Source organism: Actinoplanes ianthinogenes (assembly GCF_018324205.1).
GTDB classification, from domain to species: Bacteria; Actinomycetota; Actinomycetes; order Mycobacteriales; family Micromonosporaceae; genus Actinoplanes; species Actinoplanes ianthinogenes.
This window is the reverse complement of record NZ_AP023356.1, coordinates 563,093-618,367: the sequence shown is the minus strand read 5'-3', so window position 1 is coordinate 618,367 and position 55,275 is coordinate 563,093. Positions and strand designations below refer to the sequence as shown.

Genomic DNA, 55,275 nt, shown 5'->3' with positions numbered 1-55,275 from the left:
CCGGGGTGTCTTTCGTCGTGGTCGGCGCCGGTTTCGTCGGCGTCTGCGTCGCCTACGAGCTGGCCCGGGCCGGCCTGCCGGTGGAGATCCTGGACAGCTCGGCCGGGGTTCCGCCGGCCACCGCGCGCTCGCTCGCCTGGTTCGGCGCGGTCTCCGGCGGGACCTGGCCGCGCGGCTCGGAGGACCTGCTGCACCTGGTCCTGGACGATCACCGCCGGCTCGCCGCCGAGGTGCCGGGCGCGGCGTACCGGTGGACCGGCTCCCTGGACTGGCCGCCACCGGCGGTGATCGCACCGGGCATGCGCCTGGTGGACCGGGACACGGTCGCGGCGATGGAGCCGCACCTGCGCGAGGTGCCCGAGGCGGCGCTGCACATCCCCACCGACGCGGGCCTGGACCCGCTCACCGCCGTTCCGGCGATTCTCCGGGCGGCGCAGCGGCTCGGCGCGCGGTACCGGCCGCACACCCCGTACCGGGAGCAGGATGTCCCGGCGGGCGCCACGGTGATCTTCGCAGCCGGCGTGTCCACTCCGGAGGTGGCCGGAGTGGACCTTCCGATCGGGACCTCGGCGGCCTTCGGGATGCGGTTCGCCGGTCCGCCCGGGCTGGTCCGGCACATCGTCGCGGCGCCCGGCCTGGTGGTGCGGGAGGCGCGTCCCGGGCGCTATCTGCTGATCACCCGCGGCGATCCGGCCGCCTGCCTGGACCGGTTCCGGGAGATCTTCCGGGTGGACGGCACCCTGCGGCCGCTCTCCTGCGGGACGGTGCTGCGGGCCGCGCCCGCCAGCGGACCGCTGGTCGGCGCGGTCGGGCCCGGCCGGTACGTCGCGGTCCTGCACGCCGGGATCACCTTCGCCCCGACCGTGGGCCGGCTGCTGGCGACCGAGCTCAGGACCGGCGAGCCCGCCCCCGAGCTGCACCGCTGCCGGCCCGCGCGGTCCGCTCCGTGACGCCGGCCGCCAGCCGCGCCGCGACCGCGTCCAGCAGCAGGTCGAGCGCGGCCGGGTAGGCACTCTCGACCATCTCGGCGGCGAGCAGCGGAGCGGCCTCGGCGACGTGCGGGTGGGTGGTGGCCGGCAGCCGCCCGTACGTCGAGCGCCACACCTCGTCCTCGGCCCGCAGCGCGGCCCGCGGCAGCGCCAGCGAGGCGGCGTCGAGCGCCGCGAACGCCAGGGTCTGGTCGATGAACGCGTGGTAGATCCGGACCGCCTCGGGCACCGGCAGCCCGGCCGTCCGCAGCACGCCGAGCACCGCCTCGTCGGCGGCCAGCTCGTTGGCCCGGCCGGTGACCCGGCTCGTGGTCAGCACCGCCGCCTGCGGGTGGGCCACGTAGGCGCTGTGGAACCGCAACCCGAGCGTGCGCAGGTCGTCCCGCCACACCCCGGTGGGTGACCAGCCGTGCAGCGCCTGCCCGATCAGGGTGTCGCCGATCGCCAGGGTGAGGTCGTCCATGCCCCGGAAGTACCGGTACAGCGCGCTCGGGTCGCAGTCCAGCGCCAGGCCCAGCCGGCGAGCACTCAGACCGGCGCTGCCGTGCTCCCTGAGCAGGCGCAACGCCGTGTCGACGATGAGCCGCTCGGACAGCACGGTGCCGGAGCGGGTGGGCCGGCGGCGTCGCCGGTCGCCCTCGCTGACCACGGCCTTCGGCATCGCGGATCCCTGCCTTTCTTATGCCAACACAGTTGACCTTACGTCACCGCGGACAGTTTGATCTGTGGCGGGGCCCCACTCCATGACGGGAAAGGCAAGGAAAGGAGCAGGTCATGCGTGTCCTGCTGGTAGGAGCGGGCGGCGTCGGCACGGCGATCACCCGGATCGCGGCGCGGCGGCCGTTCTTCGACGAGATGGTGGTCGCCGATTACGACCTGGACCGGGCGCGGGCCGCGGTGACCTCGGTCGGCGACCCCCGGTTCCGGGCCGCGCGGGTGGACGCCTCGGACCCGGCCGCCGTGGTCGCGCTGCTCCGCCGGACCGGCTGTGACGTGCTGCTCAACGCCACCGACCCGCGCTTCGTGGTGTCGCTGTTCGAGGCGGCCGGCGAGGCCGGCGCGACCTATCTGGACATGGCGATGTCGCTGTCCCAGCCGCACCCCGAGGCGCCGTACGAACGGACCGGTGTCAAGCTCGGCGACGCCCAGTTCGCCCAGCACGACGCGTGGGCGGCCCGGGGCGCGCTGGCGCTGGTCGGGATGGGCGTCGAGCCGGGGCTCTCGGACGTGTTCGCCCGGTACGCCGCCGACGAGCTGTTCGACGAGATCGACGAGATCGGCGTCCGCGACGGCGCCAACCTGACCGTCGACGGTTACGAGTTCGCTCCCAGCTTCAACATCTGGACGACCATCGAGGAGTGCCTGAACCCGCCGGTGGTGTGGGAGAAGGACCGCGGCTGGTTCACCACGCCGCCGTTCAGCGAGCCCGAGGTGTTCGACTTCCCGGCCGGGATCGGGCCGGTGCAGTGCGTCAACGTGGAGCACGAGGAGGTGCTGCTCATTCCGCGCTGGGTCGGCGCGAGGCGGGTCACCTTCAAGTACGGGCTGGGCGAGGACTTCATCCGTACCCTGCGCACCCTGCACCAGATCGGCCTGGACAGAACCGACGGGGTGATCGTTCCCGGACCGCACGGCCCGGTCACCGTGTCACCGCGCGACGTGGTGGCGGCCAGCCTGCCCGACCCGGCCACGCTGGGCGAGCGGATGCGCGGCAAGACCTGCGCCGGCACCTGGGTCCGGGGCACCAGGGACGGCGCGCCCCGCGAGGTGTACCTGTACCACGTGGTCGACAACGAGTGGTCGATGGCCGAGTACGGCTCGCAGGCCGTCGTCTGGCAGACCGCGATCAACCCGGTGGTCGCGCTGGAGCTGGTCGCCACCGGCGTCTGGACGGGCGCCGGCGTGCTCGGGCCGGAGGCGTTCCCGCCGCGGCCGTTCCTGGACCTGCTCACCGCGTACGGATCGCCGTGGGCCATCCGCGAGCAGACCGCCCCGGCCGCCGCCGTCCGCTGAGGATCGCCAGACCTGGATAGACGTGGATATCGGTGAGAGGATCACGGCATGAGGCGGCGAAATCTGGCCGACGTCTTCAGCCGGCGTTACGACGAATTCTTCCGTGACCGCTCACCGATTCCCTTCGAGATCCAGACCCGGGACGGCGCCATCCTCCCCTTCGGCGTCACCGGCTCCACACCCGCCCGGTTCCGCATCGTGGTCTGCGACGACGCGGGACACGACGCCCTCGCGTCACTCGACCAGTTGCGGGTCGCGGTGGGATACCTGCGGGGGCACCTCGACTGCGAGGGCGACCTCGGCGCGCTGCTGAACATGCGCAGGTTCTTCTCCGACATCCATCCGGTCGCGTTCCTGGGCCGCTGGGCGCCGTCGCTGTGGCACGGCCGCACCGACCACGACCGGCGCACCATCTCGCACCACTACGACGAGGACTCGGACTTCTTCCTGACCTTCCTCGACACCCGGCACCGCTGTTACACCCAGGGCGTCTTCGCGGGCGACGACGACGTCCTGGAGGACGCGATCACCCGCAAGCTCGACATCGCCCTGGGCGACATCGGGGTGAAACCGGGTGACCGGGTCCTCGAGGTCGGCGGCGGCTGGGGAGCGTTCTCCGAGCACGCCGCCCGGCGCGGCATCGACGTCACCACGGTCACCCTGGCGGTGGAATCGGAGAAGTTCCTCAACGACCTGTTCACGCGGGAGCGGCTGCCGGTCACCGTGGTCCGGCAGCACATCCTGAAGTACGAGTCGCCGGAGCCGTTCGACGCGATCGTCAACATGGGCGTCACCGAGCACCTGCCCGATTACCGGGCGACGCTGCAAACCTATGCCCGGCTGCTCAAGCCCGGTGGCCGGGTCTATCTGGACGCGCTCGCCATGCGGCGCAAGCACACCGCGTCGACGTTCTTCAAGCAATACGTCTACCCGGGCCGCTCCGCCCCGCTGCTGCTGCACCAGTACCTGCGGCAGGTCGCGCGCTCCCCGTTCGACCTGCTCAACGTCGAGGACGACCGGCACAACTACTACCTCACCTGCCGGGCCTGGGCGCAGCGCCTGGACGCCCGGCGGGAGGAGATCGTGGCGCGCTGGGGCGAGGAGCTCTACCGCCGGTTCCGGATCTTCCTGTGGGGGTCGGCGTCCGGGTTCGACACCCGCCTGGTCCAGGCGTATCGCTGGACCCTGCAATACAACCCGTCCGTGGCCGCCTGAGTTGTGGATCCGGCCGCCGGCCGGATCCACGGGAGTGTTCGCCGGTTTCGAGTATTTTATCCGTGTAGGGTGGTGCGCATCTGCCGTGCTCGGACGGCGGCCCTGCCGATCGGAGCCTGCCGTGCCGACCCTGCACGAAAGCGTGCTGACACCATTCGTCGCCTCACACCCCGAGGGCTACGACGGGCTGCGGCTGGTGCGACCACCGTTCCTGCCCGAGCTGCGCCTGCACCTGGCCGACGACGCCATCGTCCTGCAAGCCCGGCTGGAGTCGCAGGTCGGGCCGGGCCACACCCCGTTCTGGACCAACGCCTGGGCCGGCGGCCAGGCCCTCGCACGGTACGTGCTGGACCACCCCGGCCTGGTGGCCGGCCGTCGCGTGCTCGACGTGGCCTGCGGCGGCGGGGTGGCAGCGATCGCCGCGGCGAGATCCGGCGCCGCCGAGGTGACCGCGAACGACATCGACCCGTACGCACTGGCGGCCGCCGCCATGAACGCGGACGCCAACACCGTGACCCTGCGCCTGGTCGAGGGCGACCTGCTCGACGGCGACGGCGGTGACGCCGAGGTGGTGCTGGTCGGCGACGGGCTCTACGACCGTGACCTGGCCGCCCGGATGCTGGCCTTCCTGCTGCGGGTGACCGCCCGCGGCGCGCGGGTCCTGGTCGGCGACCCGGGCCGCGGCCATCTCCCGGACTGGTGGCTGCCGGTACTGGCCAGCTATCGGATCGCCGGGCTCGGCGCCGCCCAGGACGCCGGGATCACCGAGGTCGCGGTGCTGGGCGTCACCCGCTGACGGGGGCATCGCCCGGTGGTGGCGGGACCGGATCCGACGGATCCGGGCGATGGAAATTCCACGGCATGCGGTCCGGATCGTCCCACAGCAGCACCAGCCCGTCGTCGAGCCGGTCCGGCTCCGACAGGGCGGCACTCAGCTGCAGGTCGCAGACGAGCGCGGGCAGGCGGTTCACGCTGCCGGGCGCCAGCAGGCGGGCCACGGCGGCGCGGGTGTCCGCGCTCATCCCGCGGCGGTGCCAGAGGATCGCGGGGATGCCGGACCGCAGCCCGGCCACGATCCGGTCGGCGTTGTCGGTGCCCTCGAGCACCAGGACGCCGATCGCGGAGTCCAGCTTCAGGGTCAGCTCGAGGTGCTGGAGCGACTCGTCCCGGCCGGCGAAATGGGTCAGCACCCGGTCCGGTGTCTCGGACAGCACCCGCCAGCGGCTGCGCCACACCCGGTGCCAGTGGACACTCCGCATCCGTTCGAGGCTGCGCACCACGACCGGATAGTCCCCGCCCGCCTGGCGGGCCCACCGTTCGACCGGCGCGTCGAGCAGGTCGGACGGCAGGACGAACTCGACGGTGATCGGACCGCTGAGATGGGCCCAGCGCCGTTCCGTCTCGGTGACGACGCTCTCCACGACCCGTTCCAGGTCATCGCGTTCCACCTGGCGGTCCTCGCCGCGGACCGGTTGCCAGGTGGGGCCGTCCCAGGCGTGCCACTGGCTGACGATGTAGCTGTCGTCGCCGCCGAAGTAGTGCTCGAACTGGATGATCAGGTGGCCGCCGCCCGGCGAGGTGGCGCTGCGCCGCAGCGACTCCTCGACGGCCCGGCGGGTCACGCCGGAGAGCTGCCGCAGCAGCAGACTCCGGGAATCCTGTGCCAGCTCCCGGACCAGCCGCGCGCTGTCGGCGGGGTCCATCCGCTCCAGCACGGCCGTGGCCTTGGCCTGCCGCATCGCGGCGACGATCTGGACCGCCCGCTCCGGGGGCATCGGGAGAAGCCGTTCGACGGCCTCTTCGGCGTCCATCCGGTCGAGGACGACCGCCGCCTCGGCAACGCTCATCGCGGCGAGGGCCACCGGATCGGGTGTCTCGTTGCGCGGGTAGATGGTCACCGTGACGATGCCGTCGCGCTGGCTGACGGTCGGAGCGGGCGCCTCCACCGAGCGGCATTCGCCGACCGCCCGGGGAATCCCGGAACCCTCACCCTCGACGAGCCGCATCCAGGTCAGGGTCCGGGCGAGCCGGAAGTTGCGGCGGTGCGAGTCGCCGGCGAGGCCCTCGAGCGGGTGGCTCTCGCCCTCCGGGATCGCGCCGGTGGTCCAGCCGCCCGGGTTGCTGACCTCGACCCGGTCGTCGAAGACCCGTACGTGCACGCACGCCACCTCGTTCGCGTAGTCGCGGTGCACCACGGCGTTGGCGACGATCTCGCGGACCGCGACCATCGGGTAGCGGAAGACCGGGCGGGCGATCGGCGAGTCGCCGGTCGGCGTCTCGCCGCGCTGCGACTGCGCTGCCACGAACTCGATGGCCTGGACGATCTGCTCGGCCACCGAGCCGTCCAGATCCGTCTTGTCGAACGGCACTCCCTTGGAGGTGCCGTGAAAGCGGGCGCACTGCACGACGGCGGTGGGCAGCACCGCCGTCGGGTTCTCACCGAACAGCAGCGCGCCGGCCCGGGTCAGCCGCCCGGCCGCGAGCAGATGGGCGCGCTGGAGGAACTCGGTCGCGGTGAGCTCCGGGGGCATCCGGGCGGCGATGTCGGATCGCAGGTTCGCCCGGAACCGGCTGATCCGCTCCGGGCTGATCGTGGTCGCCGCCGTCGGCGTGTCCAGGAACGGCAGGGCGGCGGCCGGCTCCGGATCCGGCGCCGGGGCGGGCGCGGGCCAGCCCCGGCGGGCGATCCGTACCTGCCCGGAGCCGTCGAAGTTCTGCTGGGGCAGCTCGCCGCCGGGCCGCACGGCGCGCAGGTGCGCGTAGAGATCGTCCAGGTCGACGAAGCCGTCCTGATCGGCGTCGACCGCGCCGTCCCGCAGCCCGTGCACCAGCGCCCGGGTGAACGGGCTGGTCAGGCTCGGGTGGGCGCCGTCGCGGGCGAGTCCGCTCGCGGTGGTCGCCGTGATGACGAACCGGCCCGCGCCGCTGAACTGCTCGGCGATCGCGCCCGCGACCGGACTCTTGAACGCCCCGCTGTGGCAGCAGTCCAGGATCAGGATCTTGTAGCGGGCCACCGACTCCTCGACGTAGTACGCGAGGTCGTGCCCGGACAGGGCGGTCGCGACGAACTGCGGGTCGGTGTCCCGGGTGCACAGGTAGAAGTGCTGGTTGCGGGAGAGGCCGTGCCCGCTGAAGTAGAACAGCAGCACGTCGTCGGCGTCGGCCCCGGCGAAGAACCGGTTCGCGGTCTCGGCCAGGTCCTGCCGTTTGCGGTCGAGCAACAGCTCGACGCTCTCGAACAGCCCGGCGGCCGGATCGCGCAGCGCGTCCCGCAGCGACGCGCCGTCGGTGGCGGGACTGTTCAGCGGCGGGAACGTCGTGGTGTCGGCTTCGTAGAGTGAGTTGCACACGAGCAGCGCCCGGTACACCCCGAACACCTCCCCGGTCCGCCCTGGCCCAATGTACTGCAGGTCCGCCGAAGGAGTCCGATGTCACCAGTCGAACTGCGATGCGTCCCGGGCCTGGCGGCCCTTCCCCGAGACCACTCCGCTCTGCTCCTGGCCGAGGGCGAGTTGCGGGCCGACCTTCGCGCCGCGCGGATTTCGGTACGCGACAAGCGCGTCCCGGCACCGGACACCAAGGGCTGGCAGACCGACCTGGCGCTGTCGCTCAGTGGCCCGGCGGGGATCGCCGGAGTGACCGCCGTCTTCAAAGCCTGGCTGGCCCGTGACCGTCGCCGATCGATAACGGTCACGCGCGCCGAGCAGCCGGACGGCTCGACCGCGGTGACCATCACCGGTGACGCGGTCAGCGACGAGACGGTGCGGCTGGCGCTGGAGCGACTCCTGGGACCGGCGGACGAGCCGGGCCACGAGGAAGCGGACTGACGCCGGGAGCGGTCCAGGTTGTACGGTGAGGCGGTACCGCTCGGTAGCGGGTCGTCCAGTGGCAAGCGCGTTCAGCGCCCGCGTGGAAGGTCCGCCCATGCCCGAGATCGTCATCCGCCCGTTCACCCGCGCCGACCGGGAGCAGGTCACCGGCCTGGTCAACGCGCACATCGCCGCCGTCGTGCCCGGCGTCTCCGTCTCCGTGCAGGCCCTGCTCAGCCAGTTGGAGGGCGAGCCGGGTGACTACCTCGTCGACCGCTGGGTGCGAGACCGGATCACCCTGGTCGCCGAGCAGCGCGGCCGGGTGGTGGCCGCCGCCCACCTGCTGCGCTACGCGGACGGCGACGACATCGACGAGTACCTGCGGGACGCCGGGGAGATCCGCTGGCTGGTGTGCTCGCTGGACGAGCCGATCTGGCCGGACGCGACCGTGGCCGGTGACGCGCTCGCGGTGGCCTGCCACGCACGGTTCCAGCGGTGGGGCGTCACCCGCAGGCTGGCCGACGGCGCGCTGCCGGCTCCGGGGGTCTACGGCGTGCCGGAGCAGTGGCCGCACATCGAGGCGCTCTACCGGCGGATCGGGTTCCGGCACTCCGGGCGTACCGAAATCGTGTTTGTCATCCGGGTCGGCGACCTGGCCCGGCCGGCGGATCCGGTGGGGGGACTGACCGCTCGCCGGACGATGGGCATCAACGGCACCCGGTTCACCGCGGTCCTGGACGGCGCCGAGGTGGGATATGTCGAAGTGGACACCAACCTCGACAACGGGCCCCGGGTGTCCCGGGTGGGCAGCTGGGCGGACGTCGGCAACCTGTGGGTCGAGCCGGAGCACCGCCGCCGCGGTGTGGGCCGGTGGCTGCTCGGTCAGGCGGCCGGCTGGCTGGAGCTCGGGGGAGTGACCCGGCTGCTGGACTATGCCGACGAGAAGGAGGTCGACTACGCCGGTTTCCTCACCGCGTGCGGCTTCACCCTTCTGACCCGCACCGCCCGCGGGTTCGAGGCCTAGCCTGACGGGCATGTCGGAACGCAATCTGCTCGTCGACGTCTACTCCGGTGACCTCGGCGGCAAACCCAACTGGGAAGCGCTGGTCGACGCGCCGAACGTGGTGGGCGCGATCCTGAAGGCGACCGAGGGCACCACGTTCAGCACGTCCTGGTTCGACGAGAACTGGCGGGCGGTGCACGACCTGGTCCCGGACCGCTACGGCGACACCTGGCTGCGCGGCGCCTACCACTTCTTGAAGTTCAACCAGGACGGGGCGGCGCAGGCGGACTTCTATCTCCGGACCATCGAGAAGGCCGGCGGGTTCGACGTCGGCGACATCATTCCGATCGTCGACGTCGAGCTCGGCGGCGAGAGCAACAGCAACCAGACCGCGACCGCCGAGCAGATCGTCGAGTGCACCACCGCGTTCGCCGAGCGGATCCGGTCGCAGGCGAACCAGCAGACCATGCTGTACGGCAACGGGGCGATGCGCGACAAGGGCATCACCGACCGGATGGGCTGCGACTGGCTCTGGGTGCCGCGGTACACCGCGCTGCTGCCGAAGAACATCTACGAGCGGGCCGGGTGGGACCTCGACTCGGTGGCGATGTGGCAGTACTGCGGCGACGGCACCGGGTTCCTCGCGGGCTATCCGACGCGGTTCGACGGGTTCGGCGCGGTCGACATCAGCGTGGTGCTCTTCGAAACTCTGGCCGACTTCCGCGCCAAGGTCTGCGGCCAGATCATCGAGATCGAGTAGGAAAAAGGGGGGCCTCCGGTGAGAGGCCCCCATCAGATCAGCCGTTGGCGATCTCGGTCATCTCGTCGCGGGGGACGACCTTGACCCGCTTGCGGCCCTGCTGCTCGCCGAGCGCGATCTCGTGCGCGTCCAGCTTCTGCCAGCCGGTCCAGGTCGTGTAGGGCAGACCCCGCTGCTCCAGGTAGGTGATCACCTCGGCCGGGTCGTGCCGCGGCGCCTGGTCCAGCTTGTCCAGGTCCTCCAGCAGGCTGGTGACGGTCTCGCCGGAGCAGCCCTTGGTGTGGCCGATCAGGCCGACCGGGCCGCGCTTGATCCAGCCGGCCACGTACATCCCGGGGATGTGCTCGCCGTCCAGGTCGAGGACCCGGCCGGCGGCGTGCGGGATGGTGCCGGTCTTGGTGTCGAACGGCAGGTCCGGCAGCGCGCTGCTCAGGTAGCCGACGGCCCGGTAGACCGCCTGGACCGGCCAGTCGGTGAACTCGCCGGTGCCGCGGACCCAGCCGTCCCCGGTCAGCTCCTGGGTCTCGGTGCGCAGGCCGACGACCTTGCCGTCCTCGCCGAGCACCTCGACCGGCGCCTGCAGGAAGTACAGGTGCAGGCGGCGCGGCCGGTCCCGCGGGTCGCGCACGGCCCAGTTCTGCAGGATGTCCACGCACATCTTGACGTGCCGGGTCTGGCGCATCGCCTCGAGGCTGCCCTCGTCGAACTCGATGCCCTCCGGGTGGATGATCACCTCGACGTTCGGCGAGTGGTCGAGCTCGCGCAGCTCCTGCGGGGTGAACTTGACCTGCGCCGGGCCGCGCCGGGAGAACAGGTGCACGTCGGTGACCGGGCTCTGCTTCAGCGCCTGGTACACGTTGTCCGGGATCTCGGTGACCAGCAGCTCGTCGGCGGTCTTGGCGAGGATCCGGGCCACGTCGATGGCGACGTTGCCGGCGCCGATGACCGCGACCTCCTTGGCCTCCAGCGGCCAGTCGCGCGGGACGTCCGGGTGCCCGTTGTACCAGGAGGCGAAGTCGGCGGCGCCGAAGCTGCCCTGCAGCTCGATGCCCGGGATGTCGAGCGCGCGGTCCTTCTCGGCGCCGGTCGCGATGATCGTCGCGTCGTAGAAGCGGCTGAGCTCCTCCGGCTTGACGTCGACGCCGTACGCCACGTTGCCGATGAACCGGATCCGCGGGTTGTCCAGCACCCGGAACAGCGCGGTGATGATCTCCTTGATCCGCGGGTGGTCCGGGGCCACGCCGTAGCGGATCAGGCCGTACGGCGTGGGCAGCTTGTCGAGGATGTCGACGGTGACGTCCGGGTTGGCTTTGATGAGGTGGTCGGCGGCGTAGATGCCGGCCGGGCCGGCTCCGATGACGGCAACCCTCAGGGGGCGGTCCATGGTCGCGTTCCCTCACTCACTCGTCGCGTGCAACAGCCGCCCAACCAAGATCGGCCAGCGGGTGAAGGGGAACTGTAAAACTTCAACCTAGGTTCAGATCAAGTTTCGTCTCACGGCCCGTTTCGCGCAGGGTCGGTGCGCGGCAGATGTTTCCGCAGGTGGTGGGCTTGTAAGGCTCGCCTTACCTTTACGGTGAGTGACCTGTTTCACGCCCTACGGCAGGATGGCGACCTCGCTGTAGAACCGTTTGATCTTCTGGACGGCCTCCTCGAAGCCCTCCAGATCCATCGGTTTCGTCACGAAGGCGTTGGCGTGCCGGGTGTAGCTCGCGGTGATGTCGGGCAGCGCGGTCGAGGTGGTCAGCACCACGATCGGGATGCTCTTCAGCGCGTCGTCGCTCTTCACCTGGGCCAGCACCTCGTGCCCGTTCATCCGGGGCATGTTCAGGTCCAGCAGGATCAGATCGGGCCGGGCGGCGTCCTCGTACTGCCCCTGGCGGCGCAGGTAGTCCATCGCCTCGCTGCCGTCGGCCACCCGGTGAACGGCCGGCTGCGGCTCGGCGGTGAGCAGCGCCTCCTCGATCATCAGGGTGTCGGCGTCATCGTCGTCGACGATCAAGACATCCAGCGCTTTGTTTGCCATGCGGCAAATACTAGGGGATCAACTTCTCGTTATGCTCACGCTGGTCGGGGCCGGAGAGGTGATCACGTGGGGCGGACCACGGTACAGGACGTCGCGCGCGAGGCCGGCGTGTCGGTGGCGACGGTGTCCCGGGCGCTGACCGGCGGCACGGTCAGTCCGAGCACCCGGGAGGCGGTGCGCGCGATCGCCGCGCGGCTCGGGTACCAGCCCAACCGTGCTGCCCGGGGACTGATCACCGGGCGTACCGGAAACCTGGGGTTGATCGTTCCTGACCTGCGCAACCCGTTCTTCGCGGACGTGGCGAAAGGGGTGACGGCCCGGGCCCGCGCGGTCGACCACGGGGTGTTCATCACGGACACCGACGAGGATCCGGTCGCCGAGCTGGAGGCGCTCGCCACGCTCGGGCGCAACACCGACGGGGTGCTGCTCTGCTCGCCCCGATCGGCCGACGCCGATCTGCTGACCGCGGCCGATCCGGAGCGGACGGTGCTGCTGCACCGGCGGGTGCCCGGACTGCCGTCGGTGGTCGCGGACATCGCCGGCGGGATCAGGCAGGCGGTCCGGCATCTGATCGCTCTGGGACACACCCGGATCGCGTACGTCGGGGGGCCGGAGGATTCGTGGGCCGCGCGGCAGCGGCTCACCGTGCTGACCGAGGTCCCGGAGGTGCTGATCCTCGACGCGGTCGCGCCGACCTTCGAGGGCGGTCTGGTCGCCGGGGACCTGGTGCTGGCCGGCCCGGCCACCGCGGTCCTGGCCTACAACGACCTCGTCGCGCTCGGGCTGCTGCACCGGCTCGCGGCCCGCGGCGTGGCGGTGCCGGACCGGGTCAGCGTGGTCGGTTTCGACGACGTGAGCCTGGCAGTGATGAGCCATCCGCCGCTGACCAGCGTCGCCGTTCCGAAGGACCGATCAGGATCGGTCGCGCTCGACCTGTTACTCGGCCGCACCGGTGCGCCCGTCGTGCTGCCGGCCAGCCTGGTGGTGCGCGCCTCGTCGGGCGTGGTGCGCCCTTGATCAGCAAGAACGGCTAGCATCGCGCCGTGCGAATGCGACGTGGATTGATTGCCGGGGCGCTGAGCCTGCTCACCGTGACGGCCCTGGGCGCCTGTGGAAAGGACGACCCACCCGCCGATCTCGCGGCCGCCACCCAGGCCCCGGGGATCGCCGACCCCTCCACCGGCGTGCCGGTGTCGGTCGCCCCCAGCACACCGGTCTCCCCGTCAGCCTCCCCGCCGCCCTCCGCGTCGCCGAAGCCGGTCAAGGAGACCACCCTGCCCCAACCCGGCAATCCGGCGGGGAAGGCGAGCATTCCGTCCGCCGCGAAACCCGTCGACACCAGCAAGCCGGACCGCACGGTCGGCAAGGGCACCCCGGCGAGCTGCACCTCGGCCGCCGTGGTCAAGGCGGTCGCGGCCGGCGGCATCATCACGTTCGACTGCGGGCCGGCCCCGGTCACCATCACGATGACCGCCACCGCGAAGGTCTTCAACGCGAAGACGAAGATCGTCCTTGACGGCGGCAACAAGGTCACCCTCAGCGGCGACGGCAAGCGCCGCATCCTCTACATGAACGCGTGCGACGAGAAGCAGGGCTGGACCACCTCGCACTGCTACGACCAGGAGACGCCCCGCCTCACCGTGCAGAACATGGCCTTCACGCGCGGCAACAGCACCGGCGACACGAGCGACGGCACCCAGGGCGGCGGCGGCGCCATCTTCGTCCGCGGTGGCCACCTCAAGGTGATCAACTCGCGGTTCACCGGCAACCGCTGCGACCGGACCGGCCCGGACCTGGGCGGCGCGGCGATCCGGGTGCTCGAACAGGGCAGTGACTCCCCGGTCTACGTCGTCGGCAGCACGTTCACCGGCGGGAGCTGTTCCAACGGGTCGGCGCTGTCCAGCATCGGGGTCTCCTGGACCGTGCTGAACAGCTACTTCTCCGGCAACAACGCGGTCGGCAAGGGGGCGAACCCGGCCCGCTCCGGCACCCCGGGCGGCGGCAGCGGCGGCGCGATCTACCTCGACGGCGACAGGTTCACCCTGACCCTCGACGGCACCGTGATCGAGAACAACAAGGCGGTCGAGGGCGGCGGCGCGATCTTTTTCGTCAGCAACGACCGCACCGGCACCCTGATCATCCGCAACTCCCGGCTGCGCCGGAACCCGAGCGCCGGCTTCGAGACCGACGGCCTCCCGGGCATCTTCTACCTCGGCTCCGGCAACCCGCGGATCACCAACTCAAAACTCTCTTGACCCCATTTTTCGTACGCCTCCGTCCCGCCGAGCCCCGCCCGCGCGCGGCAGTCCCGGCCCGGGGCCGCCGAGCGGCTCCCGGCCGGAGGCCGGTCCGGGTAGCGGCCGGCCGCACCTCGGACTCACCGCCCCCGCGGCCGGGTGCTCGGCGGGGCCGCGCGGGCGTCCTCGGCTGACGCGGCCGGCTGCTGAGGGGTGTCGGCGGGCAGCAGCGCGGCCAGCACCACCATCAGCGCTGCCACGACGACCACACCGATGAAGATCCGGTGGACGGCCGTGGTGAGGCCCGCCGCGGTGACCGCCCCGGAACCCAGCACCGCGTTGGCGACCGCGCCGAACACGGCCACGCCCAGGGCGCTGCCCACCGACCGCAGGAAGATGTTGTTCGCGGTGACCACGCCCCGCTCCGCCCAGCCGACGCTGGACTGCGCGGCGATCAGCGTCGGCGACGCGGTGAGACCCATGCCCAACCCGATGATCATGCAGATGCCGGCCACCTCGACCAGGCTGGAGTGCCGGCCGAGCAGGAGCAGCAGAGCCGACCCGGCGAGCACCAGCGTGGCGCCGGTCAGCGCGCACACCCGGAAGCCGAACCGCAGGTAAACCCGGCCGGACTGGCTCGCCGCGACCGGCCAGCCCAGGGTGAACGCGGCCAGCGCCAGACCGGCCACCAGCGGCCCGGCGCCGAGCACCTCCTGCGCGTAGGTCGGCACGTAGGAGCTGAGCGCCATCAGGACGGCGCCGATACCGAGGGACAGCTGCCCGCTGATCACCAGGAGGCGGCGGCGGAAGATCCAGAGGGGGAGAACCGGCTCGGCCGCGGTGCGCTCCACGAACCCGAATGCGATCAGCAGCAGCGCGCCGAGCCCGAGGATCGCGACGCCGGCCGGCGAGGTCCAGCCCCAGGCCTGGCCGCCCTCGAGGACACCGAGGATGAGCAGCGTCAGCCCGACGGTCAGCAGCGCCGCGCCCCGGTAGTCGACGACCGGCCGGGCACGGTCCCGATCCTCGTGGAACTTGCGCAGGATCATCCAGGCCGCCAGCAGGCAGAGCGGGACGTTGACGAAGAAGATCCAGCGCCAGCTGACGTACTCGCTGAACACGCCGCCCAGGGTGGGTCCGACGACCGACGAGACGCCCCAGACGCTGGCGACGTAGCCCTGCACCTTGGCGCGTTCGGCCACCGAGTACAGGTCACCGATGATCGTGATGGTGGTCGGCTGGATCGCCCCGGCGCCCAGGCCCTGCACCGCGCGGAAGGCGATGAGCAGCCAGATGTTCGCCGCGGCGCCGCAGAAGATCGAGCCGAGCAGGAACAGCGCGATGCCGGACAGGATGATCGGCTTGCGCCCGAACATGTCGTTGAGCTTGCCGTAGACCGGCACCGACACCGCCTGGGCGAGCAGGTAGATCGAGAAGAGCCAGGGGAACTGGTGGAAGCCGCCGATGTCGCGCACCACCGACGGCACAGCGGTCGCGATGATCGTCGCATCGATCGCGATCAGCCCGGTGGCGAGCATCATCGCGCCCAGGACCGCGCCCCGGTCGCCGCGCAGGCCGATTCTGTCGTCGCCCATCGTCGTCACCCTAATCCCGCATCGGTACCACCACACCTCTTCAGGGATTCCATCGACAGCGGTGATTTCGCCGATGCGGCGCGGGAGGGGCGTGGCGAGACTGGCGGAATCCGCCACCCGGCTGTCCTCGCGGACGGTCGACCCGGCCCGGGCCCGGCGGACGTCCCCGACCGAGGAGGTAGCGATGACCACCCCGTCGTCCGTCCCGCACCGGCCCCGCCGCCGGCTTCAGCTGATCGCCGCGATGGCCGTCGCGGCCGTCGCGCTGAGCACCGGCCCGGTGCCCGGCGCCGCCGTAGCGGCGGCCGCGCCCGCCCTGGTCCCCAGCCCGGCGATCACCGTCCCGCCGGCCGGCACGCACGGCTTCCCGTTCCTGGCCGAAGCGGAGAACCTGGCCGCGGCCGGGTACACCGAGTCCGAGTACTTCCTCTCCGGCGTCGCGTCCTCGTACGTCGGGCTCGGTGTCCTCGGCCCGAGCGGGCGCTGGCCGGTCGCGGTGGCCGGGCGGGCCGCGTACAGGACCAGGATGCTGGTGCGCCGACCCGCCGATCCGGCCCGGTTCAACGGCACCGTGGTGGTGGAGTGGCTCAACGTCAGCGGCCAGGTGGACCTCTCGCCGGACTACTGGTTCGCCCACGACGAGCTGCTGCGCGCCGGGTACGCCTGGGTCGGCGTGTCCGCGCAGAAGGTCGGCGTGGACGGCGGGATCGGCGACCTGCCCGGGCTGCGTCAGTGGGACCCGGCTCGGTACGCGACACTGAGCCACCCCGGCGACCAGTTCTCGTACGACATCTTCTCCCAGGCGGGGCAGGCCCTTCGTACGCCCGACGGGCCGAACCCACTGGCCGGCCTCGACATACGCACGGTCCTTGCCGACGGGGAGTCGCAGTCGGCGCTGCGCATGACGACGTACGTCAACGCGGTGCACCCGGTCGCCCAGGTGTACGACGGTTTCCTCATCCACAGCAACAGCGCCCTGGCCGCCCCGATCGACGCGCGGGGGCTGGGCATGCCGCCGGCCGTCCGGATCCGTACCGACCTCCAGCAGCCCACGTTCGTCGTGCTCACCGAAACCGACGTGGTCGGCCACGCGCCGGCCCGCCAGCCGGACACCGCGACCGTGCACACCTGGGAACTGGCCGGCACCGCCCACGGCGACCAGTGGGCGCTCGACCTGGGCGATCCGACGCTGCGCCGGTCGCTGGGCAGCCAGACGCCGGCGCCCGACTGCCCGGCCGGCTCGGCCCCGCCCAACGACGGGCCGGGGCACTACGGCGTCGCCGCCGCGCTGGCGCACCTGACCACCTGGGCGCAGGGTGGCCAGGCGCCCCCGGCGGCCTCGCCGGTCACCGTCCTCGGCGGCGTGGTGATCCGGGACGCGACGACCGGGCTGGCCCGTGGTGGCCTGCGGCTGCCCGACGTGACAGTGCCGACCCGGACGCTGAGCGGCCTGCGGGCGATCGGCGGCGGACCGTTCTGCGGACTGTACGGAGCGCACGACCCGTGGAACGCCGACGCTGACGGGTGGGACCGCCATGACGCCGGCGACCCGTCCGACCCGGTCGCGCCGGTCAGCCCCGAGCCGGACCTGACCGCGCTGTATCCCACGCACGCGCGCTATGTCGCGGCAGTGCGAGCGGCGGCCGACGCCGCGGTGGCCGCCGGCTACCTGCTGCCGCCGGACGCGGCGCAGATCGTCGCCACCGCGCAGGCGTCCCCGATCGGCGGCTGACTGCCGCCCGGCTCCCGTGCCGCGAGCGCGGGAGGGCCCCGGCGCGCACGGGAACGCGCGTGCCGGGGTCGTACCGAAAACCGGTCTTGATCGCCGGATCAGACCCAGCGGGTGCCCAGCCACATGCGGGCCCACCAGCTGTCGTAGGGGATCACGGCGTCGACGAAGATCGGGTAGAAGTAGGCGAAACAGAGCGCCACCGCGACGACGTAGACCGCGGCGACGGCGATGCCGGTGGACCGGAAGCGGGCGATCACGGCGCCGAGGACGTAGACGACGGCGAGGATCAGGAACGGCAGCGCCGGCAGGACGTAGAACGAGAACATCGTCCGGCCGTCGCGAACCGCGTAGTAGAACCACGGGAGCAGGCCGGCCATCGCACTCGCGAAGATCGCGTAGGCGCGCCAGTCGCGGTGCGCGATGCCGAGCCAGACCAGGGCGCCCAGGGCCGGCAGGAACGACCACCAGAGGATCGGGGTGCCGAGCAGCAGGATCTCCTGGGCGCACTTCGGGGCGCCGCAGCCGCCCGGGGTGGCGAAGTCGAACGGGACCGGCCGGCCCAGCAGCAGCCACTGCCACGGCCAGGACTGGTAGCGGTGCGGCTTGGTCAGTCCGCTGTGGAAGCGGTACGCCTCGGAGTGGTAGTGCCAGAGGTTGAGCAGCGCGCCCAGGACCGGCGGTTCGCTCATCCCGTTGTCGGCCCGCCAATGGCGGTAGAAGCCGGTGCCGGTGACCAACCAGCCGGTCCAGGTGGCCAGGTAGAAGACGGCGGCCAGGGCGAAACTGGTCAGGCCCCAGCCGAGGTCGCCGAGGATCGTGACGCGGACCCCGGCGGAGCGGCGAGCCTTCACCCGCCAGACGATGATCAGCACGGCGAACACCGGCAGGAAGAACAGGGCGCTCCACTTGACCGCACAGGCCAGGCCGAAGAGGACGCCCGCGACGAACAGCCACCACGGCACGATCACCCGGTTGGTCCCGGTCTCCAGCGCGCGCAGCAGGCCCCGCCGGTAGTGATCGCGGTCGAGGACCATCGCCGCGAACGTGGCCAGCACGAACAGCCCGAGGAAGATGTCCAGCAGCGACGTCCGGGACAGCACCAGCTGGAACCCGTCGAGGGTCATCAGCAGCCCGGCCAGGCCGGCCAGCACGATCGAGTGGAACAGGCGGTAGGCGACCCGGATCAGGATGAGGATCATCAGGGTGCCGGCGATCGCGGCCGGCAGGCGCCAGCCCAGCGAGGAGTTGCCGACCGCCTTCTCGCCCAGCGCGATCAGCCATTTGCCCAGCGGCGGATGCACGACGTACCCCGGGCCGTTGGTCTTCTCGTCCCACTCGACGCCGTGCTGGAGCATGTCCCACGCGTCGGTCGGGTAGTAGATCTCGTCAAAGATCAACTTCTGGGGGTACGTGATGCCGCTCAGTCGCAGGATCGCGGCGATCGTCACGATCACCCCGGTGACCAGCCACGAATACGGGTCGAGCCGGGTGTCCAGGCTCGTCAACCGCCGCCGCACGATATCGGGAACCGCCGTGATCATCCGGCGATCCTAGGCGGTCAGAGCCCGTCGAACATCTCGCGCCGGCGGCCCTCCCGGCGTCGCGGGCCGCGGGGCCGCGGTCCGTTCGCCGAGACCAGCGTCTGCCGGCCCAGCCGCTCGTCAAGAAACAGCAGCGCGGCGGCGGCCTCGACGCGGACCTCGTCGCCGAGGTAATCGGCCAGGACGAGCTCGCGGAGCGTCGGACCAGCCGAGGTGTCGCCGAGGCGGACCAGCATGTCGGCCGCGGCCGTCCGGCAGGTGGTCGGCTGCTCCCGGTCGGCGGCGATGGTCCGGATCGTCTCGACGGCCTCGGCCGGATTGACCTTCGCCAACTGCCACGCCTTGTCGAGCTGCTGCGAGACGGTCTCCGCCGGGTTGCCGCCGGGCTCGCGGGCCACCGCCCGGACCGAGGGGGGCCGCGCCCGGGCGCGGTGCTCGTCGAGGCGGCGTTGCGCCTGCTTCCGGTCGGCCTGCCCGAGTCCCCGGTCGGTGGACATCTGTTCCAGCGCCAGGAACGCGAGGGAATCCTGCAACCGTTCGAGCGCCTCGATCGCGTCGAACCGGTCGATCGGCCGGGCGGTCCGGTCCAGGGCGATCCGGTGCAGCACCTGGATGGCGTCCTCGTCGCCGTAAACGGACAGCGCCTGGGCGGCGATGCGCCGCTCGCTCGTCGAGGCCCGTTCGTCGTGCAGGTTCTGCCGGTGCACCGCCATCGTCAGCTGGGCGTCGCCGGTGTCCAGCGCGGCGGCGGCCTGCGCGCGCTCCGTCGGGGTCAGCGCGCTGGTGTGCAGCATCTCTTCGAGGGCTTCGCGGACGCCAGGCTCGCCGAGCGAGACCAGGGCGGCCTCGAAACGGGCGTGCAGGGTGGTCCCGTGCAGGGCGCAGGCCGCCATCACCTCGCGGACGTTGGCCGGCGCCGGGGCGCTGACCGGCAGCGCCCGCGGGCGGGGAAGCCTGCGCAGCAGGAAGGCGGCGAACTCCGGGTCGAGCTTCTCCACCCGGCCGATCAGGTAGGCGCGGGCGTCCATCGAATGCAGCGCCTCGACGCTGAGCTCCCGGATCACCCGGCGATGCAGCAGCGGCTCCCGGTCGAAGAGCGCGGCGGCCAGCTTGCAGCGCAGCGCGAGCGGCTCCGCCCGGTCGTCGAGCAACTCCTCCAGGCGGCGGCGCAGCCAGGGCCGCGCCGTCGCGATGCCCAGCAGGACGGTCAGGCAGTCGGCGCTGGTCTCGTGGTCGTCCCTGGTCCGGGCGATCAAGGCCGTGGCGACCGCCTTCTCCACCTCGGGGCGTACGGCCATGCCGTCGGCGAGGATGCGTCCCGCCCCGACCGGGTCGGCGGCGACCCCGGTCAGCAGCCGGGTCACCACCCCGGAGACGTCGGGGGCCCGGCGTGCCAGGCAGAACAGCGCGAAGCTGCGGCGGGTCGGGTCGGCGAAGTCGAGCCGCCACCGGGCCTCGTCGAAGGCCCCGACGGCCGGGTCGGCGGCCAGGTACTCCGCGACGCTGCGGTGGATGAAGGCGATCTCCTGCCCCTGCGGGACGATCAGCGAGGTGGCGATCAGCCGCTGGCGCAGCGTGGTCAGCCGGTCGAGCCGCGTCGTGCCGGACACCAGGGCGCGGGGGCAGAACGCCTCCGTCCGCGCGGCGGCTCGCGCGAGCGGGTTGAGGTTCTCGGCGGAGAGCGTGGCGGTGGCGCACTCGACCAGCAACTCGTCGATGTGCCCCTCGACCCGGGTGGCGAACGCGGTCAGCTCCGGTGTGGCCGTGACCGGCGGGACACCGGACGAGACCCGGTCGAGCGGGGTGGCCCGGGCCCGGCGCAGCACCCGGACGAAACCGCGGTACAGGTCGGTCCGGTCGGTGGGCAGGTCCGCCCCGCGATCGTTCTGATAGATCGTCGCGGCCATGGTGGCCATCAACGGGTTCCGCGCCAGCCCGCCGATCCCGGCCGCCTCGATCCGGCCCAGGAACCGGGACGCCTCCGCCGCGATCTCGGCGGGCGACGCCCCGGCCGGCGCCTGGTGGGTGAACCAGGCCGTGGCGAACAGGGCCAGCCCCTCGGTGTCGAACTCCTCCAGCTGGAAGTGCCGGGCGCCCGCGTCGAACAGGAGCGGCAGCTCGCCCGGTGGCAACGAGCGTGAGGTGATGAGGAAGCGCACCCAGCGCGGGCGGGACGTCACCTCGTGGGTCAGCCGCCGCAGCACCCGGGCCCGGTCGGACGAGTCGACGATCTCGTCGACGCCGTCGACGCAGAGCAGCCAGGCGGATCCGGGGAAGGGCGCCCGGCTGAGCAGCCCGGTCACGCCCAGCGCCTCCTCCAGCGTGGCGGTGACCAGCGCGGTCGCCGGGATCCGCAGGGCCACCACACCGTCGAACGGCGGCCGGACCCGGATCCGCCAGCGTGGCGCGGTGAGCCACCAGGCCGTCGTGGCCGCGACCAGCCGTGCGGCCAGGGTGGACTTGCCGCCGCCCGGGCCGGCGGTCAGGACGACGTGCCGATGCCGGTCGATCATGGCTTCGGCGCGGATCGGCGGCTCACCCGCCTCCAGGGCACCGCGGACCAGTTGGCGCACGTAGGCGTGGAGCGGGTCGGCCGCGGTGCCGATCAGGTCGTACATCTGGTCACGCGCGGCGGCCAACTGCGCGGTGAGCAGCGTGCGCAGCTCGTCCGAGGCGGCCGGCGCGCGGAACCAGCGGACCAGCCCGGTGAGCAGCAGGAGCAGCGCGATCAGGCCGAGCGCGGCGCCGAGAACCGGCGGGTAGAACGAAGGCACCTCGAGGCGCCGGGCCACGGCCGGACCCGCCCAGGACACGGCAACCGCCAGCGACGCGGGGAGCAGCACCGCCGCCGGCAGTGACCGGAATCGGGCACGCCGCGGCGCGGTCGCGGGCGACTCCCGGTGCTGCCGCGCCGCCAGAAGGGTGATCACCAGCGAGGTGACGCCGGTCAGGGCGCCGACGATCGAGCCGAACTTGTCGGCGACATTCAGCCATTCGGCGTCCGCAAGCGACACGCCGAAATTCTACGGTTCACGCCGCGCCCGCGGCCGCTCCCGATCGAGCGATCAGGTCACCGCGCCCAGTTGCCAGGGGACGAACTCGTCGCGGCCCAGGTCCAGGTCCTCGCTGGCGGTGACTGTGCCGGAGGCGACCGCCAGGATGGTCTCGAAGATGGCCGCGCCGGCCGCCTCGATCGTGGTGGCGCCGGTGACGATGCCGCCGGTGTCCAGGTCCATGTCGTCGCGCATCCGCTCGAAGATCTCCGAGTTCGTGGCGATCTTGATGACCGGGGCGGGCTTGCCGCCGAGGACCGAGCCGCGGCCGGTGGTGAAGCAGACGACGGTGGCGCCGCCGGCGACCAGCCCGGTGACCGAGACCGGGTCGTAGCCGGGAGTGTCCATGAAGGTGAAGCCGGGCTCGGTGACCTGCTCGGCGTACTCGTAAACCGCCGTCAGCGGCGCGGAACCGCCCTTGGCGACCGCGCCCAGGGATTTCTCCAGGATCGTGGTGAGGCCGCCGGCCTTGTTACCGGGCGACGGGTTGTTGTCCAGCGTGCCGCCGCCGGCCTCCACGTACTTGTGCCACCAGGCGATCCGGTCGAGCAGCCGCTGCCCGACCTCGCGGCTGACCGCGCGCCGGGTGAGCAGGTGCTCCGCGCCGAACACCTCGGGCGTCTCGGCCAGCACGGTCGTCGCGCCCTGGGCGACGAGCAGGTCGGAGGCGTGGCCGAGGGCCGGGTTGGCGGTGATCCCGGAGTATCCGTCGGAGCCGCCGCAGTTGAGCCCGAGCACCAGTTTCGCGGCGGGAACGGTCTGGCGGCGGCGCTCGTCGAGCCGGTCCAGCATGGCGCGGACCACGTCGGACCCGGCTCGGACGGTGGCCCGGATGCCGCCGGTCTCCTGGATGGTCATCCGCTCGATCAGCGTGTCGGCCGGCGCGTTCAGGTCGTCGAGCAGCGTCTGCACGCCGAGCATCTCGCAGCCCAGTCCGAGAACGATCAGTCCGCCGATGTTCGGGTGGCCGGCGTAGCCACGCAGCGTCCGGCGCAGGATCTGCCCGCCCTCGCTGGCCGGGACCATGCCGCAGCCGGAGTCGTGGGCGAGCGCGACGACACCGTCCACGTTCGGCCAGGCGTCCATGATCGGGCCGCGGAACTGGTCGGCGATCATCCGGGCGGTTGAGGCGGAGCAGTTCACCGAGGTCACGATGCCGACGTAGTTGCGGGTGCCGACCGTGCCGTTCGCTCGCGGGAAGCCCTCGAAGGTCCGCGTCTCGGCGGCCGGCGCGATGCCGGCCGCGGCGGTCCCGAACTCGTAGTCGTGCTCGACGGCATCCATCCCGAGGTTGTGCGCGTGCACCTGCTCGCCGGCCCGGACCGCTGTCGTCGCCCGCCCGATGACCTGCCCGTACTTGTGGATCTGCGCCCCCTCGGCCAGATCCCGCAGGGCGATCTTGTGCCCGCGCGGCACCGCGGTCCGGACCGTCAGGTCGCCGCCGTCGTGCCGCAGCACGAGTCCCTCGGTCAGATCGCGGGTGGCAACGGCGACGTCGTCTCCCCGGCGCAGCAGCAGGGCGACTTCGGCAAGGTCGGGCATGGGCGCCTTCCCGCTCTCGGTGAAAATTTGTGGAAACGTTTGCATCGACATCCTGACATGCCTGCCGCGCCGCGTCGAGATGCCCGACCGGCCGGAGAGGTACGTCGCCGGCGCCGCCGGCGATCAGGCCCGGCCGCGGCTCAAGCTCGCCGGTAATCGGCAAGCGTCTTCCCGGCTCACCTGCTCGACCCGGTCAGCCGGTACTCCTGAGTGGAATCGACGCCTATCATCTCGGCTGTCGATGATCGCCGTCGCCGGGGGAAACAGCCGAGTGAGCGCTCCGAAGTGGATCCGGGTCTATGCCGGTCCGGTCCTGGTCAGCCTCGTGCTGGTCGGGGCCGTCGCCGGCGCGGTCTACCTGCCGTCGGACAAGGACGCGGCGAAAGCGGACGGCTGCCGTGCCGACCCCGCCGCGATCCGGGCCATCCGCGCCGAGCAGATCCTCACCCAGAACCCACGGCTGACCCGGATGGACGAGGCGGTCGAGGGGCTCACCTGCGGGTCGCCGAGCTCCTTCGGGTCGGTCAGCCGGCGGCTCACCAAGCCGCCGACCGACACCGGCTCCGGTGCCGAGGTCGCGCGGTATTACGCCCAGCTCGCCCAGCGGTCCGGGTGGAAGCCGTTCGAGTACAGCAACTATCTGTACTCGGCCACCAAGGAGACCGGCGGCTGCCCCTGGTGGTTCCTGCTGCGCGCCGAGGGGGACGCCTACCAGCTGCGGGTCATGTACCAGCCGGCCGGTGTCCCGGCAAGCGACTGCGCGTGGGCGGTGGACGAGCCGATCTTCCTCCAGGCCACGATCCCGATCGGCAAGTGAGGCCCGATCGGCAGGTGAGTGCGAGTCAGGTGAGGTCGGCGCGGTGGTCGCGGGCCCAGTCGGTCAGCGTGCGGGCCGCGTGCCCGGTGAGGTCGGCGACGCCGGGGCGGACCCGGTCCGGCTCGGCGACCGTGTCCGACCAGTAGTCCAGCAGCATGTCGACGATGTCGTCGGGCACGTGGAGCTGCCGCATGTCGGAGCGGAACTCGTCCGGGGTGATCTCGATCAGCCTGATCTCGCGGCCGATCCCGGCGGCGATCGCGGCCACCTGCTCGGCCCGGGTCAGCGACTGCGGGCCGGTCAGCGGGTAGGTCGCGCCGCGGTGACCGTCCGAGGTCAGGATCGCGGCCGCGACCTCGCCGACGTCGGCCTCGTGGATCGGCGCCTGCGCGGAGTTGACGTAGGGCGCCCGGATCGGCGCGCCGGACCGGATCGGCCAGGCCCAGGACAGCAGAATGTTCGCGAACGTGCCGGGCCGCACGATGGTCCACTCGCCGGTGCGCGTGGTCACCGACTCCTCGATCGCGCGGTGGTGGGTGTAACTCGCCGACCCGAGGTCGCGGGCGAACTCGCCGGCCGCGGCCAGCGACGAGAGCACGACGAATTTCTGTACGCCCGCGGCGACGGCCGCCGTGACCAGGTCGTCGACCCCGTGCGGCAGCGGGAAGACGAACATCCGGTCCACGTCGTCGAACAGGTCACCGTCCGGGCCGACCACCTCGACCCCCATGGGAAGGCCGGTGTCCTGCGGTTTGCGGCTGGTCGCCCGCACCCGCTCGCCGGCCGCCACGAGCGCGGTGACCACGTGCCGCCCGACTGCCCCGGTTGCACCGGTTACCAGAATCGTCATGGCTCGACGGTAACGGCCGTCGCGGCCGGCTTCTGTCCGCAAATCGGCACCTGACATGACGAAACGGCCGCCGGCTGACGCCGGCGGCCGTTCGCTTCACGTCGGGCGGAGCCCGCGCCCTAGGACTGACCGATCCCGGTCAGGACTGCTCGACCAGCATCGGCGCCGGGGCGACCCGGGCCCACTCCGTGGTGGCGCGGTGCGCGACCCGGAAGATGTCCGACTCGGTCACCCCGTGCCCGAACGAGTGCTCGTGCGCGTGCGCCTCGGCGGTCATCACCAGCCGGATCAGGTCGGCCACCGAGCCGGGGTGCTCCCGGCACAGCCGGGCCGCGATCGCCAGCTGCCGGTCACTGACCTTGGCCAGGTACTCCGGCATGCCGGCCCGCCACGCCGGCGGGTGCACCAGGTAGCCGGCCGGCAGGTTGCCCGGCCCGCCCAGCACGTCGAGAACGCGGATCGGGTCCACCTTGGGCTCCGGAGCGTTCATCCCGGTGTAGAACAGCCCGGCGACGGCCAGCGCCACCACCACGATGACGGCCATGCCGGGATTGCCGCTGCCCACCCCGATGATCACTCCGAGGATCAGCAGCACCAGCCCGCCCCCGAAGAACGCGGTCATGCTGCCGCTCTCCGAGTTCCGCCGGTACGCCTGCTCGATGCACTTGTGGATCAGGCCGTTGAGCACCGCGTCCTGGGGTCGCCAGCCGTCGGCGCGCGCCGGCACGCCCCGTGGTGCGTCCTGCGCCATGTCGTCTCCTTCCGTGGACTGCCGCGAAGATCGGCACCCGGCGGTCCCGGTTGAGGTTTCCGGCCTGCCCGGGTCGCCTCAATCGATGCTGGGTGCCACGAGCGACAGGTCCGGCGCACCGGGGCGCGGGGTTAGGTTGCGGTAATGAGGCGTGTCGATGTGTTGCTCGGTGGGATCCTGCTGGTTCTGGCGACGGCGGTCGCGCCGGCGCAGGCTCATCCCCGGCATCCCGGTCCGCTCGGGCCGTTCACCCAGTTCGTGGTGATCTACCAGGAGAATCACAGCTTCGACAACCTGTACGCCGGGTGGGGACGGGTCGGCCGGCAGTGGGTCGACGGGCGCGGCGGGCCCGGGTACGCCGGCCGCAGCGCGCAGGTGCGGCAGGACCACACCCGGTATCGCTGCCTCGACCAGAACGATCCCAGCCTGACCACGCCGCCGCTCGACGCGGCCTGCGGCGCCGACACCGCGAGCAACGGCTTCAGTTACACCAGCCACTTCCCGAACCGGCCGTTCGCGATCAACGACTACATCACCCCGGAGAGCCTCACCTGCCCGGGTGGCACGCCCGGCGGCTGCACCCGGGACCTGGTGCACCGGTTCTACCAGGAGCAGTACCAGCTGGACGGCGGCCGGATGGACCGGTACAGCACGGGGAGCGACGCGGCGGGCCTGACCCAGGGCTACTACGACACCCGCCAGCTGCCGATCTACGAGTACCTGCACGCCGCCGGCGCGCCGCACTACGTGATCGCGGACCGGTTCTTCCAGGCGGCGTTCGGTGGCTCGTTCCTCAACCATCAGTACCTGGTGGCCGCGCAGGCGCCGCCGTGGCCGGGCGCGCCGGCGAGCGCGCACTCGGTGCTCGACGCGGAGGGCTTCCCGAACCCCAATCTCACCGGGGCGTACCCGCTGCACGGCAGTGACCCGGCGCTCAACGACGGGCCGGTCACCCAGGCATGCCCGGGACGGCCCGGCTTCGCCTGCGGCGACTACGCGGTCAACACCGTGCAGCCGGCGAACCCGCCGAGCGCCGGCGGGGCGAACACGCTGCCGTTGATCAACAACGTCGACCCGGCCGCGCCGGACTACCGGCGGACGATCGGCGACGAGCTGTCCGCCAGGAACGTGCCGTGGGCGTGGTACGCCGGTGGCTGGGACGACGCGGCGGCCGGGCATCCCGGGCCGCTGTTCCAGTACCACCACCAGCCGCTGAACTACTTCGCCCGGTACGCGCCCGGTTACGTCGACCCGCGCACCGGCGAGCACCCCCGCGACCACCTGCGCGACGAGACCGCGTTCTTCGCCGCGGCCCGGCAGGGCACGCTGCCCGCGGTCAGCTTCGTCAAGCCGTACGGCGCGGAGAACGAGCATCCCGGGTACGCCAGCACCGACAACGGCGAGCGGCACCTGGTCGACCTGATCACCGCGGTGCAGCACGGTCCGCAGGCCGCCAGCACCCTGATCCTGGTGACCTACGACGAGTTCGGCGGCCAGTGGGACCACGTGGTCCCGCCCGGCCAGGGGCGGCACGCCACCGCCGGGCCGTCCGACGAGTACGGGCCGGGCACCCGCATCCCGGCGCTGCTGATCTCCGGGTCGCTGCGGGAGTCCGGGGTGGACCACACGTCGTACGACACCACGTCGATCCTGCGGACCATCGAGCGGCAGTACGGTCTGGCGCCGCTGGACACGCGGTACGGCCGGGACGCGCGGGTCAACGACCTGGGTCCGGCGCTGCGGGTCGGCGGGGTCCGGCGGGGGTGACGCGACCGGCTCAGCCCGGCGCGGCCTCGCGGTCCGGCGCCGGGACCGCCGGGCGTCGAGCCACGGGACGGGGCTGCTGCGGGTGTGGTGGCACGAGAGCGTACACAATGGGGAATTAGGCCAGGAGGCACTCGCGCATCTGCTTGCCCGGGTTCCACTGGCCGACGATGCGGCTGACCGCCGGGTCGAGGACGTTGACGCTCTTGTTGCTGCGCATCTGGGTGCGGGCCGGGGCGGGGAGCGGCGGCGGGTCGGACATCTCGTTGCGGACGGCGGTCGCGGCGGTGATCAGGTTGACCGCGAGGGTGGCGCCGTCGACGTCGACGAGGATGCGGCCGTACTCCCAGCCGGCGAGGGTGAGGTCGAGGATCTCGAACATGTGCGTGAGCAGCGGGACCGGCGCGGTGACCAGGATCGTGTCGGCCGGCTGGGCGCCGATGGCCTGGACCGCGGCGGCGACCTGCACATATGGGTGCAGGCCGTGCGGCGTGGTGAACAGCGGTGACCTGAGGCGCTTGCCGGCCGACTCCCAGAGCGGCCGGTAGTTGCGCCGGTCGGCGGGCATCCCGAGGGCGGCGCTCTGGTGCGCCACGTTCGCATAGGCGCCGTCAGCGAATTCTCGCAACACGGTCGCGGCGACGGCCACACCATCGATGCCGGTGAGCAGGGAGGCGGCCTGGCCGGCCTGCGCGGCGAGCTTGCCGGGGGCGTGGGGGCCGAACCGTTGCCGGAGCTCGGCCAGCAACTCCTGTTGCCGGATCGGATCCTGTTCGATCCGTTTCTTGCCGAGCCCTCGGAACCAGCGCATGTCGCCTCGTTTCCACACCGCGTTGCCGAACCGCCGCAAACTCTAGAGGGCGGCGGGGCACGTCTTTCTGTCACCCTTCTTATTGCGTACGCCATGTGCGGCGCGTCCGGGCGCCGCCACGCGGCGTGGCGGTTTGGGTCTGCCCCGATGGGGCATACCTGCCGGTCAGAGCGTCGAGGGGATTTCGATCATGAGTTTCTTGGACAAGGCGAAAGACTTCATCGACAAGCACGACAAGCAGGTCGACCAGGCGCTGGAGAAGGCCGGCGAGCAGATCGACGATCGCACCGGCGGAAAATACAGCCAGCACATCGCCAAGGCCGTGGACGAGGCCCAGCGCCGCACCGGTGACGGCGACACCCGGCCCTGAGCCCGTGTCCGGAATGCCCGTCCCGAGCTGGGCGGGCATTCCGCCTATGATCGCGGCGTGGATCCGGTCGCGATACTGATTCCCGGCCTCGCGTACTCCGCGGAGCGGCCGCTTCTGCACTTCGCCGGCGCGGTGTTCGCGAGTCGCGGCTGGCAGATCCGGCCGGTGAGCTGGTCCGAGCCGCCACCGCGCCGGGCCGGCCGGTACTTCGCGGAGTGGTTCACCGAGCAGCGGTCCTTCGTCCGTACCCAGCTGACTCCGATCCTGGACAGCGTGACGGCGTCCCGGGTCGCGCTGGCCGGCAAGTCGATGGGCGCTTTCGCGGCCGCCCTGGCCGCGGAGCGGGAGTTGCCCGCGGTCTGGCTGACCCCGGTGCTGAACGATTCGCCGCTGGTCGATGATTTGCGCGCCGCGACGGCGCCGTTTCTGCTCGTCGGCAGCGATGCGGACCCGGCCTGGGACGCGGCTGCGGCGCGCGGGTTCGGGCAGCCGGTGTGCGAGGTGCTGGGCGCCGATCACAGCCTGGAGTTCGCGGGCGATCCGGTGCGGTCGGTGGCGGCGCTGCGGACGGTGACCGTGGCGATCGACGCCTTCGTGCGGGACCTGCCGGGGATCGGCCAGGGTGTGGCCCGGGGGTGACCAGGGACCGGCACGGGCTCGAAGCGGGGTGGACGGCGGGCAGTCTCGTGGGTGCCAGTGAGAGAGCCCGACCCGAGGAGCCGGACATGTCCACCATCCACTTCACCGAGACCAGCACCGCGACCCCCGAGCAACTGCTCGCCGGGATCACCGACTTCGGGCCCGGGCGGCAGGAGCTCTTCGCGAACAGCGCGGACGCCAACCTGCGGGTGCACGGGTCCGGCCCGGGCTGGGCCGACGTCACCGAGGGCGCGGGCGGCGTCTGGGAGCGGCTGCGTTACGACTGGTCCGACCCGCGCCGCATCGTGATGACCACCACCGACTCGAACCTGTGGGGTGGCGCGTCGGGGCACACCTACACGCTGACGCCGCAGCCGGACGGCACGACCCGGCTGGACGCGGTGGTGGTGCGTGACGGCAAGAACTTCCGGGGGAAGGTGACCGGGCTGCTGCTCGGCACGGTCGCGAAGGCCGCGCTGGGCAAGGCGCTGCACAACACGGTCAGGGCCATCGAGGCGCGCAACGCTGTCGCGCGGTAGGCGCCCGGTGATGGGCGGCCGCGGGCCGGGTGGCGCCGGGTGAGTGCGGGCGCCGGCGGGGTGTGCGCTCACCCGGGCAGACCACGGCGCGGGCCGGCGCCGGGCCGGCCAGGGCGGCGCGGCCCAGGGCGGCCAGGGGTGCGACGGGGCGGCCGGGTGGGGCGATGACCAGCGCGTACCGGAAAGCGGCCGTGCGATGCGCGCCCAGCAGGGCGCCGGACGGCGCCGGGCTCAGCCCGGCCGACCAGTGCGGGGGATGCGCCAGGTTGGCGCTGTCGTCGACGACGACCACCGTGGCGGCGGGCAGGTGGGCGGCCCGCCACTCGGCGCGGGCCGCGGGTGGGGCGGTGATCCCCGGCAGCAGCAGCGACGGGCCGGTCAGGGGGAGTGGGCGGCCGGTGACGTCGGTGACCGTGTTCTCGAACAGCAGCAGCCAGGCGTCGCCGGCCGGGACGGTGGTCAGCGAGCGCCACTCGTCGACGGCCGGCCAGCGCAGGTGGTGCGCGATGGTGGCCGCGTCCGGGGTGGCGGACAGCTCGGTGAGCGCCAGGTGAGTGGCGCTCCCGGGCTCGGTGAGCGGCGGCAGCCAGGTGATCGGGGTGGGCAACGAGCCGCCGGTCAGGCCTGGTCGCGGGGCGCCGTAGGAGTAGACGAAGAGCGGTCCGTCGCCGGTCGAGACGGTGATCGAGCGGCTGGCGGTGAGGGCCGCGCGCATCCGGCCTCCTCTGGGCTCGAACATATTGTGACGTGTTCGCTCACGAACAGGCAGAGTCAACCCGTGCCGGGCGGCAGACGTCAAGCCGAGCGGCGCTAACGGGTGGATAACAGTGGCAAACGAACATTAACTAACATTGGTGCGGACCGTGGTGAGGTCGGCGAGACCGGAAACGGTCAGCAGGGGCGCCAGCAGCGGCCCGGTGACCACCTCGACGTGGTCGGCATGGTGGAACAGGGTGGCCAGGCCGGCACTGTCCAGGTATTCCACCGCGGTCAGATCCACCACCAGCGGTCCGCCGTCCACCGGCACCGCCGCGCCGATCGCCGCGGCGAACGTCTCCGCGTTGCTCATGTCGATCTCCCCGACCGCCGTGAGCATCGGCGTACCGAGGGCGTCCTGTCCCGTGGTCAGCGTGAGCGGCGTGGTCATGAGGCGATCCTCGTCTGCATGTCGATGATGGTCCCGGCGGTGCCGGTCGTGATGGTGACCTCACCCATGAAAGCCCGCATCAGCATGATGCCGCGTCCGCGGTGCGGGTTGTCGCCCGGCTGCGGGTGCCGCCAGCGGCCGCTGTCCGTCACGATCAGCCGTAACCTGTCCGCGGTCGCCGCGGCCCGCAGCCGGATCAGCCCGCCGGTCAGGTCGCGGTGCCCGTGCTCGATCGCGTTCGCGCACGCCTCGCCGGCCGCGACCAGCACGTTCTGCGCGGTCACCGGGTCCACCGCGCAGCGTTCCAGCCAGCCGCGCAGGGCGGTGCGGATCGGCGCGAGCCGGGACGACTCGGCCGGGAACTCGAGCTCCAGCGGCCCGGGCTGGCGGTAGAGCAGCAGTGCCACGTCGTCGTCGTAGCCGCCGGTCGGGGCGAGCCGTTCCATCACCTCGGTGGCCAGGTCGTCGATCGGCGTGCGGCGGCCCAGCTGGACCGCCGCGGCCGCCTGGTCGATGCCGACGGTCAGCGGCTGGCGGCGGCGCTCGATCAGGCCGTCGGTGTAGAGCAGCAGGGTGGCACGGGCGGGCAGGTGGTACTCCGCCTCCTCGCGCGACTGATCCGGGCGGATCGCGAGCGGCCGGGAGCGGCCCTGGTCGAGCAGGTGCACGGTGCCGTCGGCGAGCGCCACGATGGGCGGTGGGTGCCCGGCCGCCGAGTACCGCAGGTGCCCGCCGGCCGGGTCGAGCACGCCGCAGAACACGGTGGCGCAGCTGGCCCCGGGCAGCAGGGCGGCGAAACGGTCCAGCGCGGTCAGGGTCTGCGCCGGGCTGGCGTTCTGCAGCAGCAGGGCACGGCAGGCGGAACGCAGCTGGCCCATCACGGTGGCCGCCTGGAGGCCGTGCCCGACGCAGTCGCCGACCACGAGACCGATCCGGCCGTCCGGGAGGGGGATGGTGTCGTACCAGTCGCCGCCGACCTTGAGCGGGCGGGTGGCCGGCTCGTAGCGGACCGCGAACCCGGCGGGCAGCTGGGCCGGGCCGAGAATGGCGCGTTGCAGGGCCAGGGCGGTCTCCCGCTGCTGGTCGATCCGGTGCGCCCGGCGCAGGCCCTGGGCGAGGTGCCCGGCGAGCAGGGCGAGCAGCGTCTGGTCCTGCTCGGTGAACGGGCGGTGGCTCGGCCCGACCCAGACGACCATGGTGCCAAACGGATGTTCCAGGGTGATCCCGCTGCCGTCCGGGGTGAGCAGCGGCTTGTCCCTGAGGGCGAGCAGCCGGTCCTGCGGCAGGTCGTCCCAGCGCAGGCCGGGGTCGGTGCTGATCAGGGTGGGCGGGTCGCCGTCGAAGACCGCGGCGACCACGTAGGACGCCTGCCACAGGCCGCGCAGCTCGTCGAGCGCACCGGCCACCGCGTCGCCCAGGTGGTCCGCCTCGGACAGTCGCATGCTCAGCGCCGCCAGCGCCGACTCCCGCTGGATGGCGTAGTGCTCGTCGGTCACGTCCCGGAACGTCCCGACGATCACCCGCCGGCCGCTCTCCGGATCCCGCACGTGGTTGAACGCGGCCGCCACCCACAGCTGGTGACCGTCGCGATGGCGTACCGGGATGGTGTAGTCGCCGTGGCGGTGCTGCACGAGCAGGTCGAACGCCGCCGAGACCTGGGCGTACGCCTCGGCGTCGGTCGACGGGTCGGGCCACCACGGGTGGACCGGGGCGTACGGAAGTCCCTCCGGACCGAAGCCGATCATGTCGGTGAACGCGGTGTTGATCTCGATGACCGCCCCGTCCTCGTCGCAGACGAAGAACGCCTCCTGCAACGAGTCGACCAGCGCGGTCCGCCACCGGGCATGGTGGTTGCGCAGCCGGGCCAGCTCCACGTTGGCGCGCACCCGGGCCAGCAGCTCGGCCGCCGAGAACGGTTTGAACAGGTAGTCGTCGGCGCCGGCCTCCAGCCCCTCGATCGACGCCTCCTCACCGGCCCGGGCGGAGAGCAGCAGCACCGGGACCCCGGCCGTACGGCTGTCCGCGCGCAGCGCCGTGACCAGCTCGAGGCCGGTCATCCGGGGCATCATCACGTCGCTGATCACCAGGTCGGGGGCGTCGGCGCGGATCGCGTCGAGCGCTTCCCGGCCGTCGCCGGCGGTGGTGACCCGGTGCCCCGCCGAACGCAGCAGCCGGCCCAGGTAATCGCGCATGTCGGCGTTGTCGTCGGCCACCAGGACGTCGACCCCGGTGCCGCTCGGGACCGGCGCCTCGACGACCGGATCACCCGGCAGCCAGCGGTTCGCCTCCTGCAGGAACGGCTCGGCGGTGGCCGAGACCGCGGCCGCGGTCACCACCGTGCCGGACCCGAACGGCAGCCGGATCGTGAACGTGGTGCCCCGCCCCGGCGCGCTCTCCGCGGTGATCGTGCCGTCGTGCAGCCCGACCAGTTCCTTGACCAGCGCCAGCCCGATGCCGCTGCCCTCGTGGGAGCGGGACCGGGCGCTGTCGATGCGATGGAAGCGCTCGAACAGCCGGGGCATCTCCTCCGGCGCCACCCCGATGCCGGTGTCGGCGACGACGACCTCGGCCCGGTGGTCGGCGGTGGCCCGCACGGTGACCCGGATCGAGCCGTCGAAGGTGAACTTCAGCGCGTTGCTGAGCAGGTTGAGGACGACCTTCTCCCACATCCCCCGGTCGACCGGGACCGGCTCGGGCAGCGGCGGGCAGTCCACCTCGAAGGTCAGCCCGGCCCGCTCGATCGCCGAGCGGAAGACGCTGGCCAGCTCGGCGGTGGTGGCGGACAGGTCGACCGCCTCGAAGTGGGCCTGCATCCGGCCGGCTTCCAGGCGGGAGAAGTCGAGCAGCGCGTTGACCAGCTTGCCGAGCCGCAGCCCGTTGCGGTGCATCACGTCCAGCTCGTCGAGGATCTGCTGGTCGGCGCCGTCGAGCCGGGACCGCAGCTCGTCCAGCGGGCCCATGATCAGGGTGAGCGGGGTGCGGAACTCGTGGCTGATGTTGGAGAAGAAGGTGGTCTTCGCCCGGTCCAGCTCGGCCAGTTCCTCGGCCCGCCGCTGCTGCGCCTGGTAACTGCGGGCGGCGGAGATCCCGGCGGCCAGGTGCCCGGCGGCCAGCTCGACGAAGCCGCGGTACGCGTCGTCGGCCGGCCGGTAACGGTTGAGGGCGGCCACGAAGAAGCCGTACGGCTCGTCGCCCTGCCGCAGCAACGGCACCAGCAGCGCCTCCCGGGGCGGGTCCGGCCAGGCCCCGGCGGGCAGGTCCGGATCGTCGAGGGTGACCAGCCCGGCCCGCGGCGCGGCGGTGAGCACGCCGAGCGCGGCCGGGTGGTCCGCGGCGATGCCGGACGACGAGCGCAGCCGGGGCCGACCGGTCTCGTCGTACAGGTAGGTCAGCGTGAACGGCAGGTCGCGCAGGTTGCGTTCCAGCTGCTGGTTGGCGAAGTCGAGGATCTCCTGCTCGGTGCGGATCACGCTCGGGTCCGACCCGAGGTCGCGCAGCGTCGCCATCCGCCGCTCGGCGATCACCCGGTCGGTGTCCTCGCTGACCACGCAGAGGAAGCCGGCCAGCACGCCGTCGTCGTCGCGCAGCGGGCTGTAGGAGAAGGTGTGGTAGCTCTCCTCCGGGTAGCCGGAGCGCTCCAGGAACAGCAGCAGGCTGTCGTCCCAGGTGGCCTGGCCGGTGTCGAGCACGTTCTGGATGCGCGGCCCGATGTCGCCCCAGATCTCCGCCCACACCTCACTGGCCGGGCGGCCGAGCGCCCACGGATACTTGCGGCCCAGCGTGTCGCGGCGATAGGCGGCGTTGCAGAAGAAGGTCAGCTGGGGACCCCAGGCCATCCACATCGGGAACCGTGACGACAGCAGGATGCTGACCGCGGTCTGCAAGCTCTGCGGCCACTGCTCCGGCGGCCCGACCGGGGTGCGCGCCCAGTCGACCGCCGCGAGGTCCTGCCCGACTTCGGGATCGGCGGCGAAGACGTCGCTCACCTGTGTTGTCTCCCCCTGCCCGTGGTGCCGCGGACGACCAATCGTGGGGGCACCACGATATCCCGCCCGATGACCGTCCTGTCCTCGATCCGGTCCACCGCACGGGTGACCGCGTCCGTCGTCATCCGCTCGATGTCCTGCGCGACGGTGGTCAGGTCGATGTGACCGAGCCGGCTGACGCTGCTGTCGTCGTAACCGACCACGCTCAGATCCTCCGGCACCCGCACGCCGTGTCCGCGCACCACGTCGAGCAGCCCGGTGGCGCTCAGGTCGTTGAACACGGTGACCGCCGTCGGCAGATCGTCGAGCAGGGCCGCCGCGGCGCGCGCGCCGTCCTGTTCACCGGGTCCGCCCGGGATGATTTTTCGGTACGCCATGAGCCCGTGCCTCCCCATGGCCTCCTCATACCCCCGCCGTCGCTCGGCCGAACCGGCCAGCGTGCCGCCGTCCACATGGGCGATCCGGGTGTGCCCGAGCCCGACCAGATGATCGACGGCCTGCCCGGAGCCGAGCGCGTCGTCGGTGCGCACCACGTCCACGTCCCGCCGCCGGACCGCCCGCATCATCGCCACCACCGGCCGGCTCCGCGCCAGCGCAGCCAGCTCGGCGGCCGGCAGTTCCGGGCTGAACAGCACCAGCGCCTCGCACCGGTCCTGGAGCAGCTCGCCGATCGCGGTCCGCTCCGCGCGGCGGGGTGTCACCGCGCTCAGCGTCAGCTGATATCCGGCCCGTCCGGCCGCGTCGTAGAGCCCGGTCAGCACGTCGACGTGGAACGGGTGCCGGACGTCGAACATCACCCCGAGCAGCTGACTGCGGCCGCTGCGCAGCAGCCGGGCCCGGGTGTCCGGCCGGTAGTCGAGCCGGCGGGCCACGTCGAGCACCCGCTCGCGGGTGGCCGCGCCGGCCCCGGGCGCGCCGCGCATCACGATCGACGCCAGGGCGACCGAGACACCGGCCTCGGCTGCCACGTCGGCGAGGGTGGGCCTGCGCATCCGCCGATCCTAGCGATGTGATGCCTGAAACGTTCTATCGCTCATCGCTACTAGAACGTTCTAGAGTGCCGAGCCGTGGACACGCTCACCGCCGGTCGCCGCTGGGCGGCCCTGCTCGCTCTCGCCCTGGGCGGCTTCGGTCTCGGCCTCACCGAGTTCGTCGCCATGGGCCTGCTCCCGGAGATCGCCCGCGACCTCTACGGCGACGCGGCCCCGGACACGGTCGCCAGGGCCGGCTGGATGATCACCATCTATGCCCTGGGCGTGGTCGCCGGTGCTCCCACCATCGCGGCGCTCACCGCCCGGGTCCCGCGCCGGCGCCTGGTCCTGGGCCTGCTCGCTCTGATGGCCGGCGGCACCGCGCTGTCCGCGCTCGCCCCGACCTTCGAGCTGGTGCTGGCCGGCCGATTCCTCGCCGCCCTGGCCCACGGCGCCTACTTCGGTGCGGCCGGCATCCTGGCCGCGTCCATCCTCGGCCCGGGCAACCAGGGCAAGGGCGTCGCCCTGGTGATCGGTGGCCTGACCGCGGCGAACATCGTCGGCGTCCCGCTGATCACGAGTCTCGGGCAGGCCCAGGGCTGGCGGACGGCCTATCTCGCGGTCGCCGCCGTCTTCGCCCTCACCCTGCTCGCCGCCGCCCTGGTCGTCCCGGCGGCGCCCGCGGCGCCCGGCGGCTCCCCGCGCGCCGAGCTGGCCGCCTTCCGCTCGCCGCGGGTCTGGCTCGCCGCCGCGGTCGTCGCCGTCGGCCCGGCCGGCTTCTTCGCGGTCAACAGCTACGTCGCCCCGGTCACCACGCACGTCACCGGCCTCGCCACCGGCCTGGTCCCGTGGGTGCTGGCCGTGATGGGTGCGGGCATGACCGCCGGGATCGCGGCCGGTGGCATCGCCGCCGACCGCGACCTGCGCCGCACCGTGGTCTGGGGCCTGGCCGGGCTGGTCGCCTCGGTCGCCCTGTTCGCCCTGACCGCCGCCCACCCGGCCGGCCTGTTCGTCAGCGCCTTCCTGGTCGGCGCGGCCAGCCTGTTCATCGTCCCGGCCCTGCAGGGCCAGCTGATGGTCGCTGCCCCGGACACTCAGCTGATGGGCGCCGCCATCAACCAGTCCGCGATCAACCTGGCCAACAGCCTCGGTGCGGCCGTCGGCGGCGCCGCGATCGCCGCCGGCTGGGGCTACCGCTCCTCGGCCTGGCTCGGCGTGGCCCTGGCCGGCGCCGGATTGCTGCTGGCTGTCGTCAGCTTCCGCGCCACCGCCCCCGCACGTGAGCTGGTCCGGGCCGGCTGACGGAGGCTCCGCACCAGGGTGGGGATCATGATCGCCGCGGCGATCAGGTGCAGCCCGCACAGGGTGGCGACGGTGGCCGCGTTCGCCCCGGTGAGCACGGGCGGCACCAGCGAGAGCGCGGTCAGCGCCACCGCGGTCCACCGGAAGTACCGGCGCAGGGTCACCGCCAGGACGACCCCCACCAGCGAGAAGACGCCGGTCATCGTGGCGAACCCGGCCAACGGGATCGCCTCGCCGCCGTCCGGTGTCTCGAAGTCGACGCCGGCGGCCATGGCGAGCGCCGCGCCGAGCGTGGTGGCCACCATCGCCGCGACGGTGGCCAGCAGTCCGTTCCTGATCGTGTTCCTCATGCCGCGCCGCCCGCCACCAGGCGCTCCGGGAGCCCGAACCGCGCGAACCGGTCGCTGTGGAACGTCGTGATCTCGGCGATCGCCCCGCCGGTGACCCGCAGCACGTCGAGCGTCAGCGGCAGGTACGCCTGCTCGCCGGCGTTCCAGAGGTAGAAGGCGACGGCCGGCTGCCGGTTCGCGGAGGTGGGCACGGCGCGCAGGCCGGTCATGCCCTCGAAGCCCTCCTCGGCCCAGTTGCTCAGCACCGCGTCGCGGCCGAGATGCAGGCCGGGCGTCGGCGGCATCGAGAACCGCACGTCGTCGCGCAGCATCGCGGCGAGCGCCGGGATGTCGGTGGCCACGCTGGCGTCGGTGAACCGGCGCACCAGCTCCCGCGTCCCGGCGTCCTCCTCGCCGCCGGTCCAGTCCTGCCGCTCGGCGGGCAGGTGCTCGCGCATCCCGGCACGGGCCCGTTGCAGCGCGCTGTTCACCGAGTTGACCGAGTCGCCGAGCAGTTCCGCGACGTCCTTCGCCGGCCAGCCGAGCACGTCCCGCAGGATCAGCACGGCCCGGGAACGCGGCGCGAGATGCTGCACCGCCACCAGGTACGCCAGCTCGATCGTCTCCCGCGCGACGGCCGCCGTCTCCGGAGCGTCCGCGTCACCCGCGGGCAGCTCGTCCAGCAGCCGGTCCGGGTACGGCTGCAACCACCGCACCTCGCCGCCGGTCGCCGGCTCCGGGCGGCGCTTGGCGAGCAGGTCCAGGCAGGCGTTGGTGGCGATCCGGTACAGCCAGGCCCGGAACGTCGACCGCCCCTCGAACGTCTCCCGCCGCCGCCAGGCCCGCAGGAACGTCTCCTGCACGGTGTCCTCGGCATCCTCGAACGACCCGAGCATCCGGTAGCAGTGCACGTGCAGCTCCCGCCGGTGCCGCTCGGCCACCCCGGTGAACGCCGGCTCGTCGACCTCGCCCAGCATCGTGTCCGCACCCATCACGTCATCCTCCCGGCTCATCGTGTCCCGACGCAGGTGTGACGGGTGCGCCCAGGAAAACTCATCAGTCGGATTCCCGTCCGCGAAGTTCCGGACCGGCGGTATCTGCCGCGGGTGGTGACGCGTCTTGCTCACGACCTGACCGGGCCGGCGTGCGGCAAGGAGGAATCTGAATGTCCCATCCCCATCAGAAGAAGGTGGCGAGGCGTGGCAAGCCCACGCCGATCGCGACCGATCTGCGTCTGACGAAGCGCCCGACCACGACCGCCACGGAGAAGGTGATCAGCAAGACGACGCGCGATGCCACCCGGGCCAAGATCCTGGGCGTGCAACGAAAGTACGCCGGGCACACGGTGACCCGGAGCCTGTCCGATCCCTCGGTCAGGCAGTACCTGGCGGCCGGCGACAAGCGATCCAAACGCAAGGCGAGCGAGGCGATGGGCGAGAGCGGTGCGGTGACCTGGCTCAGGTCCCGCACCAAGCGCCGGATCAACCTCTCCCGTCCGACCGTCTCCAGGCCGTTCACCTGGAGCTTCAGCCCTGGCGTGCCGTGGGCGGACGCCGTGGCGTTCCACGGGTCCAACGTCACCGACGTGACCTACTGGGACGGCGCGCTGCTGCACATCGTGGAGGCGAAAGGGGGCGGCTCGGCGCTGAGCACCGGCATGCGCGCACGGATCCAGCGGTACGATCCCGACACCGCGCAGATGAATCCGCAGAAGCTCCGGCAGTCGGCCTCGCCGCCGAGGGTGAGCCAGCGGACTCTGGCGTATCTGATCGACATCGCCTACTCCATGTGCGCCTCCAAGAGCCAGGACCGGCGCGCGCTGGTCGGCAAGGCCATCCTCAACGCGATCGAGAGCGGGAAGATCGAATACCTCGCGGTTTCGACCAAGGTCGAGCCGGACGACACCCACGCGACCGTCACCGTCATGGACGACCGATAAGGAGGAACCGTGAGCTACACGCTGGAGCTATGGGCCGCGCCCGTGGACGAGTTGGCGGCCCGGCTGGGCGCCGGAGGCGCTGACGACGACCCGGCCGGCAAGCAGGCGACGCCGGCCCAGCTCGACATCGTGGCGTCGTGGCTGGCCGTGGCCGGTCGCCCGATCGACTCCGTGCAACACAGCTCGGCGGCGGGCGACTGGTTCGAGGACGACGTGATCGGTGGCCCGATCGCCGGACACCTCGGCGCCGACCTGGCCGGGCACCTGCTCTCGCGCCCGCTGGCCGGGCTGACCTGGGACGAGTTCCCCAGCGTCGGCTGGGTGCGCAACGCCGAGATCCACGCCGCACTGACCGGCCGGGCCCGCGCGGACCTGCCGGACCCGGACACCGACGAGGGCGACGTCGTGCGGACCGTCATCGACGCCCTGGAGCGGGTCATGGAGTCCGGACAGGACCTGGTGACCTATTACGGCTGACCGGCCGGCCGCAGGTGCCCGAGCCCGCCGGGCTCGGGCACCTGCGGGATCCGTAGTCAGGTGATCGGCTCCTCCAGGACGTAACGCTTGGCCAGCCCGCCACCGAAGTCGACCTCGACCTCACGCCGGGCCACCAGCACCGCGCTGTCGCCGCGGACCGCGTAACCGACCTCGGACGACTCCGGCACCTCGCGCACCGCGCTGGGCACCCGGCCGCTCGACGCGGCCCGGCGCAGCCGGCGCTGCAACGCTGCGCCGAACAGCTCCTCGACGTCCCGGTCGGCGCCGCCGGGCGGGGCCGCCGGGGCGTCCCGCAGGTCGGCGACCGGCCGGGTGGAGTCGAGGATGCCGGTCACGTTGCGGTCGTTGTCGACCCGCACCTGCAACCGGCCCCGGTCCGGGCTGACCACCGGGGTTCCGTCGATCAGCTGGACGAACCCGACCGTCCGCTCCCGGATCCGCGGCTCCACCCGCTCGTCCGCGGACGCGCCGGCGTGCCGGTCGTACCGGATGTGATCGACGGCCAGCTCGGCGTGCTCGGAGAGCCGGTACCGCTCGATCGCCCGGCGGGCCACCGCGACCGCCTCGTCGTCGGTGAGCTGCTGGTCGGTCTGCGCCGGCGCGGCCAGGGTGATCTCCCGGGACCCGCTCGTGCCGAGCACCACCTTGGCCGCGCCGCCGAACCGGTCGGTCCACGCGGCGGCAAGGTCGTGCGCCGCGGCCCGGCCGAACTTCGCCGACCGGGTGCCGCGGGGCACGGCGAGGGTGCGGGCGCGCAGCGTCGCCCGGTCGTACCAGCGCCACCACCACCAGGCGGTGTTCGCCCGGCCGGCGTCGAACAGCCGCTCGTTGAACAGCCGGTCGGTGGCCTCGGCCTGGGTCGCGCCGCACGCCGTCACGGCCGGCTCCTGCCCGTGGCTGATCCGCCACGAGGCGTCCAGGAACGCGGTGCTGAACGACTTGCCCTTGTTCCACTCCTCGAAGAAGTAACGGCCGTAGTTGCCGTTGTCCACGCTGGTCGTCTCGTACCCGAGGATCATGCGCAGCCCGAGGTTCGCGGTCGACCAGGTGCGGATCGGGCTGTGCCCGCCCTTGACCCGCACCGACTCGCAGGTGGACCAGAAGACGTACCGGGCGTACTCGTTGCCCAGCCGCATGTCGTTGGAGCTGGTCCAGTGGTCGCCGCCCCAGTCGTTGCCGACCGGGATGGAGAAGACGCCGTTGCTGGCCATCCCGCCGTGCCCGGAGTGATAGACCACCTTGGCCGCGTCGAAACCGTAGTCGTCCTGCCAGTTGTCGTACGTCTCCTCGTAGATCCACTGCCCGACGTTGCCGTCCCGGTACCAGCCGTTGGGTGTGTTGAACTGCTTGACGTAGTCGTAGAAGCCTTGCGCGTCGTCGTGGGTGAGGCTCAGGTCGCCGACCCCGGGCGGGAAGTCCTCGATCGACGTGAAGAAGTAGATGTCTTGCTGGGTGCCCTTGGCGGCGTCGTCGCTCCCGGCGTTCGGGTTCGCGCCGGACACCAGTCGGGCGTCAACGAGTTCGGTCATGGTCGCTCCTCTGCGCTGCTTGCGGGTACCAGGTAGGGAGCGCGGGCCGGCTCGGCAGATACCGGGCGGTCCTTGAATTGACACCTTCAGTCGACGGTGATCCCGGCGCCGGTGAGCGTCAGGTACCAGGGCGAGTCGGTGAAACCGGGTCCGGTCTCCGGGCCGATGTAGGCGTCGATGTGGTGCGAGCCGCCCAGGCCCGGGGTGAACTCGTCGGTGATCAGCCAGGCCGCGTCGCGCAGCGTGGCGCAGATCGTGGCCGGCGGGGCGGAGCCGTCGTCCTGGGTCCCGCAGGCGGCGATCCGGAACCGGGTGCCGTGCGGCAGCACGCTCGGATCGGCGGCCGCCGAGACGAACGGGGTGAGCCGGTCCCCGTCGGTGTCCCGCGGCGCCGAGTCCAGCCAGAACCCGACGTCGTAGGACCAGTTCAGGTACTGCCCGGCGGTCGTGCGCCCGGTGCCCTCGTCCGTCACGGCCTGCACGAAGTCGGCCGGATACGTCCCCAGGTCGTCGTCGCCGTGCGCGCAGTCCAGTTTCGGGCAGCCGGTGACCCGCGTCGGCTCGCCGCTGTGGAACCGCTCCACCGCGGTGTAGTAGACCGTGATCTCCCAGCCTCCGCTGACCTGCCGGCTCGGGCGGGGCGCGGTGACCGCGGCGGAGGTCGTCGCGCTCATCGAGGGGACGCTCACGCCGGCCGTCGGCTGCGCGGGCGGTGCCGGGGGCGCCGTGCCGCACCCGGCGAGCGCCGCGACGGTGAGAAGCAGACCGGCCCGCACCCGATCGAGCATGCCAAGCCGGGCGGGCGGGCACCGGCGGAACGCCCAGGTCACCCCTCGTAGTACGAGTTCACCGCGGGCTGCCCCGTGTAGTTGGCGCCGGCGACGAATCGCCCACCCGGCGCCAGCCACCGCGCGATGCGAGCCAGCACGCCCAGCTCAGCGCTTCCCGGTGCCGCGGCTCGCCACCACCGCGGAGGCGTGCAACTTGCGCGTGTTCAGCAGTTGGGGTGTCACGCGGCCAGCTTGCCAGGAGGAGGATGGTGACATGGACCCGGTGGCCCGGCTCGACCTGGTGATTTTCGACGCGGCGGACATCGATGCGGTGGGCGCGTTCTACGCCAGGCTGACCGGGTGGGACGTGGTGCGGCAGGAGGCCGACCGGTTCGGGATCCGGGACCCGAGCGGGCAGGAGATCGAGTTTCAGTACGCCCCGGATCACGTCCCGCCGCGCTGGCCGGGACAGGATCGGCCCCAGCAGTTCCACCTGGACCTGCGGATCGGTGACCCGCGGACCGAGGCCGCCCGGGCGATCGAGTTCGGCGCCCGGCTGCTCGCCGACGGCCCGGGCGGCATCACCCTGGCCGATCCGGCCGGCCACCCGTTCGACCTGGGCGCGCCGGGCGGCACCACCCCGTTCACCGTCACGGTCGACGCCCCGGACGCGGGCGTCCTGGAGCGCTTTTACGCCGGCCTGCTCGGCGGCATCCCGGCCATCCTGCGGTTCCAGCAGGTCAACGAGTACAACGCGCCCCGCTGGCCGGACCCGGGCCACCCCCAGCAGGCCCACCTCGACCTGCTCACCGCCGACCTGGACGCGGCGCAGGCCCGCGCGGTCGCGCTGGGGGCGCGGTCGCTGAACGCCGGCACCGACCGCTTCCGTGTCTACGCCGACCCGGCCGGGCACCCCTTCTGCCTCATCCACTGACCGCGACCGACAGGCGCCGCCACTCACGCCCGTCGCCAGTAGTCACATGATCACCCAGAAGGGACATCGTCATCCGGGCCGCGTCGTGGGAAGGTGGCGGGCATCGACGAACCCGACGAAAGCGAGCATCGTGCGCCTGATCACCGCCAACCGTGGCGAAGAGGTTCTGCACACCATTCAGACCGCCGTGACCACCGGCGGCGTCACCGCCGCGTCGATCACGCTGATCGGCGCGGTCCACGAGGCCACCGTCTCGATCATGAAGAAGGACGACGCGCGTACCGATCTCGTCGAATCCTATGAGCAGCCGTTCGAGCTGACCGGCACCGGGGAGGTCATCGACGGCCGGGTCCACGTGCACGTGACGCTGGCCGGCGAGGGCCTGATCGTCGCCGGTCACCTGCACCGGGCGGTCGTCGGCGAACACTTCGTCCGTGCCTACCTGGACCCGGTCGCCGAACGGTGATCCCGGCTGTGGGCCGGTCAGGAGAGCGGATCCCAGTCGGCGGCGTAATGCGTGAGTGACGCCGCCAGATCGGGGTGCGAGGCGACCCACAAGCTGTCGAACAGATACCACTGCTGGAATCCGAATGCCCCGCTGCAATGCATCGCCAACTGGGCCAGGTGCCCACCCACCTGAACCAGTGACGCCTCCGGACGCCGGCCGCCGGCGAGCACCGGGTCCTCGACCAGCGCCAGGGCCGCAGCGTGCGGGTCGTCCCGTCGGGCCAGTTCGTCCGGCCAGGGCGCGTCCGCGTCGAGGCTGAAGCCCGGCCACAGGTTGGCCCGGTGCAGCGCCGGCGCCAGCGACTTCTCGCCCGGCGCGACCAGCGCGGCGAGCACGTGCAGCTCCGGCGGCCAGCCGTGCCGGCTCGCGCGGGGCAGGTGGTTCGCCAGCTCGGCCAGCTCGATGCCGGGAAAGGTCACCTGGTCGGCGCCGTCCAGGCTGGCCCCGTCGTAGTAGGTGAGGAACGTCGCGTACGTCGCCGGCTCGCCGGGCGGGTCCTTCTCCGCGTCCTCGGGCAGCGGCCACGACTCGTGCAGCAGGTAGGCGAGCCGGTCCGGCGCCGCGGCCACCACCCGGTCGTCCAGGAAGAAGTAGGCCAGCTCGACCTCGTCGTCGTCGGTCCGCACCCGCAGGCTGTGCTCGTCCAGCCGGATGTAGTCGGCGTCCCCCTCGACATACAGGTGCTCATGCAGCAGGGTCCGCAATTGATCGGTCGACTCGGGCGGCGGCAGCCGATGCTCCCGCGCCGCCTCGAAGATCGAGCTCAGCCCGTAGACGTCCGCGCCCAGCTCGTTCGCGATCCAGTTCCGTGGCTCGGCGCGTCCCCAGTGCCGCCGGAACCAATCCAGCACCGTCGCATCCGGCAACCGCCGCACCAGTTTGCTCAGCGGCCCCGCGTAATGCGACCGATAGACGAAATGCACCGCCCGAGGCTATCGGCACCCACCCCGCGCCGCCGCCGGATCAGGCGGAGATCCTCCGCCGGGGTTCCGCGTCGGAGAAACGCGCCGTCGCGGGCAGCGAAGACGATCCGCACCACCGGGAATACACGGAGATCACTGTCTTGCGCTGCCGGGCGTACCGTAAGGTCTGTCAGCATGAGCGACCTCGCGGTGACGCCCGTCGGCCGGGTCGAGTCGCCGCTGACCGATCGCGCGACCGCTCCCCGGCAGGGCGACGAGGGCGCCCCACCGGCCTGGCTGGTCTTCGCCGAGCAGTACGCGGACGCGCTCAGCCACCTCGAACCCGGCGCCGGACTGCTGATCCTCACCTGGCTCGACCGGGCCGACCGCAGCGTGCTCCAGGTCCGCCCGCGCGGCGACGCGACCCGGCCGCTGACCGGAGTCTTCAGCACCCGCTCCGCGGACCGGCCGAATCCGATCGGCCTGCACCGCGTCACCGTCCTCGCCGTCGACGGGCTGCGCATCCAGGTCGCCGATCTCGAAGCCCTCGACGGCACCCCGATCCTCGACGTCAAACCGGTCCTGGAAGCGCGGGGCGAACGGTGACGTCCGGAATACCGGCCCAGGGAAGGGACTTGGCGACAGACATGACTACCTTCGATCCGCACGCCCTGCTCGCGGAGAGCAGGCTCGGCATCCTCGCCACCATCCGGAAGGACGGGCGCCCGCAGCTCTCCCCGATCCTGCCGTTCTACGACCGCGAGGCCGGCACGATCTACGTCTCGATGACCGAGGGCCGCGCCAAGACCGCGAACCTGCGCCGCGACCCGCGCGCCGCGATCGAGGTGACCAGCGCCGACGGCCGCGCCTGGGCCACCGCCGACGGCGACGCCACCCTGATCGGCCCCGGCACCGACCCGCACGGCCCGGAGGTCGAGGCGCTGGTCGACTACTACCGCCGAGCCGCCGGCGAACACCCGAACTGGGACGAGTACCGCGCGGTCATGGTCGCCGACCGCCGGGTCCTGCTGACCCTCCAGGTGACGCACGTTTACGGCCAGTCACTCATCCCGGACTGAGCCCTCGATCGCCGATGGGGTGAGCGATCAGCGCTTGACCTGTACCCGGGGGTGCGGGTCTAGCGTCCCGGGCATGAACGTGATCACCAGTGTGCATGCCCGGGAAATCATCGACAGCCGCGGGAACCCGACCGTCGAGGTCGACGTGGTGCTGGCGGACGGGGCTCGGGGGCGGGCGGCCGTGCCGTCCGGGGCGTCGACCGGCACTCAGGAGGCGGTCGAGCTGCGGGACGGGGATCCGCGGCGCTACCACGGCAAGGGCGTGCGGCGGGCGGTCGAGGCGGTCAACACCGAGATCGCCGCGGCGCTCAAGGGGCACGACGCGGGCGACCAGGAGGGCGCCGACCGGGTGCTGATCGAGCTGGACGGTACCGCGAACAAGGGCCGGCTCGGCGCGAACGCCACGCTCGGCGTCTCGCTGGCGCTGGTCCGGGCCGCGGCGGACAGCGCCCGGCTCCCGCTGTACCGCTACCTCGGCGGGACGGACGCCACCCTGCTGCCGCTGCCGCTGATGAACATCGTGAACGGCGGGGCGCACGCCGACAATCCGCTCGACTTCCAGGAGTTCATGATCGCCCCGGTCGGCGCGGGGACCTTCGCCGAGGCCGTACGCATGGGGTCGGAGGTCTTTCACACGCTGCGCGGGGCGTTGCGGCGGGCCGGGCAGAACACGAACGTCGGTGACGAGGGCGGGTTCGCGCCCGACCTGCGGACCGCCGAGGAGGCCCTGACGTTCGTCACCGAGGCGATCGAGGCGACCGGGTACCGCCCCGGGACCGACGTGGCGATCGCGCTCGACCCGGCCGCCTCCGAGTTCTTCACCGACGGCCGCTACCTGCACCGCGACCCGGCCGAGCACGTCGCCTACCTGGCCGGGCTGGTCGACGCGTTCCCGATCGTGTCGATCGAGGACGGAGTGGCGCAGGACGACCACGCCGGGTGGGTGGCGCTCACCGAGGCGATCGGCGAGCGCTGCCAGCTGGTCGGCGACGACGTGTTCTGCACCAACGAGGCGCTGCTGCGGCAGGGGATCGCGGACGGCCTGGGCAACGCCATCCTGATCAAGGTGAACCAGATCGGCACGCTGACCGAGACCCTGGCCACGGTCCGCACCGCGCAGGCCGCCGGGTGGGGTGTGGTGATGTCGCACCGGTCCGGCGAGACCGAGGACACCACGATCGCGGACCTGGCGGTGGCCACCGGGTGCGGGCAGATCAAGACCGGCTCGCTGTCGCGCAGTGACCGGACGGCGAAGTACAACCAGCTCATCCGGATCGAGGAGGAGCTGGGGGAGCGGGCCCGGTTTGACCCGTACCCCAGGGTGCGGGTTTAGGGTTCACGGCATGCGGGTGGGTGAGCTGGCGCGCCGGACCGGGACGACGATCCGGGCGCTGCGGTATTACGAGTCGGTCGGCCTGGTCGTGCCCCGGCGCCTCAGCAACGGCTACCGGGAGTACGACCCGATCGCCGAGCGCCAGGTCGCCCAGATCCGCGAGCTGATGGCGCTGGGCCTGGCCGTCGAGGAGACCCGCCCGTTCGTCGAGTCGATCGCCGACGGCTCGCAGGACGTGTGCGCCGCGACGCTGGCGACGTTCCGGAGCACGGTGACCGGGTTGCAGCGGCGGATCGGGGAGCTGACCGCGCAGCGGGACGCGCTCAACGCCCGGATCGACGAGGCGGCGCGGTCGGTGGTGACCGGGGTCCCGGCCGGTTTCACCAGCCCCGCCGGCCTGGTCGGCGGGACGCTGCCGGGGTTGCGGTTCTATGCCAGCGACGGGCGGCCGGTGGACCTGGCCGCGCTCGGCCCCGGCCGGACGGTCATCTTCGTCTATCCGCTCACCGGTCGCCCCGGCGTCGACCTGCCGCGCGGCCTGCTCGAGGTGCACGGCGCCCGGGGCAGCACCGACCAGGCCATCTGGCTGCGTGACCACCACGCCGAGCTGCTCGCCGCGGGCGCCGCCCGGGTCTACGGCCTGTCCGCGCAGTCCACCGGATACCAGCGGGAGCTGGCCCATCGGCTGCGCCTGCCGTACCCGTTGATCCCCGACCCGAAGCTCACCCTGGCCGCCGCCACCGGCCTGCCCACCCTGACCTCGGGCGACCTGGCCCTTTACGACCGCCTGACCCTGATCGTCAGCGACGACGTGATCGAGCATGTCTTCCACCCGATCCCCGACCCGCCCTCGCACGCCATGGACGTGATGTCCTGGCTCACCAAGGCCAGGGCCGGAAGTAATCAGCCATCGTCGGCTTCAGGTCGATGACCGGTGTGCCGGAGACCGCGTCCAGCCCGGTCACCGTCAGCTCGCGCCCGTCGACGGCTTCGATGGCGCAGCACGTCACCCCGATTCGGCCCGCGACCGGCGAAGATCCCGACGGGCGGGGGGCCGGCACGCCCCCGATACGGTCTCGGCTGCTCGCCATGCGATGAGGCCGACCAGCCGGCGGAAGGGTTCAGGGCCGCGGCGGCGGGAACCATGGCGGCATGGGCTCGCGGAACGACGCCACGCTGACAGCGGACGGCCGGTACCTGATCGTTTCCGGCCGGCGGTGGCGGGCCGCCGACCCGGGCATCCCAGAGCCGCTGCGTCAGGAACTGGTGGACGAACTGATGGCGAGCCGCCGGCTGGTCCGCACCGACCCGGAGACGGCGCGTCCCCGGGTGCGGGACGCCAAGGTGGCGCTCGGCGAACGCGGCGACCCGTGGTGGGAGCCGACGCCGGCCGGCCGGCGGACCCGGCTGGCCGCGGCGATCCGGACCCTGCTGCGGCACCGCCGTGCCGACGCCACCATCTGCCCGAGCGAGGCGGCCCGGATCGTCGGCGGCGAGTCATGGCGTGACCTGATGGTCCCGGCGCGCGAGGTGGCCGCCGCACTGGCCCGCGCCGGCGTCGTCTCCGTCCGCCAACACGGAGCCGACGTCGACCCGGCCACCGCGACCGGCCCCATCCGCCTCGCCCGCGGCCCGCAGTGGTGAGTACCGGGCCAGGCGGTCGGTGGCGACGCCGGCCGTCAGGAACATGCCGGCCAGCAGCAACCAGCCCGAGGTCCCGTGCGCGATCGCGGTCAAGGTGACCACCACCGGCGCGAGCATCGTCCCGGCCGCGAAGCCGGTCTGGCTGATCCCCTGATAGGCGCCCGGGTTGCGGGAGTCGGCGAGCTCGAAGGCCAGCGACCACTCACCGGCCTCGGACAGGACTTCGGCGGCGCTCGCGGCGACGACCGCGAGGAGCAGCAGGCCGACCGCGGCGAGCGCGGGAAGCGGTGCCGCCCCGGCATAGAAAAGGCAGGTCAACACCAGAAAACCGGAAGACGCCAGTACGGTACGCCCAGCCGCCCGCACGTCCGTGACCAGCCGCGCCGCCGGAAGCTGGAAAAGCGCGACCAGCACCGTGTTGAGCACCAGCAGCAGCGCGACGACGGTGGCCGGCGCCCGCGTGTGCAAGGTGACCCAGAGCGGCATCCCCACGGTGAGCAGCCCGAACTGAACGGTGAGGAGCCCGTAGAACGCCGCGATCCCGACGTACCGGAAATCCCGCAACGGAGAGCGTGCCGCCCGCCGCGGCCCTCCCGCGCGTGAAGCAATCCCCGCGGAGGTCGAGGGCGACGGCGGAGGCGAAGGGAAGCCGCGCAGGGGCAGTGTCGAGGTCAGGACCAGGGCGGATGCCGTGAGCATGGCGACGACATAGGCCGCCGGGGTGCCGGTGGCCAGGGCGGCCGTGGCGAGGGCCGACCCGAGACCGACGAACACGTTGGTGACCACCCGCAGGCGGGCGCGGACCGTCACGCGGTCCGGCCCGGTGAAGTGCAGGGCGAGGAGCGTGGCCTGAGCGGTCCGCTGCGCGCCCTGAGCCCCGATCGCGGCGCACGCGATCAGCGTGAAGGTGATCGCCGAGGCGGCCGAGCAATACGCGGCCAGCGCCACCGACTGGGTGACCGTGGCCGCGACCAGGACGCGCTGCGCGCCCACCCGGTCGGCGAGATAACCGGATCCGAAGGCGGCCGCCATCCCGGCCCCGCCGGCCACGGTCAGCCCGACGCCGACCGTGGCCGGCGACAATCCGATCACGGTGGTGAAGAAGAGCGCGCTGACTCCGAACAGCACGCCTTTGGCCAGCGAGGACGCCGCGATGGACAGGGTCAGCGCGCGCTCGACCGGACTGCGGCCGACGAGCCGTTCAGCAGAGAGGATCACGCCCCCGTTCTGCCAGCCGGCTCCGGGCCGTGCGATTGATGAAGGATATCGCTTCATAAACCGGACGATGGCCGGGAGCCGGGATCGGCCGGGGATCAGCTCGGGCGGGCCGGGGCCGCCGGCGCCTTCGGGCAGGTTCCGGCGCAGGTGAAACCCAGGGACGGCCCGCTCGGCGCGGAGAGTTCCGGCTCGGCCGGGAGAGCGCTGCCGCTCGGCAGCAGCTCCCGGCAGGCCGCCACCGCCTTGCGGTAGTCGTCCGCCAGCACGGAGACCGACCCGTTGACGCGGACCCGACCGTCCGCGGTGATCGTCACCCCGGGAAAGTCCGCCACCCCGTTCGCCCGCACACACGCGGTGAAGGCCGCGGCCCGATCCCCGCCGCCCGCGGCAACGGCGACCTCCGGACCGCCCGCAGCGGAAACCGCGGTCCCGAACGCCAGCGTCGCCACGCCGAGACCAACCCCCGCCACCCATCGTCCGTTCTTCATGGACACTCCTTCCGAACCGGTTCGCTGTCGGGACTCAGCCCACCAGCCGCCCGGTCACCCCAGCGGAACAGCGACGGTTACGCCGGGGAAACGCCCGTCCCGCCACCATCGGGGCATGCGCATCCTGCTGGTCGAGGACCACCGAGAACTCGCCGAGACGATCGCCGCCGGCCTGCGCCGGGAGGGCCTCGCGGTCGATCTCGCCGCCGACGGCCCAGCCGCGCTGGACCGCGCCGCGACCTTTCGGTACGAGGTGATCGTCCTCGACCGCAACCTCCCCCGCATGCACGGCGACGAGGTCTGCCGCACCCTGATCAGCAACGGTCACCCGGCGCGGATCCTGATGCTCACCGCCTCGGCCGGCATCGAGGACCGGGTCGACGGGCTCACCTGCGGCGCCGACGACTACCTGCCGAAACCGTTCGCCTTCGCCGAGCTGGTCGCCCGGATCCGCGCGCTGATCCGCCGCAACCAGCCCGCGCTCACCCCGGTCCTCAGCCACGCCGGCCTGCGCCTCGACCCGAACCTGCGGACCGCCTCCCGGTCCGGTCGCCGGCTCGACCTGCGGCCCAAGGAGTTCGCCGTCCTGGAGGTGCTGATGGCCGCCGCCGGCCGTCCGGTACCCGCCGAGGAGCTGCTGGAACGCGCCTGGGACGAGGCCGCCGACCCGTTCACCCACACGGTCAAGGTCACCGTCAGCCGGCTGCGCCGCAAGCTCGGCGACCCGCCGCTCATCCACACCGTCCCGCAGGCCGGATACCGCCTGGCGGCGGCATGAGACGACAGACCCTCCGACTCCGCCTGACCTTGCTGTTCGCGGTCCTGTTCCTGATCGCCGGCGCCGCGCTGTTGCTCCTGACGTACGCCATCACGACCGGCCAGCACCTCGTCGAGGAGCCGGCGGTGCCCGGGGGAGTGCACGTGGTCGTACCGAGAACTGACATCGATCTCCAGCGCGACCGTGACCTGCAAAGCCTGCTGCGGGCGGAGGGCGCAGCCCTCGCCGGCATGACCCTGCTCGCCGGCGGCCTCGGCTGGCTGGTCGCCGACCGGGCGCTCCGCCCGCTGCGCACGATGGCCGGCGCGGCCCGGCAGATCTCCGAACGCAACCTGCACCAGCGGCTCGCCCTGAGCGGCCCGCGCGACGAGGTGAAGGATCTCGCCGACACCTTCGACGGGCTGCTCGGGCGGCTGCAAGGGGCGTTTGAGGCGCAGCGGCGGTTCGTGGCGAACGCGTCGCATGAGCTGCGTACGCCGCTGACCGTGGAACGCAGCCTGCTCGAGGTGGCGCTCGCGGATCCGGACGCGGACCTGCGGCACACGTGCGAGCGGGTGCTCGCGCAGAACCGGCAGCAGGAGCGGCTGATCGAGGCGCTGCTCACCCTGGCCCGCAGCCAGCGCGGACTGGACCGGCGGGAACCGGTCGACCTGGCGTGGGTGGTCGAGGGGTTCGAGGTGGCCGCCGAGCTGCATCCGGCGCCGGCCATGGGCGATCGGCCGCTGATCGAGCGGCTGGTCGGGAACCTGATCGACAACGCGGCGCGGCACAACGTCCCGGGCGGCTGGATCCGGATCTGGACCGGGACGGACCGCGGGTGGGCGGTGCTGCGCGTGGTCAACTCGGGGCCGCCGGTGGTGGAACAGGCGCTGTTCGAGCCGTTCCGGAAAGGGGACGGCAGTGCGGGGCTCGGCATCGGGCTGTCGATCGTGGCGGCGATCGTGACCGCGCACGACGGGCAGATCGAGGCGCGGGCCCGAGCCGAGGGCGGGCTGGACGTGGTGGTCCGGTTCCCGCCCGCGGGGAGGTAGCGTGCTGCTTCATGGTCGTGCGATATCAGCTGGTGGGGCAGGACCTGGGCGGGGTGCGGTTCGCGATCTCGCCGCTGAACGAGCTGGTGCTGTCGCTGCACGCGTGGCGGGATCCCGGGCGCTATCCGCTGCACCTGCCGTGGATCCGCCAGATGCAGCGGGTGCGGGGGTCGCTCGACGACGCGGTGCTGGATGCGCTGGTCAACGACGACCTGTGGACCCCGGATTTCTTGACGCCGCGTCCGTGGTCGCCGCTGACCCGGCTGGAGGACGAGCTGGCGGCGATTCGGCGTACCGGAAACGGGGTTGTCGATCGTGATCTGCGGCTGCTGCACGGACCCGGGGAATTGCCGGCGCCGCTGCGCGGCCCGGACGTCTTGGACCGCATCCTGGACGCGTTGACCGGGTATTGGGAGCGGTGCTTCGCGCCGCACTGGTCACGGATGCGGGCGCTGCTGGAAGGCGACGTGACCTTCCGGGGGCGGGAGATCGCGCAGCACGGGCTGGCCGCGATGTTCGCCGGGTTGGCCGGACGGGTGCGGTTGTCCGGGGACACGGTGGAGGTTTTCGTACGCTCGCAGGTGCACTACACGCGTCCGGCGACCGGCGGGCTGACCCTTGTTCCGTCGATGTGGACCAGCAGCGCCTCCGCCCCGATCCTGCCGGACGAACCTCCGATGATCATCTATCGGGCGCGGGGGCTGGGCACGCTCTGGGAGCCGCAGCCGCTGCCCGCTCCCGGTGCGCTCGCCGGCCTGCTCGGCGCGCACCGGGCCGGTCTGCTGATCCAGCTGGCCACGCCGGCGTCGTCGACCGAACTGGCGGTCCGGCTCGGGGTGACCGCGACAGCGGTCAATCAGCATCTCCGGGCTCTGCGGGCGGCTGGGCTGCTGGTCAGCGCGCGGCATGGGCGGTCGGTGCTCTACCGGCGGTCCGATCTCGCGGATCAACTCCTGGCTCGGTCCAGCGTTTCCTGACTCGGTCCGTGCCACCGATGTCCGCCGGCTTGGGCTCTGCTGATATCGGTGGACGGGGCTGCGAGGATCGGGCCATGAATACGCCGGCGGCGGTCAGTGCCGCGCAGGAACGGGCCCGGGCGGCCGGGTTCACGATGTCGTCCGAGGAGAGCTGCGGGCGGTTCCTCGGTGTGCTGGCCGGGGCGGTGCGGCCCGGTGGGCGCATCTTGGAGATCGGAACCGGGAGCGGGGCGGGACTCGGGTGGATCGTGGCGGGGCTCGGCGGCCGGAGTGACGTCGAGGTGCACAGCGTCGAGCTGGATCCGGCGATCCACGCGCTGGCGGCGGCTGCGGAGTGGCCGTCCTGGGTGCGGCTGCATCTCGGCGATGTGCACGACCTCTACCCGGTGCTGGGCTCGTTCGACCTGATCTTCGCGGACGCGCCCGGCGGGAAGTGGACGGACCTGGACCGGACCATCGCTGCCCTGACGCCGGGCGGGTTGTTGCTGGTCGACGACATGCGGCCGGAGCGGTGGGGCAGCGCGGACCACGAGCGCCTCACCGGTGAGGTCGCCACGACGCTGCTCACCCACCCCGGCCTGAACGCCGTGGAACTGACCTGGAGCACCGGCCTGATCCTCTGCTCCCGGATCGGCTAGTCGAGGTAGCCGGTGAGGTACGTGAGGGCGGCGGCGGTGTCGGCGTCGTCCCGGTGCGGCGTTCGGAGGTCGGTGGTGAAGGCGGCGACGTCGGCGAGGATCCAGGCTCGGCGGTAGAGGGCGGTCGCGGTCGGGGAGAGCGGTAGGCCCAGGTCGACGGGTTCGGCGCCGAGCATGGTGGTGAGCATCCAGAAGTCGCGTTCGGGTGGGGCGATCCGGACTGTCGTCCAGTCGATCAGGCGGGGGCCGGCCGGGGTGCGCAGGACGTTGCCCGGGTGGGGTTCGCCGTGGGTGACCACCCACGTGGGGGTGGTGGCGCGGACGGCTTCGGTGAGGCGGTCGAACTCGGCCAGCCAGTCCTGGATCCGGGTGGCGTGGCGGTGCAGGAGGGCGCGGGCCGGTTCGGCGTGCGGGCCGCTGGTCCACGGCCGGTCCAGGTCGCTCAGGGCGGCTTCCAGATCGTGGCGGCCGGGGAGTCGGAGGTCGGTGCGTGGGGCCAGGTCGGCGACGGCTGGTGTGGCCCGGTGCAGGGCGGTGAGAATGCCGGAAATTTCGGGAATGTCCTCCGGGTGGTGCGGGCCGAAGTCGCCCGGGGTGCCGTCGAGCAGCGGGAACACGGTCACGGCATAACCCCGGGGTAGGGGGTGCACGATCGCATCGTCGAGGGTGGGCACCGGGGCGACGACGACATCGAGGCCCGCGCGGTGCAGGGCCAGTGCGGTGGCGAAGGATCGGCGCAGGTCCGGGCCGTCGCGGTCGACCTTCACGAACCAGGACCGCCCGTGGTCGTCGGTGACCGACCAGTGAAAGCTGCCCGCGCCCACCGGCAGGTAGTCGATCGCGGCGGCCTCGATCGCCCAACCGGCGGCCAGCGCCGCGCTCAGATCACCCTCGTCGAGTCCCACCGGCCGCTCTCGCACGCCGACGATTATGTCCCCCGGCGAGGGCCTTCTCGACCAGGGCGAGCAGGGCTTGCCTGCCCGCCCGATACCGGGGCAAGGTGAGTCATGGATCACGCCAGCACCGTCGGACGCATCATCGAGCGCAGCGCGCGGCGCACCCCGGACCGGATCGCGCTCACCTTCGCCGACCGGACCTGGAGCTATGCCGAGTTGGACACCGCGGTCGGGCGGGTGGCGGCCGGGCTGCTCGCGCTCGGGCTGTCGCACGGCGACCGGGTCGCGGCGTACGGAAAGAACTCTGATTCTTATCTTCTGC

Annotated in this window: 53 protein-coding genes and 1 pseudogene (1 of these 54 running past the window's edge); 30 read left to right on the top strand and 24 right to left on the bottom strand. The window is 72.3% G+C overall.

The genetic code is table 11. The annotated features are described in order from the left end of the window. The first annotated feature begins 5 nt into the window (after positions 1-5). On the top strand, positions 6-950 hold the full coding sequence (locus tag Aiant_RS02930) for an NAD(P)/FAD-dependent oxidoreductase (RefSeq protein ID WP_212846928.1): 945 nt from the start codon (positions 6-8) through the stop codon (positions 948-950). Here the strand turns inward: Aiant_RS02930 and Aiant_RS02925 are convergent. Further along, a complete protein-coding gene (locus Aiant_RS02925; protein ID WP_189330816.1) occupies positions 889-1,650 on the bottom strand; it encodes a TetR/AcrR family transcriptional regulator in 762 nt (253 codons plus the stop codon). The genes Aiant_RS02930 and Aiant_RS02925 overlap by 62 nt on opposite strands. 113 nt (positions 1,651-1,763) lie before the next feature. Here Aiant_RS02925 and Aiant_RS02920 point away from each other — a divergent pair, with 113 nt between their 5' ends. The 3 genes from Aiant_RS02920 (at position 1,764) to Aiant_RS02910 (ending at position 5,013) form a co-directional block, all read left to right on the top strand. Continuing rightward, positions 1,764-3,002, top strand: coding sequence for a saccharopine dehydrogenase family protein (locus tag Aiant_RS02920; protein WP_189330815.1), 1,239 nt, complete (start codon positions 1,764-1,766; stop codon positions 3,000-3,002). A gap of 48 nt (positions 3,003-3,050) precedes the next feature. After that, a complete protein-coding gene (locus Aiant_RS02915; protein ID WP_189330814.1) occupies positions 3,051-4,217 on the top strand; it encodes a class I SAM-dependent methyltransferase in 1,167 nt (388 codons plus the stop codon). Between the two features lie 142 nt (positions 4,218-4,359). Then, positions 4,360-5,013: a class I SAM-dependent methyltransferase gene (locus Aiant_RS02910; RefSeq protein WP_229830040.1), complete on the top strand. Its 654-nt coding sequence runs from the start codon at positions 4,360-4,362 to the stop codon at positions 5,011-5,013. Here the strand turns inward: Aiant_RS02910 and Aiant_RS02905 are convergent. Beyond that, positions 5,003-7,594, bottom strand: a complete 2,592-nt coding sequence (locus tag Aiant_RS02905; protein ID WP_189330812.1) for a caspase, EACC1-associated type — start codon at positions 7,592-7,594, stop codon at positions 5,003-5,005. The genes Aiant_RS02910 and Aiant_RS02905 overlap by 11 nt on opposite strands. 51 nt (positions 7,595-7,645) lie before the next feature. Here Aiant_RS02905 and Aiant_RS02900 point away from each other — a divergent pair, with 51 nt between their 5' ends. The 3 genes from Aiant_RS02900 to Aiant_RS02890 all read left to right on the top strand — a co-directional run bounded on the left by Aiant_RS02900 (position 7,646) and on the right by Aiant_RS02890 (position 9,789). Beyond that, positions 7,646-8,044 (top strand): effector-associated constant component EACC1, encoded by a 399-nt coding sequence (locus Aiant_RS02900; RefSeq protein WP_189330811.1) that lies wholly within the window; start codon positions 7,646-7,648, stop codon positions 8,042-8,044. Between the two features lie 97 nt (positions 8,045-8,141). Further along, on the top strand, positions 8,142-9,050 hold the full coding sequence (locus Aiant_RS02895) for a GNAT family N-acetyltransferase (protein WP_189330810.1): 909 nt from the start codon (positions 8,142-8,144) through the stop codon (positions 9,048-9,050). 10 nt (positions 9,051-9,060) lie between these two features. After that, complete coding sequence (locus tag Aiant_RS02890) at positions 9,061-9,789, top strand: glycoside hydrolase family 25 protein (RefSeq protein ID WP_189330809.1); 729 nt, start codon at positions 9,061-9,063, stop codon at positions 9,787-9,789. Between the two features lie 37 nt (positions 9,790-9,826). Here the strand turns inward: Aiant_RS02890 and Aiant_RS02885 are convergent, their stop codons facing one another. Next, on the bottom strand, positions 9,827-11,173 hold the full coding sequence (locus Aiant_RS02885) for an FAD-dependent oxidoreductase (protein ID WP_189330808.1): 1,347 nt from the start codon (positions 11,171-11,173) through the stop codon (positions 9,827-9,829). 213 nt (positions 11,174-11,386) lie between these two features. After that, the gene (locus Aiant_RS02880) at positions 11,387-11,815 is read right to left on the bottom strand and encodes a response regulator (protein WP_189330807.1); all 429 of its coding nucleotides are present in this window, start codon (positions 11,813-11,815) and stop codon (positions 11,387-11,389) included. A 66-nt stretch (positions 11,816-11,881) separates the two neighbouring features. On the opposite strand from Aiant_RS02880, the gene Aiant_RS02875 reads away from it, so the two are divergent. Both Aiant_RS02875 and Aiant_RS02870 read left to right on the top strand, forming a co-directional pair. Beyond that, positions 11,882-12,832, top strand: coding sequence for a LacI family DNA-binding transcriptional regulator (locus tag Aiant_RS02875; RefSeq protein ID WP_189330806.1), 951 nt, complete (start codon positions 11,882-11,884; stop codon positions 12,830-12,832). Between the two features lie 32 nt (positions 12,833-12,864). Further along, on the top strand, positions 12,865-14,070 hold the full coding sequence (locus tag Aiant_RS02870) for a hypothetical protein (protein WP_189331243.1): 1,206 nt from the start codon (positions 12,865-12,867) through the stop codon (positions 14,068-14,070). A gap of 122 nt (positions 14,071-14,192) precedes the next feature. Here the strand turns inward: Aiant_RS02870 and Aiant_RS02865 are convergent, their stop codons facing one another. Next, positions 14,193-15,647 carry an MFS transporter gene (locus Aiant_RS02865; RefSeq protein ID WP_189330805.1) on the bottom strand — a complete coding sequence of 485 codons (1,455 nt, stop codon included), beginning with the start codon at positions 15,645-15,647 and terminating at the stop codon, positions 14,193-14,195. 91 nt (positions 15,648-15,738) lie between these two features. Here Aiant_RS02865 and Aiant_RS02860 point away from each other — a divergent pair, with 91 nt between their 5' ends. Continuing rightward, positions 15,739-17,379 carry an alpha/beta hydrolase domain-containing protein gene (locus tag Aiant_RS02860; RefSeq protein WP_212846926.1) on the top strand — a complete coding sequence of 547 codons (1,641 nt, stop codon included), beginning with the start codon at positions 15,739-15,741 and terminating at the stop codon, positions 17,377-17,379. Positions 17,380-17,477: 98 nt separating this feature from the next. Here the strand turns inward: Aiant_RS02860 and Aiant_RS02855 are convergent, their stop codons facing one another. The 3 genes from Aiant_RS02855 to Aiant_RS02845 are packed head-to-tail and all read right to left on the bottom strand — an operon-like array spanning position 17,478 to position 23,515. Then, the gene (locus Aiant_RS02855) at positions 17,478-18,920 is read right to left on the bottom strand and encodes a dolichyl-phosphate-mannose--protein mannosyltransferase (RefSeq protein WP_189330804.1); all 1,443 of its coding nucleotides are present in this window, start codon (positions 18,918-18,920) and stop codon (positions 17,478-17,480) included. Between the two features lie 17 nt (positions 18,921-18,937). After that, positions 18,938-21,934, bottom strand: coding sequence for an NACHT domain-containing protein (locus tag Aiant_RS02850; RefSeq protein ID WP_189330803.1), 2,997 nt, complete (start codon positions 21,932-21,934; stop codon positions 18,938-18,940). A 51-nt stretch (positions 21,935-21,985) separates the two neighbouring features. Beyond that, positions 21,986-23,515: a UxaA family hydrolase gene (locus Aiant_RS02845; RefSeq protein ID WP_189330802.1), complete on the bottom strand. Its 1,530-nt coding sequence runs from the start codon at positions 23,513-23,515 to the stop codon at positions 21,986-21,988. A gap of 271 nt (positions 23,516-23,786) precedes the next feature. Here Aiant_RS02845 and Aiant_RS02840 point away from each other — a divergent pair, with 271 nt between their 5' ends. Beyond that, positions 23,787-24,332: a hypothetical protein gene (locus tag Aiant_RS02840; RefSeq protein WP_189330801.1), complete on the top strand. Its 546-nt coding sequence runs from the start codon at positions 23,787-23,789 to the stop codon at positions 24,330-24,332. 25 nt (positions 24,333-24,357) lie between these two features. On the opposite strand, the gene Aiant_RS02835 is transcribed toward Aiant_RS02840, so the two are convergent. Both Aiant_RS02835 and Aiant_RS02830 read right to left on the bottom strand, forming a co-directional pair. Then, positions 24,358-25,182 (bottom strand): NAD(P)H-binding protein, encoded by an 825-nt coding sequence (locus Aiant_RS02835; protein WP_189330800.1) that lies wholly within the window; start codon positions 25,180-25,182, stop codon positions 24,358-24,360. Between the two features lie 139 nt (positions 25,183-25,321). Next, a complete protein-coding gene (locus tag Aiant_RS02830) occupies positions 25,322-25,933 on the bottom strand; it encodes a hypothetical protein (protein ID WP_189330799.1) in 612 nt (203 codons plus the stop codon). Positions 25,934-26,077: 144 nt separating this feature from the next. On the opposite strand from Aiant_RS02830, the gene acpA reads away from it, so the two are divergent. Further along, complete coding sequence (gene acpA / locus Aiant_RS02825) at positions 26,078-27,700, top strand: acid phosphatase (protein ID WP_189330798.1); 1,623 nt, start codon at positions 26,078-26,080, stop codon at positions 27,698-27,700. 115 nt (positions 27,701-27,815) lie between these two features. Here acpA and Aiant_RS02820 read toward each other — a convergent pair whose 3' ends face one another. After that, on the bottom strand, positions 27,816-28,508 hold the full coding sequence (locus Aiant_RS02820; RefSeq protein ID WP_189330797.1) for a hypothetical protein: 693 nt from the start codon (positions 28,506-28,508) through the stop codon (positions 27,816-27,818). A 190-nt stretch (positions 28,509-28,698) separates the two neighbouring features. On the opposite strand from Aiant_RS02820, the gene Aiant_RS02815 reads away from it, so the two are divergent. The 3 genes from Aiant_RS02815 to Aiant_RS02805 all read left to right on the top strand — a co-directional run bounded on the left by Aiant_RS02815 (position 28,699) and on the right by Aiant_RS02805 (position 30,056). After that, entirely contained in the window at positions 28,699-28,878 is a 180-nt protein-coding gene (locus Aiant_RS02815; protein WP_189330796.1) for an antitoxin, read from the top strand. Between the two features lie 57 nt (positions 28,879-28,935). Beyond that, entirely contained in the window at positions 28,936-29,517 is a 582-nt protein-coding gene (locus Aiant_RS02810; RefSeq protein ID WP_189330795.1) for an alpha/beta hydrolase, read from the top strand. Between the two features lie 86 nt (positions 29,518-29,603). Then, positions 29,604-30,056 carry an SRPBCC family protein gene (locus tag Aiant_RS02805; protein ID WP_189330794.1) on the top strand — a complete coding sequence of 151 codons (453 nt, stop codon included), beginning with the start codon at positions 29,604-29,606 and terminating at the stop codon, positions 30,054-30,056. Here Aiant_RS02805 and Aiant_RS02800 read toward each other — a convergent pair. From Aiant_RS02800 to Aiant_RS02785, 4 genes are all read right to left on the bottom strand, one after another. Continuing rightward, complete coding sequence (locus Aiant_RS02800) at positions 30,019-30,771, bottom strand: DUF6807 domain-containing protein (RefSeq protein WP_189330793.1); 753 nt, start codon at positions 30,769-30,771, stop codon at positions 30,019-30,021. The two genes, Aiant_RS02805 and Aiant_RS02800, sit on opposite strands and share 38 nt — an antisense overlap. 126 nt (positions 30,772-30,897) lie before the next feature. Continuing rightward, the gene (locus tag Aiant_RS02795) at positions 30,898-31,203 is read right to left on the bottom strand and encodes an STAS domain-containing protein (RefSeq protein WP_189330792.1); all 306 of its coding nucleotides are present in this window, start codon (positions 31,201-31,203) and stop codon (positions 30,898-30,900) included. Beyond that, the gene (locus Aiant_RS02790) at positions 31,200-35,189 is read right to left on the bottom strand and encodes a SpoIIE family protein phosphatase (protein ID WP_189330791.1); all 3,990 of its coding nucleotides are present in this window, start codon (positions 35,187-35,189) and stop codon (positions 31,200-31,202) included. The genes Aiant_RS02795 and Aiant_RS02790 overlap by 4 nt, the downstream gene beginning before the upstream one ends. Next, a complete protein-coding gene (locus tag Aiant_RS02785; protein WP_189330790.1) occupies positions 35,186-36,181 on the bottom strand; it encodes a LacI family DNA-binding transcriptional regulator in 996 nt (331 codons plus the stop codon). The genes Aiant_RS02790 and Aiant_RS02785 overlap by 4 nt, the downstream gene beginning before the upstream one ends. Positions 36,182-36,256: 75 nt before the next feature. On the opposite strand from Aiant_RS02785, the gene Aiant_RS02780 reads away from it, so the two are divergent. Further along, entirely contained in the window at positions 36,257-37,462 is a 1,206-nt protein-coding gene (locus Aiant_RS02780; RefSeq protein ID WP_189330789.1) for an MFS transporter, read from the top strand. On the opposite strand, the gene Aiant_RS02775 is transcribed toward Aiant_RS02780, so the two are convergent. Together Aiant_RS02775 and Aiant_RS02770 are read right to left on the bottom strand one after the other, a co-directional pair. Beyond that, positions 37,351-37,812: a DUF6069 family protein gene (locus Aiant_RS02775; protein ID WP_189330788.1), complete on the bottom strand. Its 462-nt coding sequence runs from the start codon at positions 37,810-37,812 to the stop codon at positions 37,351-37,353. The two genes, Aiant_RS02780 and Aiant_RS02775, sit on opposite strands and share 112 nt — an antisense overlap. Beyond that, on the bottom strand, positions 37,809-38,783 hold the full coding sequence (locus tag Aiant_RS02770; RefSeq protein ID WP_189330787.1) for an RNA polymerase subunit sigma-70: 975 nt from the start codon (positions 38,781-38,783) through the stop codon (positions 37,809-37,811). Before Aiant_RS02770 ends, Aiant_RS02775 begins: the two co-directional genes overlap by 4 nt. A gap of 173 nt (positions 38,784-38,956) precedes the next feature. Between Aiant_RS02770 and Aiant_RS02765 the strand changes: the two genes are divergently transcribed. Both Aiant_RS02765 and Aiant_RS02760 read left to right on the top strand, forming a co-directional pair. Next, positions 38,957-39,730: a hypothetical protein gene (locus Aiant_RS02765; RefSeq protein ID WP_189330786.1), complete on the top strand. Its 774-nt coding sequence runs from the start codon at positions 38,957-38,959 to the stop codon at positions 39,728-39,730. Positions 39,731-39,739: 9 nt separating this feature from the next. Continuing rightward, positions 39,740-40,207: a DUF7691 family protein gene (locus Aiant_RS02760; RefSeq protein ID WP_189330785.1), complete on the top strand. Its 468-nt coding sequence runs from the start codon at positions 39,740-39,742 to the stop codon at positions 40,205-40,207. A 56-nt stretch (positions 40,208-40,263) separates the two neighbouring features. Here Aiant_RS02760 and Aiant_RS02755 read toward each other — a convergent pair whose 3' ends face one another. Together Aiant_RS02755 and Aiant_RS02750 are read right to left on the bottom strand one after the other, a co-directional pair. Continuing rightward, positions 40,264-41,757: a DUF6345 domain-containing protein gene (locus tag Aiant_RS02755; protein ID WP_189330784.1), complete on the bottom strand. Its 1,494-nt coding sequence runs from the start codon at positions 41,755-41,757 to the stop codon at positions 40,264-40,266. A gap of 86 nt (positions 41,758-41,843) precedes the next feature. Continuing rightward, positions 41,844-42,533, bottom strand: a complete 690-nt coding sequence (locus tag Aiant_RS02750) for an RlpA-like double-psi beta-barrel domain-containing protein (protein WP_212846924.1) — start codon at positions 42,531-42,533, stop codon at positions 41,844-41,846. 268 nt (positions 42,534-42,801) lie between these two features. Between Aiant_RS02750 and Aiant_RS02745 the strand changes: the two genes are divergently transcribed. Together Aiant_RS02745 and Aiant_RS02740 are read left to right on the top strand one after the other, a co-directional pair. Continuing rightward, complete coding sequence (locus Aiant_RS02745; RefSeq protein WP_189330782.1) at positions 42,802-43,461, top strand: VOC family protein; 660 nt, start codon at positions 42,802-42,804, stop codon at positions 43,459-43,461. Between the two features lie 46 nt (positions 43,462-43,507). Continuing rightward, entirely contained in the window at positions 43,508-43,927 is a 420-nt protein-coding gene (locus Aiant_RS02740; RefSeq protein ID WP_189330781.1) for a PCC domain-containing protein, read from the top strand. Between the two features lie 17 nt (positions 43,928-43,944). Here the strand turns inward: Aiant_RS02740 and Aiant_RS02735 are convergent, their stop codons facing one another. Further along, positions 43,945-44,892, bottom strand: coding sequence for a hypothetical protein (locus Aiant_RS02735; protein WP_189330780.1), 948 nt, complete (start codon positions 44,890-44,892; stop codon positions 43,945-43,947). A 174-nt stretch (positions 44,893-45,066) separates the two neighbouring features. Here Aiant_RS02735 and tsaA point away from each other — a divergent pair, with 174 nt between their 5' ends. The 4 genes from tsaA (at position 45,067) to Aiant_RS02715 (ending at position 48,214) form a co-directional block, all read left to right on the top strand. Continuing rightward, positions 45,067-45,477 carry a tRNA (N6-threonylcarbamoyladenosine(37)-N6)-methyltransferase TrmO gene (gene tsaA / locus Aiant_RS02730; protein ID WP_189330779.1) on the top strand — a complete coding sequence of 137 codons (411 nt, stop codon included), beginning with the start codon at positions 45,067-45,069 and terminating at the stop codon, positions 45,475-45,477. Positions 45,478-45,518: 41 nt separating this feature from the next. Further along, the gene (locus Aiant_RS02725) at positions 45,519-45,950 is read left to right on the top strand and encodes a PPOX class F420-dependent oxidoreductase (RefSeq protein ID WP_189330778.1); all 432 of its coding nucleotides are present in this window, start codon (positions 45,519-45,521) and stop codon (positions 45,948-45,950) included. Positions 45,951-46,023: 73 nt separating this feature from the next. Then, positions 46,024-47,283, top strand: a complete 1,260-nt coding sequence (gene eno / locus Aiant_RS02720) for a phosphopyruvate hydratase (RefSeq protein ID WP_189330777.1) — start codon at positions 46,024-46,026, stop codon at positions 47,281-47,283. Positions 47,284-47,293: 10 nt separating this feature from the next. Then, positions 47,294-48,214 (top strand): MerR family transcriptional regulator, encoded by a 921-nt coding sequence (locus tag Aiant_RS02715; protein WP_189330776.1) that lies wholly within the window; start codon positions 47,294-47,296, stop codon positions 48,212-48,214. Here Aiant_RS02715 and Aiant_RS02710 read toward each other — a convergent pair. Next, the gene (locus Aiant_RS02710) at positions 48,162-48,374 is read right to left on the bottom strand and encodes a TrmO family methyltransferase domain-containing protein (RefSeq protein WP_229830039.1); all 213 of its coding nucleotides are present in this window, start codon (positions 48,372-48,374) and stop codon (positions 48,162-48,164) included. The genes Aiant_RS02715 and Aiant_RS02710 overlap by 53 nt on opposite strands. Positions 48,375-48,435: 61 nt before the next feature. On the opposite strand from Aiant_RS02710, the pseudogene Aiant_RS45380 reads away from it, so the two are divergent. Further along, a pseudogene (locus tag Aiant_RS45380) lies at positions 48,436-48,852 on the top strand (DUF3253 domain-containing protein); the annotation flags it as partial. On the opposite strand, the gene Aiant_RS02700 reads toward Aiant_RS45380, so the two are convergent. Together Aiant_RS02700 and Aiant_RS02695 are read right to left on the bottom strand one after the other, a co-directional pair. After that, a complete protein-coding gene (locus Aiant_RS02700; protein ID WP_229830038.1) occupies positions 48,781-50,145 on the bottom strand; it encodes an MFS transporter in 1,365 nt (454 codons plus the stop codon). The pseudogene Aiant_RS45380 and the gene Aiant_RS02700 overlap by 72 nt on opposite strands. Before the next feature lie 95 nt (positions 50,146-50,240). Then, positions 50,241-50,633: a hypothetical protein gene (locus Aiant_RS02695; RefSeq protein ID WP_189330774.1), complete on the bottom strand. Its 393-nt coding sequence runs from the start codon at positions 50,631-50,633 to the stop codon at positions 50,241-50,243. Between the two features lie 115 nt (positions 50,634-50,748). Here Aiant_RS02695 and Aiant_RS02690 point away from each other — a divergent pair, with 115 nt between their 5' ends. The 4 genes from Aiant_RS02690 to Aiant_RS02675 all read left to right on the top strand — a co-directional run bounded on the left by Aiant_RS02690 (position 50,749) and on the right by Aiant_RS02675 (position 54,057). Continuing rightward, positions 50,749-51,411: a response regulator transcription factor gene (locus Aiant_RS02690; protein ID WP_189330773.1), complete on the top strand. Its 663-nt coding sequence runs from the start codon at positions 50,749-50,751 to the stop codon at positions 51,409-51,411. After that, the gene (locus Aiant_RS02685; protein WP_189330772.1) at positions 51,408-52,442 is read left to right on the top strand and encodes a sensor histidine kinase; all 1,035 of its coding nucleotides are present in this window, start codon (positions 51,408-51,410) and stop codon (positions 52,440-52,442) included. The genes Aiant_RS02690 and Aiant_RS02685 overlap by 4 nt, the downstream gene beginning before the upstream one ends. A gap of 11 nt (positions 52,443-52,453) precedes the next feature. After that, on the top strand, positions 52,454-53,419 hold the full coding sequence (locus Aiant_RS02680; protein ID WP_189330771.1) for an ArsR/SmtB family transcription factor: 966 nt from the start codon (positions 52,454-52,456) through the stop codon (positions 53,417-53,419). A 74-nt stretch (positions 53,420-53,493) separates the two neighbouring features. After that, positions 53,494-54,057, top strand: coding sequence for an O-methyltransferase (locus Aiant_RS02675; RefSeq protein ID WP_189330770.1), 564 nt, complete (start codon positions 53,494-53,496; stop codon positions 54,055-54,057). Here Aiant_RS02675 and Aiant_RS02670 read toward each other — a convergent pair. Next, positions 54,054-54,977, bottom strand: a complete 924-nt coding sequence (locus tag Aiant_RS02670) for a phosphotransferase (RefSeq protein WP_229830037.1) — start codon at positions 54,975-54,977, stop codon at positions 54,054-54,056. The two genes, Aiant_RS02675 and Aiant_RS02670, sit on opposite strands and share 4 nt — an antisense overlap. Before the next feature lie 87 nt (positions 54,978-55,064). Here Aiant_RS02670 and Aiant_RS02665 point away from each other — a divergent pair, with 87 nt between their 5' ends. After that, on the top strand, positions 55,065-55,275 hold the 5' portion of the coding sequence (locus Aiant_RS02665; protein WP_189330769.1) for a fatty acyl-CoA synthetase. 1,307 nt of this gene lie beyond the right edge of the window; 211 of the gene's 1,518 nt are visible here — the first part of the coding sequence; its start codon is at positions 55,065-55,067; the stop codon falls past the right edge of the window.

What these genes read in the sequence shown, in the direction of transcription:
- Aiant_RS02805 (WP_189330794.1), top strand. Translation starts at nt 29,604, where the DNA reads ATGTCCACCATCCACTTCACCGAGACCAGCACCGCGACCCCCGAGCAA.
- Aiant_RS02785 (WP_189330790.1), bottom strand. Translation starts at nt 36,181, where the DNA reads ATGCGCAGGCCCACCCTCGCCGACGTGGCAGCCGAGGCCGGTGTCTCG.
- Aiant_RS02900 (WP_189330811.1), top strand. Translation starts at nt 7,646, where the DNA reads ATGTCACCAGTCGAACTGCGATGCGTCCCGGGCCTGGCGGCCCTTCCC.
- Aiant_RS02835 (WP_189330800.1), bottom strand. Translation starts at nt 25,182, where the DNA reads ATGACGATTCTGGTAACCGGTGCAACCGGGGCAGTCGGGCGGCACGTG.
- Aiant_RS02865 (WP_189330805.1), bottom strand. Translation starts at nt 15,647, where the DNA reads ATGGGCGACGACAGAATCGGCCTGCGCGGCGACCGGGGCGCGGTCCTG.
- Aiant_RS02740 (WP_189330781.1), top strand. Translation starts at nt 43,508, where the DNA reads ATGATCACCCAGAAGGGACATCGTCATCCGGGCCGCGTCGTGGGAAGG.
- Aiant_RS02845 (WP_189330802.1), bottom strand. Translation starts at nt 23,515, where the DNA reads ATGCCCGACCTTGCCGAAGTCGCCCTGCTGCTGCGCCGGGGAGACGAC.
- acpA (WP_189330798.1), top strand. Translation starts at nt 26,078, where the DNA reads ATGAGGCGTGTCGATGTGTTGCTCGGTGGGATCCTGCTGGTTCTGGCG.
- Aiant_RS02915 (WP_189330814.1), top strand. Translation starts at nt 3,051, where the DNA reads ATGAGGCGGCGAAATCTGGCCGACGTCTTCAGCCGGCGTTACGACGAA.
- Aiant_RS02920 (WP_189330815.1), top strand. Translation starts at nt 1,764, where the DNA reads ATGCGTGTCCTGCTGGTAGGAGCGGGCGGCGTCGGCACGGCGATCACC.
- Aiant_RS02680 (WP_189330771.1), top strand. Translation starts at nt 52,454, where the DNA reads ATGGTCGTGCGATATCAGCTGGTGGGGCAGGACCTGGGCGGGGTGCGG.
- eno (WP_189330777.1), top strand. Translation starts at nt 46,024, where the DNA reads ATGAACGTGATCACCAGTGTGCATGCCCGGGAAATCATCGACAGCCGC.
- Aiant_RS02725 (WP_189330778.1), top strand. Translation starts at nt 45,519, where the DNA reads ATGACTACCTTCGATCCGCACGCCCTGCTCGCGGAGAGCAGGCTCGGC.
- Aiant_RS02890 (WP_189330809.1), top strand. Translation starts at nt 9,061, where the DNA reads ATGTCGGAACGCAATCTGCTCGTCGACGTCTACTCCGGTGACCTCGGC.
- Aiant_RS02745 (WP_189330782.1), top strand. Translation starts at nt 42,802, where the DNA reads ATGGACCCGGTGGCCCGGCTCGACCTGGTGATTTTCGACGCGGCGGAC.
- Aiant_RS02690 (WP_189330773.1), top strand. Translation starts at nt 50,749, where the DNA reads ATGCGCATCCTGCTGGTCGAGGACCACCGAGAACTCGCCGAGACGATC.
- tsaA (WP_189330779.1), top strand. Translation starts at nt 45,067, where the DNA reads ATGAGCGACCTCGCGGTGACGCCCGTCGGCCGGGTCGAGTCGCCGCTG.
- Aiant_RS02800 (WP_189330793.1), bottom strand. Translation starts at nt 30,771, where the DNA reads ATGCGCGCGGCCCTCACCGCCAGCCGCTCGATCACCGTCTCGACCGGC.
- Aiant_RS02775 (WP_189330788.1), bottom strand. Translation starts at nt 37,812, where the DNA reads ATGAGGAACACGATCAGGAACGGACTGCTGGCCACCGTCGCGGCGATG.
- Aiant_RS02695 (WP_189330774.1), bottom strand. Translation starts at nt 50,633, where the DNA reads ATGAAGAACGGACGATGGGTGGCGGGGGTTGGTCTCGGCGTGGCGACG.
- Aiant_RS02925 (WP_189330816.1), bottom strand. Translation starts at nt 1,650, where the DNA reads ATGCCGAAGGCCGTGGTCAGCGAGGGCGACCGGCGACGCCGCCGGCCC.
- Aiant_RS02675 (WP_189330770.1), top strand. Translation starts at nt 53,494, where the DNA reads ATGAATACGCCGGCGGCGGTCAGTGCCGCGCAGGAACGGGCCCGGGCG.
- Aiant_RS02795 (WP_189330792.1), bottom strand. Translation starts at nt 31,203, where the DNA reads ATGACCACGCCGCTCACGCTGACCACGGGACAGGACGCCCTCGGTACG.
- Aiant_RS02710 (WP_229830039.1), bottom strand. Translation starts at nt 48,374, where the DNA reads ATGGCGAGCAGCCGAGACCGTATCGGGGGCGTGCCGGCCCCCCGCCCG.
- Aiant_RS02820 (WP_189330797.1), bottom strand. Translation starts at nt 28,508, where the DNA reads ATGCGCTGGTTCCGAGGGCTCGGCAAGAAACGGATCGAACAGGATCCG.
- Aiant_RS02765 (WP_189330786.1), top strand. Translation starts at nt 38,957, where the DNA reads ATGTCCCATCCCCATCAGAAGAAGGTGGCGAGGCGTGGCAAGCCCACG.
- Aiant_RS02830 (WP_189330799.1), bottom strand. Translation starts at nt 25,933, where the DNA reads ATGGCGCAGGACGCACCACGGGGCGTGCCGGCGCGCGCCGACGGCTGG.
- Aiant_RS02715 (WP_189330776.1), top strand. Translation starts at nt 47,294, where the DNA reads ATGCGGGTGGGTGAGCTGGCGCGCCGGACCGGGACGACGATCCGGGCG.
- Aiant_RS02685 (WP_189330772.1), top strand. Translation starts at nt 51,408, where the DNA reads ATGAGACGACAGACCCTCCGACTCCGCCTGACCTTGCTGTTCGCGGTC.
- Aiant_RS02880 (WP_189330807.1), bottom strand. Translation starts at nt 11,815, where the DNA reads ATGGCAAACAAAGCGCTGGATGTCTTGATCGTCGACGACGATGACGCC.
- Aiant_RS02885 (WP_189330808.1), bottom strand. Translation starts at nt 11,173, where the DNA reads ATGGACCGCCCCCTGAGGGTTGCCGTCATCGGAGCCGGCCCGGCCGGC.
- Aiant_RS02815 (WP_189330796.1), top strand. Translation starts at nt 28,699, where the DNA reads ATGAGTTTCTTGGACAAGGCGAAAGACTTCATCGACAAGCACGACAAG.
- Aiant_RS02895 (WP_189330810.1), top strand. Translation starts at nt 8,142, where the DNA reads ATGCCCGAGATCGTCATCCGCCCGTTCACCCGCGCCGACCGGGAGCAG.
- Aiant_RS02770 (WP_189330787.1), bottom strand. Translation starts at nt 38,783, where the DNA reads ATGGGTGCGGACACGATGCTGGGCGAGGTCGACGAGCCGGCGTTCACC.
- Aiant_RS02855 (WP_189330804.1), bottom strand. Translation starts at nt 18,920, where the DNA reads ATGATCACGGCGGTTCCCGATATCGTGCGGCGGCGGTTGACGAGCCTG.
- Aiant_RS02755 (WP_189330784.1), bottom strand. Translation starts at nt 41,757, where the DNA reads ATGACCGAACTCGTTGACGCCCGACTGGTGTCCGGCGCGAACCCGAAC.
- Aiant_RS02870 (WP_189331243.1), top strand. Translation starts at nt 12,865, where the DNA reads ATGCGACGTGGATTGATTGCCGGGGCGCTGAGCCTGCTCACCGTGACG.